Source organism: Bacillus sp. VA13, from assembly GCF_055710085.1.
In genome coordinates, this window is record NZ_JBVQPP010000005.1 from 230,687 (window position 1) to 288,357 (window position 57,671).

Sequence of the window (57,671 nt, forward strand, 5' to 3'; positions counted from 1 at the left end):
CCATACAATAAAAGGATAAAGTATTATATGATTGTTAAAAAACGAAAAACCTGCTGTCCTTTAAATGTCCCATTTAGTAAAATGGAATGGGAGGGGGAAGTCGTTATTGAGCAGATATGTTTAGATACTGTCCGGATCAAGGAGAAAATGAAGGAGATTGTAAGCCAAAAAATAAAGAATCAGGACTTGGAACGATATCTTCAGAATTTTATTGAGTCTAAGGATACTTTTGAGTTTGCTGATTTGGCTCTTCATCATTATTTAGCTTTTAACGGTCAGGACAAAAAAGCAATCGAATTGCTAGCTGCCGGAATTGAATTACTTATACTCTCATTCGATATTTATGATGACTTAGAGGATAAAGATAATAGAAATGCTGTATGGATGAAGATTGACTCGTCTATCGCTTTAAATGCAGTTACAGCTCTTTACACCCTAAGTATACAAGTGATGTGTCAAGCTAGTCATGAACCAGAATTTTCACAAGAGATATTGAATTTTGCGTTACAATCAATTCAAGGCCAGCATGATGATATTGTGAATGCGCCGCAAACTGAAGAAGCCTGTCTTGAAATGATCAAAAATAAATCAGGAGCGCTAACGGCGTTGCCCTGTGTAATGGGAGTAATGCTGGCAACAGGCAAATACCATCCCATCGTGGCTTCTTATTCTTATGAACTTGGCATTATGTCGCAGATCGATAATGATTATAAAGGTTTGTTTTACTTAAATAACGATTTTGTTCAGAAAAAAAATACATTGGCATACTTATACTTAAAAAAACAATTTAATGATGCTTCAGTTGAGCTACTAAGTTTATATCAAAAACCAGAGGAATTTGTTTCTATTAATACTAAGACTTTGAAACAAAAGTTAACAGAAGCAGGCGTTATACAATATTTGCTGGTGATGAAACATTTATCTCTCCAGAAAATAAAAAAAGAAATGTCACAATTAAAATTAGAAGATGATAAAACTGAAAAATTATTGTCTGTTATGATTAAATAAGGAGGGACTTATTATGCAAGAAATAGTAGGATACTTAATTAAATACCCAAATGTTTTAAGGGAAGTAATGGAAGGTAATGCTTGTTTATTGGGTGTTGATAAAGATCAATCAGAATGTATAATAAATGGTTTTAAAGGTTTAGAAATTTATTCAATGCTTGATTGGAAGTACTGAGGTTTAAATGAAGTCTAGAAATAACAAAATTTCTGTAGTGTTAGTTTTATTAAGTTTGATATATGTAATTTATTTGACCTATATAAGCAATAATAATTTATTAGTCGGTGCAACTGTTTCTAAAGGAAAAAATGGTGACATTGTAATTACCAATGTAGATGAATTTTCAATGGCATCATACAGCGGTATAGAAAAAGGAGATATCGTAAAGAGTATTAATAATAAAAAGATAAACACAAACGAAATAAAGATGAATAAACTAAAAAATGTAAGTTCAATGATTGTGGAAAGAAATGGACAAAATCTAGAGCTGAAAATGACCTTATTTAATGATAAAAATTTTACTACTTACTTAATACCATTAATATTTTATATCGTTTGTTTATTTTGTTGCTTATTTATATTGAAAATAAATGAATCAAAAAACCTCCTCTCAGCTGTAGTTTTAATTATCTTTCTGTTATCTGCTTCTATTGCATATATAAGCGCTGGAGGGTCTGCTAAGGGAGATATGCTGAGCAGGCTTATAATGGTGGTAACATTAATATCTGTGCCGCTAAACTATCTTCTCTTTCTTTATCAATATTTTAAAGAATTAGGCACCAAATTATTTGATAAAAAAGTTTTTATTTTATATTTGATTCCGGTCATAAATGTAGTATGTGAAATGTTTCGTTCACATCTTTTCTTTCGTGATTATGTTCCTAAATTAAATTTACTTGCTTTTTTCTTTTTATTTATCATAGTAGGGATTTATTTTAGTATCATTTTAATTAAAAATAAAGATACTGAACAAGCGCATATTATTAAGGTCCTCACTATCATTAATATCTTTTCTTTTTCACCTTTTCTGTGTTTATATTTGATACCTTACGTGTTTTTAAATGCACATTATGTTTCTTCTTTTTTAGCGGCTTCATTTATGCTGCTAATACCATTCTCATTGGTATATCAATTCATGACAAATAAAATCTATAATGTAGATTTTATTTTAAGCAGATTAAGATATTATGGCTTTTTAGCTTTAACGCCAACAATTATTTTAATAACAACAATTGAGTTGATTAGGAGCCCTGAGAGTGAGTTTTATAGTGTTAAACTAACCTTTTTAATTTATATTATAATGTTGGCGGTCTTTTATTATAAAGAAGTACTTGATTTCAGATTTAGATTAAAAAGGGTTTCTGAAAGGTTTAATTATCAAGACAGTATATATAAGTTCACGCAACTGATTAGAGATTCATCTTCTGTATCTCAGGTTTTTGGGGAACTGAAAACTACTGTTCTTGAGGTTTTGCTTGTTAGCAGAGCCTATATTTATGAAGTTTCTTTGGATGGGAATATAAAACCTTACGAAGAAATAAACTCAAATTCATACCACGATATCTACCAAAAACAGTTTAGAAAAGTCACATCCGAAATAGGGAAAATCGTTGAATTTAATAAAGGCTTTGTCATGAAGATAGGTGAACGCGGTGGTAAATCATTTGTGATCCTTTGTTTATCTAAAATGAATACGCCTCGTCTCACACTCGAAGAACTTTCTTGGCTGAAAACTTTGGCTTTTTATACAAACGTATCGATCGAAAACGTCATGAAAATTGAAGAACTGATGAGTCATTTAGAAGAAATAAAACAACAAGAATCAAACCCCGTATGGCTCAAAAAACTCATGTATACGATCGAAGAAAAACAACGCTCTGATCTCGCCCGCGATCTCCACGATTCCGTTCTTCAGGATTTGATTTCATTAAAGCGCCAGTGTGAGCTGTTTTTGGCTGATTTTAAGAAGGATAATAATCCGTGTCAGGAAGAGGTACAGGACAAGCTTGTACAGATGAATGAGCAGATGTCTGATGTGATTTCGATGACGAGGGAGACGTGTCATGAGCTGCGGCCGCAGCTTCTGTATGATCTTGGGCTGGTGAAGGCGCTGTCCAAGCTGGTGGCGCAGCAGCAGGAGCGGGTTCCGTTTCATATCCGTTTAAATACCGGCAGATTTACGGCTTCGCTTGATCTGGATTCGCAGTTGAATTTGTACCGGATCATTCAAGAGTTTCTGTCTAATGCGGTCAAGCACTCCCAGGCGACCGATGTGCTGATTATGCTCATCAGTATTCAAAACAAAATCGTTCTTCATTATGAGGACGATGGCGTAGGGTTTGATCAAGAAAAAAATAATGAACATTCCATGAGTATGGGGCTTTCTGGCATTAAGGAGAGAGAGTCAGGGCTTTAGATGGACGCCTTCGGATTGAAACAAGTGAAGGAAAGGGCTTTAAGGCTGATATTGAAATCGAATTGTAATGGTTTTATAACGGAAACGACTTGGCACAGGCCAAGTCTTTTTTATAAAATGGAAATGAGTGAGTAAAAGGGAGGAAAACATGAAAAAGATACTAGTGATTGATGACCATCCGGCTGTCATGGAAGGCACCAAGACAATTTTGGAAACGGATTCGAATCTGTCTGTTGATTGTCTCAGTCCTGAACCGAGCGAACAGTTTATCAAGCAGCATGATTTCTCGTCATATGATCTCATTTTAATGGATCTGAATTTAGGCGGCGAGGTCAATGGGATGGAGCTTTCTAAACAGATATTACAAGAGAATCCTCATTGTAAAATTATCGTGTATACCGGTTATGAGGTTGAGGATTATTTTGAGGAAGCGATTCGTGCGGGACTGCACGGTGCCATCAGCAAAACGGAATCTAAAGAAAAGATCACCCAATACATATACCACGTACTCAATGGAGAAATTTTAGTCGATTTTGCTTACTTTAAACAGCTGATGACTCAGCAAAAAACAAAGCCGGCTCCTTCCTCTCAAAAAGAACAAGATGTGCTCACACCTAGAGAATGCCTGATTCTTCAAGAAGTTGAAAAGGGATTTACAAACCAAGAAATCGCAGATGCACTTCATTTAAGCAAGCGGTCCATTGAATACAGCCTGACATCGATTTTCAATAAGCTGAATGTCGGTTCCCGGACGGAAGCGGTTTTGATTGCGAAATCAGACGGTGTACTTTAAATAAGGGGGGATATGATGGATACGAAACACACATTGCTTGAAGCGCTTGGTATTGAGATTGTTGAAAACACAGCGGAACGATGCGTTGCAGTCATGCCAGTGGATCATCGGACGGTGCAGCCGTTCGGATATTTGCATGGAGGCGCTTCAGTGGCTCTGGCGGAAACCGCGGCGAGCGCAGGTGCGCAGAATCTGATTGATCACACAACACAAGCTTGTGTCGGTTTGGAAATTAACGCTAACCATTTAAAATCCGTAAAGGAAGGAACGGTAAAGGCAGTAGCCGAACCCGTTCATATAGGCAGAACGACTATTGTCTATCAAATCCATATTTATGACGAGCAAGAGAGGCTGATCTGTATCTCCAGATGCACGCTGGCTGTCATCAAAAAATAAAAAAACAGCCGGAACTCTGCCTGTCCGGCTGCTTATTTTTATAAGTAAGAATCCTCTTTTCGTTTAATCACAAAGTTTCTGATCCCGTTATAGTCATCCTGTACGCTTCTCTCATTAAGCTTGACGCCGGAGTTGTACGCGGCACGGCAGATCAAGTGTCCTCCGACAGGCGACGTAATAAAGATAAAGAGAATCCCGAGCAGAATTTTAGCGGAAATGTTCCCCGTCACAAACCACAAATAGAAGAAGACACCAAGCAGAATCATATTGACGCCCAACGTTGAGCCTTTAGATGCAGCATGAGAACGTGTAAACACATCAGGAAGGCGAATTACTCCTAATGAAGCAACGAGGCACACAAGTGCGCCAAGCAAAATGAATACAGACACAACGACCTTAGCGATTTCGATCATTTTCGATAATCTCTCCTTTCTCCAGGAACTTGGAAAATGCGATCGTTCCGATAAATGATAAAATCCCCAGCAGCAAAATAATATCCAGAAACGCACTTGTTTTCAGCAAAATGGAGACAAGCGCCGTGATCGCGATCAGATTGATGCCGATTGCATCCAGAGCCACGACCCGGTCAGGCACAGTCGGCCCTTTAATAACACGAATGACATACAAAAAGGTAGACACTGCCATAATGCCGAGCGCGAGTTGCAGAATCAGCGTAAACATCAGCGGCTCACCTCCTGTATGGCTTTTTCAAATGACTCCCGAATATCAAAAATGGCTTTTTCCGCATCCTCAATATCCATCGCGTGAATATAAAGAATCGTCCTGTCATCTGAAATGTCCATCACCAAGGTTCCCGGCGTTAATGTAATAAGCAATGACAGCAGGGTGATTTCCCAATCCGTCGTAAGCTCTGTTTTAAAAGCGAAAATGCCCGGTCTGATATTCAGCTTCGGCGATAGGACTGATTTCAGCACACTGACATTGGCAAGGTACAGTTCCTTTAAAAAAATCAAAAGGAGTTTGATGATAGAAAACATTTTCCATAGATAAAACTGGCGAGTAAAAAAGCGCCGGAAGAAAAAGAGAGAGAGCATCCCCAGAATATAGCCTGTGAAGAATCCTGCGGCGCTTGGACTATTGCTCAAGAACATCCAGCAAAAAGCGAGAAACACATTTAATAAAATTTGAAATGCCATGCGATCTACTCCTTCAAAACAGCTTCAATATATTTTTCCGGATTCAGCAACGTCTCGGCCGCTTGATCAACGTAAGGTGACACCCATTCTGTACCCAATCCGAAGAGAAGAGACAGTAAGAGAAAAATAGCTGCCGGATAAAGAAGTCCTTTAGCTGTTCTATGATTTGGTTTTGGTGTTTCTTTTTCTTCGCCCCAAAACGCATGTATAAAGATCCTCAGCACAGAGTAAAGTACGAGCAGACTCGAAAGCAGAATCAGCATGGAAATCGTAAATTCACCTTCTGTGAAGCCGCCCTCCGCAATTTTCAATTTGCCGACAAATCCGCTGAGAGGCGGGATGCCCGCAAGAGAAATAGCTGAAATGAAAAACATCCATCCTAGAACAGGGTAGCGTTTGATCAGCCCGCCCATTTTGTGCAGGCTCGCTGTTCCAGTCAATGCGATCAGCGTCCCTGCCAGCATAAATAAAGCGCCTTTAATCAGCATATCGTGAATCAGATAATAAATCGCGCCTTGGATTGATGCGGGGGTATGAACTGCCACACCGAACAAAATCACGCCGACAGCAGTAATAATGTTGTAGATCACAATTTTCATGACATCCGAATAAGCGAGTGAACCGATAACACCGAAAATCACAGTCAGCGCCGCGAGCCAAATCATCAGCTGATGGGTAAAGGCTGTATCGTGAATAAAAATCAATGTGAAGACCCTAGTGATCGCGTATAAACCGACTTTTGTGAGCAATGCGCCGAACAACGCGGAGATTGCCGCCGGAGGCGCGTAATAAGAGCCTGGAAGCCAAAAGTAGAGGGGGAAGATTCCGCCCTTCATGCCAAATACCAAAAGCAGCAGGACACCAATCACAGTGATCAGCCCGGTTTGTCCTGATTCGCTGATTTTCACACTAAGATCGGCCATGTTTAACGTACCGGTTACAGCGTATAAAAAGCCGACGCCGATGACAAACAAGGCAGACGATACGATATTAAACACAATATATTTAAGGGACTCCCGCAGCTGAATTTTTGTGCCGCCTAATACAATCAGCATATAGGAAGCAATAAGCAGGAGCTCAAAAAACACGTACATATTAAATAAATCGCCTGTTAAAAACGCTCCGCTGACACCGGCAAGCAAAAACTGAACACCAGAGTAATAAAAGGAACGCTCCCGTTTTTCACCGACGGAACGGAAGGAATAAAGCACAACCAATAAACCAATTATCGATGTTGTGAGAACGAGCAGGCTGGCGAATTGGTCTGCGACCAGCACAATGCCGTACGGCGCTTTCCAGCCGCCCAAACTGAGTGTCTGGATACCATTTGTAAAGACAGTCTGTACGAGTATGCCACTGATCACAATCCCGATTGCCGATGCCGCAGTGCTGAAGATCCGCATGAGCATAAGATTCTTCGTCATGAAAATCAGCAGAATGGCCGACAGAAGCGGGATCAGGATTGGCAAAATAACAAAATTATTCATGTTGATCATTTCCCCTCATTTGATCCATATCGTCCGATTTCAATTCCTGATAAGCGCGAAAGGCCATGACGAGGATGAATGATGTAACGCCAAATGAAATGACAATTGCGGTCAAAATCAGGGCTTGCGGAAGCGGATCGACAAATGATTTGGCATGCTCGCTCAAAATCGGAGCGGCACCTTTCTTTAATCCTCCCATAGTCAAAAGCATTAAATGAACGCCATGGCTTAACAGTGCTGTTCCGATAATGACGCGAAGCAGGCTTTTAGACAGCAGCAAATACGTAGCAGCCATAAAAATAATACCGGCTAAAACAGCCATTAAGATTTCCATTATTCTTCCTCTCCAATCGTTTGAATAATGGTCATCGTAATGCCTACGACAACTAGATAAACGCCTAAATCAAATATCGTCGCCGTGGCGAGCTCCGTTTTCCCGAGGATCGGCAGCTGAAAGTATCCGAATGTGTGGGTTAAAAAAGGAGCCCCGAAGACAAAGGAGCCAACCCCGGTTAATACAGCGAGCAGAAGGCCGGCTCCCGCGATATAAATGAAATTAACCGGCAAAATGGAACGCACGGTTTTTAAATCATATGCCAAGAGCAATAGAACGATGGAAGAGGACGTGATCAGTCCGCCGACAAAGCCTCCTCCTGGTGCGTTATGCCCTGATAAAAATAAATAGAAAGAGAAAAGCAAAATGATAAAGGATACCAGCTTTGTCACGGTTTGAAGAATCAAGTCATTTGTTTTTTGTTCATTCACCGCTTTTCCCCTCCTCTTTTACTTTTGTTTTAATCATGCTGTAAATGCCAAGAGCGGCAATCGTTAATACCGTAATTTCAAACATTGTATCAAAGCCCCTGAAATCAACGAGGATGACATTGACGACATTATCCCCTCCGCCGAGATCGTGGCTGTGTTTTAAGAAGAAGGATGAAATGCTGTCTTTTGTCCGCTGGCTTGATGATGCGATACCAAGCAGGGTGACGATAATACCGACGCCTAAAGCAATGATAAAGTTCGTCAATCGGAACGTTCTCGTTTTCTTTTTCAGCCTCAGTTTCGGCAGATGATAGAAACAAAGCAGAAACAGTGCCACAGAAATGGTTTCAATGACAAGCTGGGTCAAGGCCAAGTCCGGCGCTCTGAAAATCACAAAAAACAATGCGAGCGCATAACCGACGACACCAAGTGAGATAATCGCCGTCAGTCTTGATCTGGCAAAAACAGTTGCCGCTGTGGCGCTGATCATGACAAGCGTCAAAATGATTTCGTATACGCCGATTTTAGCCATGCCTTCTGTTGTAAAGGAAAATCCGCCTTTGATGACAAAAGCTCCGCCCATCAGAATGATGAAACCAGCGAAGATATACAGCAAGTAATCCCTTAAAAACCCGGTCATATATTGCTTTGTGACTCGGTAAGACCCTTTCTCCATCAGCGTCACAAGCTTGTCGTATAACCGGTTGAGTGTGAGCTTCGAAGGAAACAGCTTATAGATTCCCTTCCACTTATTCAGCGACAAATATCCGATGGTGCCGATAACAATAATGCCTGCAGTCATCAGCACTTCTGTATTCAACCCGTGCCACTGTGAAATGTGAACATGGAATTTCTCATGGCTGTCCAGCAGTGTCGGATAGATCGAGTTCATCGCAGGCTCTATCAAGCTGTACGACAATATATTCGGGAAAAAGAAGAGACTGACAGCCAAAGCGACAAGAATGACAGGTGATACGAGCATGCCAATCGGCGCTTCGTGAGCCTGTTTTTTAAGCTGTTCAGGCTGGTAACTTCCTCTGAATGTTTTAAACAGCAATTTCATGCTGTAGATAAACGTAAATACGCTTCCGATCCAGGCGAGAACAGGGAATAGAATGCCCCATGTCTGTACGTTGAACAGATCGAAATGTGTCACGCGAAGCATGCTTGTGAAAAACATTTCTTTACTCAAAAACCCGTTAAACGGCGGAAGGCCGGCCATTGAAAATGTTCCGATTAAGGAAATCGTAAATGTAATCGGCATTATCGCCATCAGGCCGCCGAGCTTCCGGACATCCCGTGTGCCTGTTTCGTGATCGATAATCCCGACTGCCATAAACAAGCTTCCTTTAAAGGTAGCGTGATTGATTAAATGGAAAATGGCAGCCATGGCGGCAACTGTATAATATTCTGTATGGCCGTAATGAAGGGCCGCAGCACTGACTCCGAGCATGGAGATGATCATTCCGAGCTGGCTGACGGTTGAAAATGCCAAAATCGATTTTAAATCAGTTTGTTTCACGGCATGGAATGAACCCCAAACCATCGTAAAGAGCCCGACGAGGGAAACGATCCAAAACCACTGAGCAGAAAAAGCGAAAATAGGACTGAATCTCGCAATCACATAAATGCCGGCTTTGACCATAGTAGCTGAATGGAGATAAGCGCTGACAGGTGTCGGAGCTTCCATCGCATCAGGCAGCCAGATATAAAAAGGGAATTGCGCGGATTTCGTAAAAGCCCCTAATAAAATGAGAATCATAGCCGGGATAAACAAGTCGTGGCCGGCAATTAATTGAACCTGATGAATCATCTCTCTAATACTGAAGGAATCCGTTATCAGATAAAGGAGAATAAATCCGCCGAGCATGCACAGCCCGCCGCTGACCGTAATCAAAAGTGATTTGGCGGCGCCGTAGCGCGACTTTTCACGCTTATACCAATAGCCGATCAGCAAAAAGGACGAAAGGCTGGTAAGCTCCCAAAACATGTAGAGAACCATGACATTGTCTACAAGAACGACACCGAGCATGGCGCCCATGAACATCAATAAGTAGACATAAAAGGGCCCAAGCTGTTCTTTTTCTTTCGATAAATAAAAAATACTGTAAAGAGTGACCAAAGAGCCGATGCCTGTGATCAGTAAGGCGAATAATAATCCGAGACCGTCTATATAAACGGTAAAGTTAATGCCAAGTGAAGGAATCCACTCAAATACCGACCGCAGTGTTTCTCCAGATTGTGTCATCCTGATCATTGGGAGAAAGTATATAAACAGCAAGACGGGCAGGATCAACACAAACCAGCCCGTGTGCACTCTTTTTGCGTATTTTGCCAAAAAGGGAATGATAAAAGCAAATAAGAAAGGCGATAAAATAGCAAAATGTAAGAGCTGCAAAGTTAAACCTCCTTTTTCTCTTTCTCAATTGAAAAATGCGCTATGTATCAAATATACGGTCAAACGACCTAGTCCAAATTATATCGCACTTTTCTGCAAGCTGCCATGCTTCGAACTGCGCAATGAGCTTTTATGAGTTCTTTTGACCTCAAAATAAGTCTAACAAAAATAATGTCATTTGTATATTTAAAATCATTCCTGATCAAGCTGAATGTAAGGAGCTGGTCATGTGAAAAGAAAGGTATTGATGTGTTCAGGTTTATTCTGCTCAGTATTTGCTGGGGCATTCATTTTGAATCAATATGACGGGCGTAGCGGTGCGGAGGCTAGTGAGGAGTGGGAGCTGTATTTATTGGAGCACCACCTGTCAGCCAGATTGAGTGAAATGGAATCAATGGATCTGCCGTTTGGCCCCCGAGAGTATATCCGGATTGTGAACAGATAAAAAAAGAGTTCCGCATATAACGGAACTCTTTTTCTGATTATGAAGTGAAAAAACGAAGCAGAACTGTCGCACAAATAACTGTACCTGCACCGCCGAGGCGGGTGGAAATTTGGGCGAACGGCATAAGGCCCATTCTTCCTGACGCTGATAAAATCGCAACATCACCAGTTCCGCCGAGACCGCTGTGGCAGCAGGTAACGATTGCAGATTCAACCGGGTACATGTTCATCAGCTTGCCCACAAAATATCCAGAAGCAATCATTGCGATAACAACTGAAATACAAATGATGACAAACGGAATAGAAATCACAGATGCCACGTCATCCAACGGAATAAAGAGGATGCCGAGACCGACCATCAGCGGCCATGTAAAGCTTGAAGAAATAAATTTATAAAGCTGGTAAGCGCCATCCTCCATTTTTTTCGGAAGAATATTTGCATATTTGACAGCCGCAGCTGAAATAATCATTAAGATCGCGCCCGGTATGAAGATGAATTTCTCCAATAACCCGCCGAAAATAAAGAATGTACACGCGAGCAGAACGCCGGCTCCCATCAATTTAAAATCAATTTTTGCTTCCGCTTCTTTTTGGTTGAAAATCTCATTTGCTTTTTTAGATTTGACGAGGCGTCCGTTTCCATTTAGATCAGGCCGCTTATCGCCAAGCTTTTTCATTAAGGCAGCACAGATGATAGCAAAAACGTTTCCGATAATAGCAGCAGGGACCAGCTGAGACACATACACATCAGCGGATGAACCGAGTATTTGTGAATAAGCGATTGAGAGCGGTAAAATTCCTTCGCCTATTCCCCCGGCAATAATCGGAACAACAACAAAGAAAAAGGAATCGTAGGCACTGTAGCCAAAAATAAATCCGACAAGGATGCCGGCCGCAACTGCTGCGATCGTTCCAGCAACAAGCGGAACGAACATCCTGATAAACCCTTGTATTAAAACAGTTCTGTTCATTCCGAGGATACTTCCCACAACCAGACAAGCGATATAGAAATAAAGGAAGTTAGACGTTTTCATCAGATTGGTTACAGCGTCTAAAGATGTTGAATTCAGCACATTGTAAAAGACTAAAAATGAAGGAACAAACAAAGATAAAATGGCAGGGCCGCCAATATCCTTCAATATCGGTATGCGTTGGCCTATGTCTCCAAGAAACACGCCAAGAATCATGATGATGGCAAACCCGCCAAGCATATTTGCCGGCAGCTCATTGTAATAGGCTGCAAGAATAATAATAACAGCTAATACTGTGTATAATGGCAGAGGAATCACACCGATTTCCCAAGACCAGATTTTTTGAAACAGGTTTTTCCCCTGTGGGTCTTTTTGCTCAGGTGAAATTGTCCCCGTTTTTGGAATTGCTCCCATGTCATACACCCCCATGTATTGTTTGTTACAGTCTACAAGAAAGCGTTAACACTTCATATTTTTTTAAGTTAAAAAACTGATAAACAATTAAATTAAGAGGGTCTTTTGGATTAGAAAAAAATCCCTGAGAAGCGTCTTCCCAGGGGAGAATGTTTTATCTTTTTCCTTTAATATAAGGCACGCCATTGGCTTTTGGCGCATCAGCCCGCCCGATAAAGCCGGTTAAAGCGAGAATCGTTAAGACATAAGGGGCCATCAGCATATACACATTTGGTATGTCTTTAAAAAGAGGGAGAAGCGATCCAATGATGCTTAAGCTTTGGGCGAATCCGAAAAACAGGGCGGCCCCCAGTGCTCCAATTGGATGCCATTTTCCGAATACAAGCGCTGCCAGTGCGATAAAGCCTTGTCCGGAGATGGTAGAGTGCGTGAAATCAAGCGCAATCGTGGAGGCATATACGCCGCCGCCGAGACCGCCGAACAATCCGCTGATCATCACGCCGATGTAGCGCATTTTATATACGTTGATTCCCATCGTATCGGCCGCCATCGGATGCTCTCCGACAGAACGGATACGAAGGCCGAACGGTGTTTTGAACAAGATAAACCAAGAAATAAAGGCCAATGCAATTGCAAGAATAGACGTATAATAGACATCCGAAAAGAAGATTTTTCCCAATACAGGAATGTCGCCCAAGCCGGGAATTTTCGTTTTATAAAAAGGCTCAGGGATTTTGTCTGTCTGCGCTTTGCCGTAGATCAGTTTTACAATAAATAAAGTTGCCCCGAGCGCCAGCATGTTAATGGCGACGCCGCTGACTGTCTGATCGGCGCGAAACGAAATGGCCGAAGCCGCGTGAATCAGTGAGAACAGCGCGCCTGCTGCCATGGCGGCAAGGAGTGAAAGCCAAGGCGCGGCGGCACCCAATTCCGGACCTAAAAATAAATTAAATAACACGCTGGTGAACGCCCCGATAATCATGAGGCCTTCAAGACCGATATTCACAACTCCTGATCTCTCGGAAAACACGCCGCCGAGAGCAGTTAAAATAAGCGGGGCGGCATAGACGAGTGTGGCTGGGACAATGATGGATAAAATCTGCACAAAGTCCACTTAGTTCGCCCCCTTTTTCTTCAATTTGTCCATGACAAAACGAATTGCGTAGCTTGAAGCCACAAACAGAATGATAATGGCAATCACAATATCGACAACCTCTGATGGAACGCCTGATTCAATCGGCATATTTAAAGCGCCGATTTTCAGTCCGCCCAGCAGGCATGCAGCCAGCACAACGCCGACAGCTGTGTTCCCCCCGAGAAGAGCGACAGCGATACCGTCAAAGCCTACGCCGGTAAATGCGCCTTTCACGGCTGCGTATTCGAAAGTCCCAAGCCCCTCCATGGCTCCTGCAAGACCTGCAAAAGCACCTGAGATGAGCATGGAGGTCATGATATTCTTCCGCACGCTCATACCGGCATACTGGGAAGCGTGCTGGTTGAATCCGACCGCTCGAAGCTCAAATCCCTTTGTTGTTTTGTTGATGATAAACCACATGACAACTGCTGCGAGAAGAGCAACGATGATCCCCCAATGCAGCCGTGAATAATCGGTTATCTGTTCAAGAAACGGCGATCGAAGGGAGGCGGATTCGTGAATTTTCTCCGTCTTATCCTGACGATCTGTCAAGACGTTTGAAATGATGTAATTGGTCATATGCAGCGCGATATAATTCATCATAATGGTGACAATGACTTCATGAACGTAGAAGCGCGCTTTCAAAACACCGGGAATAAAACCCCATAATCCTCCTGCAGCCGCCGCTGTAATCAGTGCGAGCGGCATGTGAATATATGCCGGTCCGTCAAACGCCGTCCCGACCCAAACAGCTGCTGTCCAGCCGACGAGCAGCTGGCCCTCGACGCCGATATTAAAGAGTCCAGTTCGGAATGCAAAGGCGACAGCCAACCCCGATAAAATATAAGGTGTAATTTGCCGGATGGTTTCTCCGACATAATAGATTTCTCCGAATATTCCATTCCACAAAGCCGAATATCCGCTGATCACACTATATCCGCTCGCAAGCATAATCAGCGCGCCGGCCGCAAGACCGAGTATGATTGCAATGAGGGGCACGAGTAAATGAGAGAGACGTTTAACCATTTGCTTTCCCCGCTTCCTTTTGCATGCTTCCTGCCATCAAGAGACCGAGTTCCTGCTCAGTGGTGTCCTGCGGATCGACCGTGGCGATAATATGTCCTTCAAAAATAACGGCGATTCTGTCACTGAGATTCATAATTTCTTCAAGCTCAAACGAGAGGAGAAGAACGGCTTTTCCAGCATCGCGCTGCTCAATGAGCTTTTTATGGACAAATTCAATCGCTCCGACATCAAGGCCGCGAGTCGGCTGGGCGGCGATTAATAAATCAGGATTCCGGTCTACTTCCCGCCCGATAATCGCTTTTTGCTGGTTTCCGCCTGACAATGCCCGGGCGTGTGTATATTCATCCGGCGTTCTGACATCGTACTCGCTGATCAGGCTGCGTGCTTTTTTGTACATTTCGCCTTTATGTAATACGCCAAATGCTGCATACGGCTTTTTGTAATAGCTTTGCAGCACGATATTTTCTCCGATCGGAAAATCAAGGACGAGACCATGTTTATGGCGGTCCTGAGGAATATGCCCGATTCCGGATTCGGTCACTTTTCTTGGCGTCAGGTTTTGGATTTGTTTTCCGTTTAAGGTGATTGTTCCTGAATCTGTATTGCGAAGGCCTGTTATTGCTTCAATCAGCTCCGACTGCCCGTTTCCGTCAACGCCGGCTATGCCGACAATTTCTCCTGCTTTGACAGAAAGCGATAAATCCCTGACTGTCTCTACTCCGCGGGTATCCTTTACAGTCATTCCGTCAATCGCAAGCACTTCCGCTCCTGGCTGAGCAGCCTTCTTTTCGGTTTTGAATGATACTTCGCGGCCGACCATAAGACTGGCGAGCTCGTCTTTGTTTGTATCACGGACATCAAGTGTTTTGATGCCTTTTCCTTTGCGGATAATGGTAACGCGGTCACAAACCCCCATAATCTCTTTCAGTTTATGGGTGATTAAGATAATTGATTTTCCCTCGTTGACCAGATTCTTCATGATTTGCATCAGTTCTTTGATTTCATGAGGGGTCAATACAGCCGTCGGTTCATCAAAAATCAGAATGTCTGCCCCGCGGTAGAGGGTTTTTAATATTTCTGCGCGCTGCTGCATGCCGACAGATATGTCAGCGACTTTTGCTCCGGGATGAATCTGAAGGCCGTATTGGTCGGAAATGTCCTGCACCTCTTGGACAGCACGCTTCCGGTCAATTCTGCCAAACTTTTTTGGCTCTTTGCCGAGAATAATGTTTTCAGCAACTGTAAAGGTGTCAACAAGCATAAAGTGCTGGTGTACCATCCCGATGCCAAGGTCATTCGCTTTGTTCGGGCTGTTGATGTGCACCTTCTCGCCGCGCACCCGAATTTCACCCCGCTCCGGCTGATACAGCCCGAAAAGGACATTCATCAACGTTGATTTCCCCGCTCCGTTTTCACCGAGCAACGCATGTATTTCGCCTTTTTTGACCTGAAGATTGATATTGTCATTGGCGACAATACCAGGAAACTCCTTGCGGATATTGAGCATTTCAATGACATATTCCACTGATTTGACCGCTCCTTTAATCAAAATAAAAGAAAAACAAGGGATAAGGGCTCGACCTCCTTATCCCCGCGATTCTTATTCAGCTTTGAAGGTTTTCAGCTCTTTCTCAGTTGCCGGCACTTCCAATCCGTCGATGATTTTTTTCTTCCATTCATCAACCGCTTTAATCACATCACCCGATAGATTTTGTTGAGATGAGGAAATGCCGACCCCGTCCTGATCAAGGCCGTAGGTGAGGGTTTCGCCGCCCGGGAACTTTCCTTCGCGTGCTTTTTTCGTTAAATCTTCAACCGCTGTATCTACTTTTTTGACCATGGAAGTGAGGGTGACGTTATCATCTGTTCCTTCTACCTGGCCTTCTGCGTATTGGTCTTTATCGACACCGATGACCCAGACATCGCGTTTCGGATTTTCTTTTTTTAGGTTTTTCGCTTCAGTAAAGACACCTGTCCCAGTAGCGCCTGCAGAGTGATAAATAACATCTACGCCGGATTTATACATGCTTTCGGCGGTGGCTTTACCGACATCGGCTTTATCGAAACCGCCTGCGTATTTCACTTCGACAACGGCTTTAGGGTTTACAGCCTGCACGCCGGCACGGAAGCCGACCTCGAATTTTTTGATTAACTCTGATTCCATGCCGCCTACAAATCCGATTTTTCCTGATTTGCTTGATAGGGCTGCGGCCACTCCAACGAGAAATGAGCCTTCCTGTTCTTTAAACGTAATACTTGCGACGTTGTCTTTATCAACCACAGCATCTATGATCGCAAAGTTTGTATTTTTGCGCTGATCAGCAATTTCGCTGATTGAGTCCTCCATTAAGTAGCCGACCCCGTAAATCAAGTCGAAATTCTCGCGTGCTAATTTATTTAAGTTCGTTGTATAGTCTGCATCTGATTTTGATTGAAGGTAGTCGTAACCGTTTTTGCCTTTTTCCAGCCCGTTCTCTTTGCCGAAGGCTTGAATGCCTTCCCAGGCTGATTGGTTGAAGGATTTGTCATCTACTCCGCCTACGTCAGTAACCATCGCCACACTGAATTTATTTTTATCTTCGCTGGAGCCGCTGCTTTTTTCGCTGTTTCCGCATGCTCCTAATATGGTGCCTGCTGCGATCACAAGTGACATCGCCAATCCGATTTTTCGTTTATTCAAAGATATAACCCCCCAGAAAAATTTGGTTCAAAGCTGATCCGGCCAGTCATGTGATGGGATGTCTGTACAATTTCTTAGAATCGATAAAATTTTCTGATAATAACAAATGGAATGCGCTGAGACAGTTCTGATCTTCCCTGAATAAGCGTGGTGTGAGTGTTTCCTTCGAAAGGAGGGGAAGAGAAGGATGCGGAAGGCGTTCCAGGCGGAAAACCGTGACATCTTTTTCTGAAGTGAGACTTATGACTTAGTTTTGGGATCAACTAACCAATCATAATTTATCATTTTACTCACAAGAAATAAATAGAATTTCGCATAATTTTTTTAAAAATATCTATTTTTAGAATTGTTTGCTCAAAAATGTAAAAAGGCCCTATATTATTCTTGTATAACTAATCACCAATAGAATCAAGCAGCTTGGCAAGAGATATGACAAAAAAACGCACTGCTCGGAGTGAACAGTGCGTTTTTTTATAGATATTGCTTAATTCCATTAAGGTTTCCTGTGTTGACGTTGTACTGAAACACAGGTCTTCCGATTGTACCATACGCCATTTCTACATTTAGAACCTGTATATCTTCAAGAAACTTCAAGTATTTTCGTATGGATACTTGAGAGATTTCTGTGTGCTTTGCCAGGTCTTCTGTTGTAAAAGATTCATTTTCAAATGACTGGATACTGGACCAAATCAGCTTCAGCGTGCTTTTTGTCAGGCCTTTAGGAAGCTGTACTTTTTCTGTTGCTTCTTTCTTTTGGAAAAGCTCGGCGTCCAGTTCTTTCTGGCTCATGTTGCGATGGGTTGAATATACCTTTTGTTTTCGTCTGTAATCAGACAGGGCAGTTTGGAAACGTTCAAATTCAAACGGTTTGATTAAATAATCGACAGCACCGTAACGAAGTGTTTTCTTGATAACGTCAAGCTCGCTGGCCGCCGAGATGACAATCACGTCAACCGCTTCATTTTGGGCCCGCAGTTCGGTTAGCAGTTCCAGCCCGTTTTTACCCGGCATATAAATATCGAGCAAAATAAGGTCGATGTGATGCTCTCCTAAAATATGCAGAGCGCTTTGAAAGGAAGAGGCGATGCCTTTCAGCTGAAAGCCTTCTATTTGGCTTAAGTATCGTTTATTTAATTCACCCACCATGGGGTCATCTTCAACTATTAGTACATTAATCATGATTTTCCTCCTTCGGTTCGTACGGGACGCGAAGACTGAATGTCGTTCCTTCATTCTCTTCGCTTGTGAGGATCATTTGGCCCTTTAAATTTTCGATGCTTTGCTGTGTAAAATAAAGGCCGAATCCCCGGTTTTTGCCCTTTGTTGAATAGCCTTGCTCAAATACTTTGGCTTGGTCTTCTTCAGACATGCCTGCTCCAGTATCGGTAATTTCAATGTCCAGTATGCTGTTATGAAAGCGCATGGACATGGTGATTTGTTTTTTCGGCATATCGGCAACGGCGTCTAGGGCATTGTTGATGAGATTTCCGATGATTGTAATGAGTTCATGGATGACAGAAGGGTCTGCCGCGTTCGGGATGACACCTTTGCATTCTATATCAAGATTTGCGCCCTGCTCCCGTATGAAGCTCTGTTTTCCGAGCAGAAAACCGGCCAGTACGGAGCTTTTGACATCGTTTATAATTTCGCTTGTTTCTGATTTTTGCTGAATGGCAATATCTTTAATATAATCTCCAAGATCGTCATATTCTTTCAGCTGGACGAGGCCTAATATCACATGCAGTTTGTTCATGAATTCATGAGACTGCGCTCTCAATGCGTTTGCATACATTTTAACACCGGAAAGCTGTTCAGCTAAATGTTTTACCTCGGTTTTGTCCCGGAATGTCGCAATCGCTCCGACGGTTTGTCCTTTCAGCTGGATGGGAACTTCATTAAACACAAGCTCTAATCCGTTAATGCGGACGTCTCTGTCTTGAAGCGGTTTTTTTGTCTCAATGACCTTTTTCAAGCGGCTTTTCGGCAAGATGTCATTTACATCCTGATCAACGGGATTTGTGTTGATGCCCATTTTCACGAATAGACGCTTTGCTTCCGCGTTGGCAAGTTTGATTTTACCGTGTTCATCGACAGCAAGTATTCCTTCCTTCGTCGATTCCAGCATCGCGCTCCGTTCTTCAAGAAGAGTGGCAATTTCATAAGGTTCAAGTCCGTACATGATATTCTTCACCGTACGTGCGACGATAACAGCCCCGATTACACCGACGAAAATGCTGACACAGATAATAAAGTAGAGCGGCCGTAAGCTGTGGCTGATCACTTCATCAATTTCATTTACGGTGATGCCGACCGCGACTGCACCGACCTGTTTTCCATTCTCCGCGTAGACAGGGACGAATGCTCTTTGTGATTTCCCGAGCGTGCCAGAGGCAGTGCTGATGTGGACATGACCATTTAATACTTCCGATTCATCACCGCCCCTGAATTTTTTTCCGATTTTGTTCGGGTCGGGATGGGTTTTACGAATGCCGTCCATATCCATGACGACAACAAATTCCGTGCCCGTGATTTTCTGAACCCTCTTTGTGTAGCTTTGCAGTTCCTTCTGGTTTTTTCCGCTTTCTAAAGCAGAAGCTGTGATCGGCGCCTCGGCTACCATTTCAGCAGTCTGCAGCGCAGTGGCTTTTTCCTGATCTCTAATCCGTGTGGTGGTTTGGGCACCTACTGTAAAAAATGTAATGAGCAACGCGATTAACACAACGATACAAACAAATATGGTGAGTCTGGTTTGCAGTTTCAATGTTTTTTTCATATAAAACTTCCTTACGTTTTATGATTCCTGCGTACTACTTTACTCTCAAAATGCTGCTTTGTGAAGATTTGGGATCGTAATTCGTAAAAAGGAGAAAAAATGGAATAATTTATCTTGTCAATGTGTTTTAAGTCCTCCATAATAAATGAGGTAGATTATAGAAAGGGACTTTTTTATATGAAAAATACTTATTTGACAGGATACTTTCCGCTGATTGCGATCCTGCTTTTTAGTTCGTCGTTATCCATTTCAACTTCACTTTATGCGTTGAAGATGCTGTCCTCATTTGGAATGTATGATGGAATGCTCGATTATTTTTCAGAGAAAGGGATCAGGCTTGCGTTATTTGCTGCCTTTGCACTTTTATATTTTATGGTTCTGTCCGCTCTGAAATTAATTGCGAATACCGTGACTGAGCTGTCATTGCTGTTTTTTGCTAATGATCCGGAAGGGAACAATCTGAAAAAAATCAGAATGGGTTCCATGATTTATTTAGGCGGCGGGATTTTATCCTTTGTGCTCTTGCAAAATGTCATCTGGATTGTGATCTGGTTTGCGGTCGTTACGCTCGCTTACTTTGTGTTTATTGTATACCGGATTTATTCGACGCTTTCCCTCATGTCATTAGTCGGATTCATTCTATTGGAACTGCTGTTTTGGTTTACCTTTGTTATCGGTATTCTGTTCATATTTATCAAGCTTTATAATAGCATAATGGCTAGCTTACCTGTGTAAGCTAGCCATTTTTTCGTTTACGGTAAAAATCTTTTTTTGATAGAAGGGGAGGGGAGCATACATTCATTTTTTTTGCCAAACCACTTATAACGGTTCCTGGCAATGAAAGAATAGACCATATCTCTGAAAGGCTTCGGCACTGCGAAAAACAGGACGAAGAGGCGCCATAGGCCCCGCAGATGCCTGAAAACCTTAATGGCTGCAGTTGACTTTGTGTACACTTGGCCGTCTTCAATAAAGACAAAGCTGTCAAACTGATCAGTCGGGAGCCCGCTTTTTTTCAGCAAGCTCTGTCCTGTTTCCGACTGCAACGATGTAAAAGAAATCAGTCCATCTGGATCACGTTTAATGATAAATTGCACGGCGCCATTGCATAAATTGCACACGCCGTCAAACAGCAAAACGCGATTTGGAATTTGTTCTGATGCCACGCCAGATCCCCTCCGATCCTTTAATAAGCCGCTTGCAGCGTTCCTTTAAAGATGGAAAGCTGAGGGCTGATGCTGTGAAGATATTCAACGCTGCTCGGTGTATCTTTTCCGACCCAGACACCCATTGTGTACGTATCTGTCAGGCCGACAAACCACATATCGTGATAATCATTTGATGTTCCTGTTTTACCGCCGATGTAAGGCGCTTTAAAATATCCTTTTTTCCCTGTCCCGCTTTTCATAACGGAAGACATTAGTTTTTTCAGCTGCATGTTTGTGCGGACACTGAATATTTGAGTCGATTTATCATTCCATTTATAAAGCGTTTTTCCTTTAAGGTCTGTCACCTTTGTAATCGCATGGCTCGGCGTATAGCTTCCGCTGTTGCCGAATGTCGTATACGCCTTTGTCATCTCAAGAGGCGTCATGCCGTTTGTAAATCCGCCAAGCGCGGCCGGGAGAAGATAGTCGCTGTCGACAAGTTTGGCAAAATGATACGGCTCAATATAACTGAATGCTTTTTGGATGCCGACACGGTCCAGCATTCTGATGGCCGGTGTATTATATGAATTTTTAAATGCCGTGTCGAGCGTCACTGTCCCGTACGTACGGTTATTGTAGTTTTGCGGACAGTAATCTCTGCTGCAAAACTTGCTGGCATCAATGGTGCTGCTTGCTGTCGCGCCGGTCTGTTCAATATAAGGACCGTAATCAAGAAGCGGCTTAATGGATGAACCCGGCTGTCTGTATGCCTGGTAGGCGCGGTTAAAGTCATATTTTTGATAATTTTTCCCGCCGGATAGAGCGATGATTTGATGCGTCTGGTGATTAATCACAGCCGCTCCGCCCTGTACGTCCGCATACGGGAGCTTGGCATTCATTTGTGCCACAACCTGATTTTGCATGTACGGATTAAGTGCAGTATAAATTTTCACGCCGTCTTTCATCAGAGTGCTGACTCTTGCGGACAGCTCGTTTTCGATTTTTTCTTTTTGTTTCCCTGACGCTTTTTGAAGACGTTTATCATAGCCTTCTGATTCAGACACCAGTTGAGTGAATTCATCATTGACATAGGAAACGTAGTCCGGATATTTGTCTTCTCTCTTTTCGACATCCAGCTTGATTTTTTGTTTGACGGCTTTTTTCAGCTCTTTATCCGTAATGACCCCGGCATCTTTTAACCCTTTAAGCAAACGTTCTTGACGGCTTTTCGTGTAGTCAAAATGCTTGAGAGGATCATATAATGTAGGGTTATTAGGTATAGCACAGATAAAAGCCATTTCTCCCACTGTGAGAGATTTCAGCGGTTTGCTGAAATAGAATTCAGCCGCTGAACCGACACCGTAAACGCCATTGTTAAAGTAAATGGTATTTAAGTAAGCTTCAAGAATTTCATTTTTCGTATACTTTTTCTCTAGCTGATAAGAATACGCGAGCTCAGTCAGCTTACGGCTGAAGGAGCGTTCGTGGCTTAAATACAAGTTTCTTGAAAGCTGCTGTGTGATGGTGCTTGCGCCCTGATCAATTTTCTTGTCTTTTACGTTAGAAGCGGTTGCCCGCACCATTCCCATAAAGTCAAAGCCTTTATGCTCGTAAAAATGCCGGTCCTCAGACGTTAAGAAAATCTGTTTGACTTCCTCGGGAATCTTGTCAAATGGAACGAGTACGCGGTTTTCATGGTCGCTGACGATTTCCGAGACCAAGGAGCCGTCCCTGTCATACATGTAGCTGTTCTGAACAAGGCTGATATCTTTCAGATTAATATTTTTATCAAGCACCTGATCCAGGGACTTCATTTGTTTTACTTCTTTTCCGGAAGCGATAACTGTAAATGCAAACAATGGGATTATGCAAAGGAGCAAAATCCATCCGATTATTTTTCGTAACATGGTCACTCTCTTTTCTCCTAAATTCTAGCCATATCGTACCATTCTTTTGAGTTTACGAGAAGGTTAAATTTAGAAGATTCCTCAGTTTTTTCTGAGAATCAGCTTGCTTTGGCATAAGAATCTTTCCGGAATTTCTGCATGATCCAAAGCATGCAGGCGCCGGCGAAAAAGAGAAACGCTGTGACATAAAAGGCGGCTGAAATTGTAAAATGGCTCGATATGATTCCGCCCAGAAGAGGCCCGAGCACGTTTCCTAAAAAGCGAAAGCTGACATTGTAGCCGAGTACTTCTCCTTGAATGCTGCCGGGAGCCTGAACGCGAATCGCTGCCGTGATGCATGGCAGCAAACCGCCCATCGCCATTCCGAATAAAAATCTGAAAACAAGGAGCACGTTGAGTGAGGACGCGAGCGCCTGCGGAATAAAAAAGAAAGAGGCGGCAAGTAAAAGTCCGATTAAAATGCGGCGGTGGCCGTAGCGGTCGCCCAGATCACCCCATTTTCTAGCCAGCAGCAAACTTCCGAGTCCAGTTGCTGAAAATGCCATGCCGGAGAAAAAGGCCAGGTTGACAGGTCCGTGCAGCTCATTTACATATAAAGCGAGCAGCGGCTGGATACTGAAATTGCCTGTTTGAATCAGCATGGTTAACAGCATCATGACCCAAAGCGCCGGCTGGTGAAAAATATAGGAGAGCACTTCTTTTCTCGTGTAAGACGTACGTTTGGCTGTCTTCTCTGCAAGGGGTTTTTCTTTGACACCGAATAACACGAGAAGAACAGATAAGAAAATCACAAAGGATGTGATAAAAAAGGTATACGTAAAGCCGAAATTATCAGCAAGCATGCCTCCCAAAAGCGGGCCGAACAAGCTTCCGGACACTTGCCCCATTTGCAGCGTGCCGAGTGTTTTACCGGCTGAGCTCTTCGGAGTCTGTGCCGAAATCATCGCAAGAGATGTCGGGATGAATCCGGTTACAAGCCCCATTGCCATACGCAGAAAAAACAATTGGTACACCGATGTAACAAAGCCCATTAATAAAATGCTGAGGGCTATGCCCGTTCCGGTTGCCATAAGAATTTTCTTGTATCCGCGTTTGTCTCCGAACCGCCCCCAAAACGGGGATACCAAAAACGCCATGAGAAATGTAATGCCGAACACATAGCCGCTCCACCTTTGCACAAAGCCGTTTGAAAAAGTGCTGAGCGTCTCAATATATAAGGAGAGAAAAGGAACGATCATCGTTGTGCTGGCAGAGACAAAAAAGTTGGCCAGCCACACAATGACAAAGTTTTTCTTACGGATAGAAATAACATCACCTTCTTATTATTTCGGGTTCCTTACTAATTATAAAGAAACGATTCACAATTTAAAAGAAACAAAGCGGCTGGGAAAATTCATTATTTTTAGAAAATGAAGAAAGGTCGAGAAGGGAAATAGATATACTATAAAGATAGCATTTTCTGATCGGAGGAAAGGCAGGTGTAAAAAGGTGACGACAAACAGCTTACTCATTATTGATTTCGAATTTACGATGCCCGAAGGAAAGTACAGCCCGCAAAACTTTTTCCCGGAAATCATTGAAGCAGGAATTGTAAAGTCGGTTGATGATGAAGTAGTTGAGACGTTTTCTAGCTATATCAAACCGAAAAAATTCCCGAAGCTGACGAAACGCTGTAAATCATTTTTAAAAATAACACAAAAGCAGGTAGACGAGGGGATGAGGTTCGAAGATTTTATCCGTAAACTAAACGAGCTTGATCCTGAGAAAAACAGCACGATTATTACGTGGGGAAACATGGACATGAAAGTTCTGAAGCAAAATTGTATGTTTAACCATATTCCTTTCCCATTTAAAGGAGAAATGAGAGATTTATCGCTTGAATACAAAAACTTTTTTGGAGACCGCACGCTCACGGGTTTATGGAAAGCTGCCGAAGAGTATGGAGATACCGGAACCGGCACCCATCATAAAGCGCTTGATGACGCCCTCACTGCTTATAAGCTTTTTAAGCTTGTCGAGCAGGATAAGCAGTATCTCGAAAAGCCAAAACCTCCGACAATCGGCGAAAGAATCGATTTATCGGAACTGTTCAAGCGCGCAACATAAAAAACCCAATCTTTTGTCAGACTGGGCTATGGCCGGTTAAAATATTCTTTTTCTAAAACGTCCAGATTATTCAGGGAGCGCTTTGCCCACTCCGAACCATCCTCATTCAATTTGGCTCTCAGTTGTGCTGCCGCCTCCCGAAGAGACTCGGTATAATCCGGCACTTCACCGTCATATGGCTTCACCATATGATGGGGGATATTGGTCTGTTCGCCGTATGCGAGCGCTTTTCTCTCATGAAAAAAAGGCACATCAGCCTGTTTTGGATGATGAAGGTCTCCTTGAGTGGGATGGGTGAGAACCGCTTTGATTTTCACTAAATAATGCTGTGGCCTGCAAGCAGTAATTTCTCCTATGTATACACCTGTTTTGTAAAATCCTTTAACGATAGAGCCAGTTTCAAACGTGCTCATCTTTCATCACCTCGCATTTATTCTATAAAAGTTCCAATCGATTTGCTAGTGAGGAAGATCAGCGGGAAGCTTAATTGTCACCGTGGTGCCTCTTTGGAAGCTGCTGTTAAAAGAAATGGTCCCGTGATGATGTTCAATAATTGAAAAGGTCACAGTAAGCCCGAGTCCCGTTCCGTTCGTTTTTAATGAGTAATAAGGTTCGCCGAGTTTTTGCATTTGATTGTCTGTCATGCCGACTCCATTATCTGAGATGTTAATCGTAATCGTATGGCCGCTTCTTTTGGCTGATATGTGGATCAACCCCTTCCCGTGGGGAACGGCTTCAATGCTGTTTTTCATCAGGTTGATGACAGCCTGCTTCAGCTTTGTTGCATCTCCGTATATAAAAAGGTCCGGCTCTGCTTCAGCCTCGACGGTTACAGACTTGTAATTGGCATACGACACCATAAGGGAGCTTGTCTCTTTGATAAGAGCTGATAAATCAAAGACCTCTTTTTCGTACAATTGCTGTTTGGCCATATCGAGATAGTTTGTAATAATGTCTTGCGCCCGATCAAGCTCTGACAGTACAAGCTTTTTGTAATCCGCACTCGACTTGTTCTGAAGGGTTTCGTCATTAAAAAGCAGCTGGACAAACCCGCGGACAACTGTCAGTGGATTCCTGACTTCATGAGCGACGCTCGCTGCCAGTTCACTCACAATCGTCATTTTTTCTGAATGGATAAGCTGTGAACGCAGGGCGATATTTTCGGCGATGCTTTCTATAATATAGATGCTTAAAAGAAGAACGCTGGAGCGGAACAGCCCTGAGACAGCTGCCTCAAAAAGTAAAATTCCTGATTTTTGAAAATTTAAAATATTCAAGGCGGAAAAAATCCAGCTGGAGGCGAAAAATAAGAAGATCTCCAAGCAGCTGATCAACAAAGACAGCAGCAGTTTTTTCGCTTTGGACATGAATGGCCATTTTTTCTGAAATAAGATTGGGATGATGATAAGAAAAGGCAGCAAAGTGAAAACAAACATTGCGGAAGGTTCGTAAAACAGCAGTTCAAAACATAAGACAGCTGCGGCGACTGTAAGGCCGGAAGCAGTACTAATGTAAAATAAACAAATGATAACGGGAATCATCTGAAGGCCGTATTGTATGTAGTCCATTTCATGAATAGGGAATATAATGCATAAAACAGAGGCGCCGCAGGCGAATAACGTGACCAACCCGCTGTTTATTTTGGGCACAAGGATCGCCGGCTTTCCAAGCCAAAACACTTGGTAGAGAAGAATAGGAAACAAAATAAAGCAGATATGCAGGAGATAGTCTTTTAGAATTTCCATTCGTGTGAAATCCTTTCGTATAAAATATGAATCTATTATAACACTAAATATTAGAAGTAAAATATAAAATTCCTTTATAAAGAACGCCTTTACGAATGTAGACGTAAAGGCGTTTAACAGGCTATATTTTACGCTAAGGCTGCTTTGATGCGGCGCAGGCCGTCCTGCAAGGTTGCGAGAGAGCATCCCGCGTTCAGGCGCATAAATCCTTCTCCGCCAGGCCCGTATTTCGTTCCGGGCTCTAAAATAACTTTTCCTTTTTTCAGCATCCTTTGCTGAAGCTCCGCGTCGGACAAGCCGTAAGCGCTGAAGTCGAGCCAGATCAGGTAAGATGCGTCCGGCTTCATCATTTTGACTTTCGGCAGCTCGGTGCTCAAAAAGGCTTCAGCTTCGTTCATGTTTTTCTCAAGGTAAGAGATCAATTCATCGAGCCATGGTCCGCCTTTTGAGTAAGCAGCTTCGATCGCTGTGACGGCAAATGCGTTCAGTCCACCTAAACCATTGCGCTGCAAGCTTGCGGAAAACTTGGCGCGCTTCAGCCGGTCCGGAATAATGATGGCCGACGCCTGCAATCCGGCGATATTAAATGTTTTGCTTGGTGCAGCACATGTCACAGATATCTCCGCGAAATCGTCAGAGAGAGAAGCGAACGGCGTGTGTTTATGTCCGTACAGCATGAGGTCGGAATGGATTTCATCCGACACAACTGTAACCCCATGCTCAAGACACAATTCGCCGAGCTTCAGTAAATCTTCCCGTCCCCATGAACGTCCTGAAGGGTTATGAGGATTGCATAAAATAAACAATTTGACGCTTGGATCACAAAGCTTCGTCTCCAAATCTTCAAAATCCATTGCATACGTGCCGTCTTTTTTTTGCAGCGGATTATGTAAAATGCGCCGGCCGTTTTTCTCAATCATATGGTAAAAAGGTGTATAAACAGGAGGCTGGACAACCACTTGGTCTTCAGGCTCTGTAAAAGCTTGTACCGCCATGCCCAAAGCTGTGACAACGCCCGGGCTGAATGTGATGCTTTCTGGGTTCACCTTCCAGCCGTGCCTGTTTTGCATCCATCCGCACACAGCATCCTTCGTTTTTTGATCTGGAGCCGTATAACCGAAAATCCCGTGGTCAAGGCGCACTTTTAATGCTTCAGTTATCGCTTCCGGCGCGCGAAAATCCATATCCGCCACCCACATCGGGAGTGCGTCTGTCACGCCGAATAATTCGCCTGCTTTGTCCCATTTGACCGATTGGGTGCCAAGGCGTTCTTCTCGTTTATCAAAGTTCATTCTGTTACCCCCTCATGTATGTTTATTCTTCTTAACGTAACTATGATAAAATTGAACTGCAAATTTTATTATAAGCGGTGATAAATATGGAAGAAAGTCAAGCGGTCAGGGAAATGATCAAGATCATTGCCAAATGGGACCCGTTTAAATATGGAGAAGAGTTTTACGAAACGGAGGCTGTTGATGTCGTGCAGGCTGTCTATGATGAAGACGATCCCGACGTGCTGGCAAAAAGCATTCAGCATATATTTGAAGCTTCTTTTGAACAAACGCTGCCGATTGACAGTTGCCGGGAAGTGGCTGGCCAGCTTTTATTCATTAAAGACAGCAGCTCCTGCACGCCTTAAAAAACCGGTTCAGCACCGGTTTTTTTGTTATTTGATAAACTCTGCAATGTGTTCGGAAACGAATTCAGGCCGTTCCTCAGGCACCAGATGTCCAGTCTGACCTAGTGAGTACAGCACGGAATCGGGCAAATCTCCGTGCAGCCGTTTACCAATCTCCACAGGGACGATTCGGTCCTCCTCGCCCCAAATCAATAAAGCAGGCTTGTTCATTTTCTTTAATTGCTCGGGTTCTAAATCTCCTTCTCTATGACGGATAAACCTTGTCATGGCTTTGAAAATCTGCTCGTCTTGAAACGGCCTGCCATAGCCGTCAATCATTTCTTCATCGATCAGCGATTTGTCATGCACAACATTTAATAAATTTTTCATCACGCCTTCTTTCGAAAGCCAGCGCTTGATATAAAGATGAAAATACGGGAGGTGGGTCCCGAAAATGATCGATGGGTGCGAACGTTTTAAATACCCTGAACTGCAAAGCAGCACAACCTTTGAAAAAAGCTCCGGCTTTTGGAGAGCAGCGGCCAGCGAAATCTGTCCGCCCATAGAATGGCCGACAAGCGCAGCCTGCTTGACTTGCAAGTGTTCCAAAATCCCAATGACAAGCTTAGCGAGGTTTTGATAGGTATAGATAAAAGTTCTTGATTTTTCAGATTGGCCGAAAGGAGGCAGATCAAGCGCGATGATGTCGTACCTGTCCCGAAGGAGAGGGATGACTTTTCTGAAGCTGAAAGCAGACGATAAAAAACCATGTATGCAAACCAGCGTGTGCCTGCCCGGATTTTGATAATGTTCGTAGTATACATTTACGCCATCGACTGTAAGCCGCCTTGTTGGTGAAACCGCCTCCATTCTATGTCACTCCCTTTCATGTGATGTCTGTATTGTGCCCTGAAATTGTCAATTCTAGCGGAAGTTTCTCCTCGTTTTTTCTTAGCATTCGTCAAAAAACGTGATATAATGTCATGAGATTTCTTGACATTGCAAAGGTGTGAATCGAATGAAATTGACAGAAAAAGAAACAGAAATATTAGAAATTTTAGACGAAAACAGCCGCGCCGATTTAGAAACAATCGCAAAGATGGCGGGTATCCCTGTAAATGAAGTACAAACAATTATTGACAAGCTGGAAAAAGAAAAGGTTATCATCGATTATTCCGCTATGATTGACTGGCGAAAAGTCGACGGACATGAAGGCGTCACAGCCATGATTGACGTTAAAGTAACGCCGAAGCGGGGAGTCGGTTTTGATGAAGTGGCGGAACGGATTTACCGGTTCCAAGAGGTTGAATCAGTTTACCTGATGTCAGGCGTGTACGATTTGTCTGTCGTGATTCGCGGCAATTCGATGTCTGACGTAGCGCGTTTTGTTTCAGATAAACTATCCACGCTTGATTCAGTTGTATCTACGACAACCCATTTTATCCTGAAAAAATACAAGCATGACGGCAAAGTGTTTGAAACAGGAGACGACGACAAAAGAATCGTGGTGTCACCGTAAATGACTTCGTATTTATCTGACTATGTACAACAAATAAAGCCGTCCGGCATCCGCAAATTCTTTGATTTGGCGGCAACGATGGAAGGCGTCATTTCTTTAGGCGTCGGCGAACCTGATTTTGTTACCGCATGGAATGTCCGCGAAGCAAGCATTCTCTCCCTTGAACAAGGATATACGTCATACACTGCAAATGCCGGCTTATACTCATTGCGAGAAGAAATCAGCCGTTATTTGAGCAGCAGGTTTGACCTTAGCTATTCGCCAGACAATGAACTGATTGTGACAGTAGGAGCAAGTCAAGCTTTGGATATTGCGATCCGCGCCATTGTGAATCCAGGTGAGGAAGTCATCATTCCTGAGCCGTGTTTTGTGGCGTACGATGCGCTTGTTTCCTTGGCAGGAGGCATCCCGGTTCACGTTCATACAACGGCAGACAAAGGATTTAAAGCAACGGCTGCGGATTTTGAAGCGGCAGTCACTGAAAAAACAAAAGCCATTCTCATCTGCTCGCCATCGAATCCGACAGGTTCGGTTTATTCGAAGGAAGAGCTGAATGAGATTGCTGAGTTTGCCAAAAAACATGATGTCATCGTCTTAGCCGACGAGATCTACGCGGAGCTGACATATGATGAGGAATTTACAAGCATAGCGGCTTTACCGGGAATGAAGGAACGGACGGTTGTCATCTCAGGTTTTTCAAAAGCGTTTGCGATGACGGGCTGGAGGCTCGGTTTTGCCGCAGCACCACCTGTGCTTCGGGATGCAATGCTTAAAATTCACCAGTATGCGATGATGTGCGCGCCGGCAATGGCGCAGTTTGCCGCCCTTGAAGGCTTGAAGAACGGCATGGAAGACGTAGAAAAAATGAAAAAAAGCTACCGAAGAAGACGGAATTTGTTTGTGGAAACGCTCAATGAAATCGGCCTCAGCTGTCATCATCCGGGCGGCGCTTTCTATGCTTTTCCATCCATCAAAAGCACGGGAATGAGCTCGGAGCAGTTTGCCGAAGAGCTTCTGACGCAGGAAAAAGTGGCTGTTGTTCCGGGAAGTGTGTTTGGTCCGAGCGGTGAAGGGTATATCCGCTGTTCATACGCAACCTCGATCGAACAGCTTCAAGAAGCGTTAGTCAGAATGAAACGCTTCCTGCATAAAACAACATAAAAAAAGATACGAACCTTTTGTTCGCATCCAATAAAAGGGGGGAATACTAGAAAGCCTTTGGTATTTTCAGTTTACCCCCTTTTTGCTGTGCATAAACCTGATTTTTTAATAAAAAGTTTTCTTTGCGGAAATAAGACATGTGTGATATAATTTTAAATTGCGTATAAACAGATATTTAATTTAACTTAGGAGTTGTTATGAATGGCAGCAAAATTTGAAGTGGGCAGTGTTTACACTGGTAAAGTTACAGGATTACAAGCGTATGGTGCGTTTGTTGCATTAGATGAAGAAACTCAAGGTTTAGTACACATTTCTGAAGTGACTCACGGTTTCGTAAAAGATATCAACGAGCACCTTTCAGTTGGCGACGAAGTACAAGTAAAAGTACTTGCTGTTGATGAAGAAAAAGGAAAAATCAGCCTTTCAATTCGTGCGACACAAGCTGCGCCTGAGAAAAAAGAAAGCAAACCAAGAAAACCTAAAGCTGCGCAAGTAAGCGAAGAAGCTTCTACACCACAAGGTTTCAACACATTAAAAGATAAGCTTGAAGAGTGGATCGAAATGTCCAACCGCAAAGACCTTATCAAAAAATAAGCATGAAAAAAGCACCGGGCAGGAATGTCCGGTGCTTTTGTTTCTTTTTTCAGCGTGATTGAAAACCTTTGAAGTCTAGGAAGGGCGAGCATTGGAGCACAGCGAATGTACAATTCGTGAGCACCGACGCACAGACCTGACAACGAATGCGAAGGTTTGTCAACTCGCTGAAGCACCGGACAGGAATGTTCGGTGCTTTTTTATCCTATCGCATTTCAGGATTTGCTGCCTCTTCACGTGATCTTTCCTCGTTTGGTTTAAACAGCAGACCGAGGTTGATTAAGCCGGCGATTCCGACAAGTCCGTAAATGATGCGGGAAAGGGCTGACCCTTGGCCGCCGAAGATGGCCGCTACTAAGTCAAATTGGAAAAATCCGATCAGTCCCCAGTTAATAGCGCCAATGATCGTTAAAACAAGACAAATTCTTTGGATGGTACTCATGTTTTGCAACCTCCTCCATGAATTATTAAAACAGTTATAGATTGTGACATATTGGAGAATCTATACATGCATTCTCCATATTGAGGGAAACAGGTCTGCCCTCACCTATATCAGTTTCTTTCCCAGCATCTTGCCATATAAAACCATGCCATATGTTGGCCGGTGAGAGCTGATTGCTTTACATGTAGTGAGGACATTCTGCATAATAAAAAATCTAAGGAGGAGATGTCATGCAAAACTTTACATACTGGAATCCGACCAAATTAATTTTCGGGCGCGGAGAAGTGGAAAGACTGCCAGAGGAACTCAAACCGTACGGGAAAAACGTATTGCTTGTCTACGGAGGCGGAAGCATTAAACGCAGCGGCCTGTATGACCAAGTGATTGAACAGCTGAATAAAGCCGGAGTGACCGTGCATGAATTAGCAGGTGTAGAACCGAATCCGCGTGTGTCGACTGTTAATAAGGGTGTTGCCATCTGCAAAGAACATAACATTGGTTTCTTGCTGGCTGTCGGCGGCGGAAGTGTCATCGACTGTACAAAAGCGATTGCCGCAGGAGCGAAGTATGATGGTGATGCGTGGGATATCGTCACGAAAAAACATCAGCCGAAGGATGCTTTGCCATTCGGAACCGTATTGACTCTTGCTGCAACTGGTTCTGAAATGAACTCAGGCTCGGTTATTACAAACTGGGAAACAAAAGAAAAATACGGCTGGGGCAGCCCGCTCGTATTCCCTAAATTCTCGATTCTTGATCCGGTGAATACGTTCACCGTTCCTAAAAATCACACGATCTATGGTATGGTTGACATGATGAGCCACGTATTCGAACAATACTTCCATCATGTATCAAACACGCCGTATCAGGACCGTATGTGTGAATCACTTCTGCGCACAGTCATTGAAACAGCGCCTAAGCTGATCAATGATCTCGAAAATTACGAATTGCGTGAGACGATCCTGTACACAGGAACAATTGCATTAAACGGCATGCTTTCTATGGGTGCAAGAGGGGATTGGGCAACTCATAATATTGAACATGCAGTATCAGCCGTTTATGATATTCCTCATGCCGGCGGACTGGCGATTCTGTTCCCGAACTGGATGAGACACACATTGTCTGAAAACCCTGCCCGCATGAAACAGCTTGCAGTTCGCGTGTTTGGAGTAGAAGAAGCTGGTAAAACAGATGAGGAAATCGCACTTGAAGGTATCGATAAGCTGTCTGCGTTCTGGACAAGCCTTGGCGCTCCGAATCGTCTTGCTGATTATGATATCAATGATGAGCAGCTTGACACAATTGCTGACAAGGCTATGGCGAACGGTACATTCGGCCAATTTAAATCGCTCAACAAAGAAGATGTGCTTGCCATTTTGAAAGCATCTCTATAAAAAAAGGGGAAACAGCCGTTTGGCTGCTTCCCTTTTTCTTTTTGCCTGCTTATGTTACAATGGAAAATCTGTTTTTTTACCAGCATTATTTGGAGGTTTTACAATGGAAAATTTCACTTATTATAATCCGACGAAGCTGATCTTCGGAAAAGGTCAGATTGAACATTTAAGAAAAGAATTAAAACAATACGGCAAGAAGGTGCTGCTTGTCTACGGAGGCGGCAGCATTAAACGCAACGGTCTCTATGATCAAGTTACAGGCATTTTAAAAGAAGAAGGCGCTATTGTTCATGAGCTGTCAGGTGTAGAGCCGAACCCGCGTCTTGCAACAGTGGAAAAAGGCATAGCCCTATGCAGAGAGCATGACATTGATTTTCTGCTTGCTGTCGGCGGCGGAAGTGTCATTGACTGCACAAAAGCGATTGCTGCCGGCGTCAAATACGACGGCGACGCTTGGGATATTTTCAGCAAAAAAGTAACAGCAGAAGATGCGCTGCCGTTCGGCACTGTTTTAACTCTTGCTGCGACAGGTTCTGAAATGAACCCTGATTCCGTAATTACAAACTGGGAAACAAACGAGAAATATGTTTGGGGCAGCAATGTGACTCATCCGCGTTTCTCGATTTTAGATCCTGAAAATACGTTCACTGTTCCAGAAAATCAAACAGTATACGGCATGGTTGACATGATGAGCCACGTATTTGAACAATACTTCCATAATGTTGAAAATACGCCGCTTCAGGACAGAATGTGTTTTGCGGTTCTGCAGACGGTCATCGAAACAGCTCCTAAGCTTCTTGAAGGCCTGGAAAACTACGAACATCGTGAAACGATTTTGTATGCAGGTACAATCGCTTTAAACGGCACGCTCCAAATGGGCTACTTCGGCGACTGGGCTTCTCATACAATGGAACACGCTGTTTCAGCTGTGTATGATATTCCGCATGCGGGCGGACTGGCGATTCTGTTCCCGAACTGGATGAGATACACGCTTGATACAAATGTCGGCCGCTTTAAAAACCTCATGCTCAACATGTTTGACATTGATACTGAAGGCAAAACAGATAAAGAAATTGCGCTTGAAGGCATAGACAAGCTGTCTGCATTCTGGACAAGCCTCGGCGCGCCTTCCCGACTTGCCGATTACAATATCGGAGAAGAAAAGCTTGAGCTGATTGCTGATATCGCAGCCAAAGAAATGGAACACGGCGGCTTCGGCAACTTCCAAAAACTGAACAAAGATGACGTGCTCGCCATCCTTCGCGCGTCTCTATAAACCCAGAGGGCGGAATACAGTCATTCCGCCCTTTCTTCTTGACTTGATTTCACAGATAAGTTCATATAAAGTGAAAGATGAAAACATTATACCGTTATGGAGGGACAAGCAATGACGCATGTACGCTTTGACTACTCAAAAGCGTTGACTTTCTTCAACGAACATGAACTTACATACCTGCGGGACTTTGTAAAAACAGCACACCATAATATTCATGAAAAAACAGGCGCGGGCAGCGATTTTCTAGGCTGGGTGGACCTCCCTGAACATTATGATAAAGAAGAATTCGCGCGCATTAAAAAAAGCGCGGAAAAAATCAAATCTGATTCTGATGTATTGCTTGTTGTCGGCATCGGCGGTTCTTACCTTGGGGCGCGGGCTGCGATTGAAGCGCTTAATCACGCGTTTTACAACACTTTGCCAAAAGCAAAACGCGGCAATCCGCAAGTTATTTTCATCGGAAACAACATCAGTTCATCTTATATGAGAGATGTCATGGATCTTCTTGAAGATGTTGACTTCTCTATTAATGTGATTTCTAAATCAGGTACGACAACTGAACCTGCAATCGCTTTCCGTATTTTCCGCAAGCTTCTTGAAGAGAAATACGGCAAAGAAGAAGCGAAAGCGCGGATTTACGCGACAACTGATAAAGAGCGCGGCGCATTAAAAACGCTATCTAACGAAGAAGGCTTCGAATCATTTGTCATTCCTGATGATGTCGGCGGCCGTTATTCTGTATTAACAGCTGTAGGCCTCTTGCCGATTGCTGTCAGCGGCGTCAACATTGACGACATGATGAAAGGCGCACTGGATGCGAGCAAAGATTTTGCAACATCTGAATTGGAAGAAAACCCTGCATACCAATATGCGGTCGTTCGCAATGTGCTTTATAATAAGGGCAAAACAATCGAAATGCTCATTAACTATGAACCGGCGCTACAATACTTTGCAGAATGGTGGAAGCAGCTGTTCGGAGAAAGTGAAGGGAAAGATGAGAAGGGCATTTATCCTTCTTCAGCTAACTATTCAACAGACCTTCATTCATTAGGCCAGTATGTACAAGAAGGCCGCAGAGATTTATTCGAAACGGTACTGAATGTAGAGAAACCTAAACATGAGCTGACAATCGAGGAAGCGGATAACGATCTTGACGGCTTAAACTATTTAGCCGGAAAAACGGTAGATTTCGTTAACAAGAAAGCGTTCCAGGGCACGATGCTTGCTCATACAGACGGAAATGTTCCGAACTTAATCGTCAACATTCCTGAGCTGAATGCATATACTTTTGGATACCTTGTATACTTCTTCGAAAAAGCCTGCGCGATGAGCGGTTATCTCCTTGGCGTCAATCCGTTTGACCAGCCTGGAGTAGAGGCATATAAAGTCAATATGTTTGCATTGCTTGGCAAACCTGGCTTTGAAGAGAAAAAAGCTGAGCTCGAAAAACGTCTGGAAGATTAATGTGAGAAAGCTGACTGGCATTTGCCGGTCGGCCTTTTTATAAAATCAGAAAGGTGCTGATGTTCATGAAACAAATGGTTAAGCATCTCATCATTGCCGGTTTTTCTGCGGCTGTTCTAAGTATCCTCATCTCCTTCGATGCCGTGTATACAGAGTTTTCTTCAAACTTTGGCGGCACGTTATCACACTTCTTCATCCACGCCTTTCTTCTTATTGGTTTGCCGCTTGCGCTTTTTACCGATGCGGTACACCGGATGATGAAGTTAAAACGATCTCATACTCTTTTCACTAAATTAGGACTCTATGCCGCAGTTGTTTATGTTTCATGGGAATCTGCTGCAGGGCTTGCAGCGGCAATGGCTGTTTACTTTTTAATTGAATGCGCTTTCTTTTCTGTTAGCCGCACCAAAGAAACAACGATTTCCATGTAGTGCGCCTCTGAATGAAGTCTTGTTCGGCAGGACAGGATAAGTGAAAAAGGGGCATTTTGATGATACCAATACCTTCCGCGATAGATGGGCAGTCTTTTCTGCTTCAAGAATTGGAACAAGTAATGAAGCCGCTCGGTTATGTGATAAACGGCGGCTGGGAATACGATCACGGCTACTTTGATTATAAAATTGATGATACAAATGGCTATTTGTTTTTAAGGATTCCAGTCAATGCGGTACAGGGCAGTCTCGATGAACGCGGGGCGGCTGTTCGGATCGGAACGCCGTTTATGCTGAGGCAGGTGTTTCAGGCGGATCTTGACGATTATGCCGAGGGAGGTCCTTTCCAATCACTCTTTAATCAATTTTCCGAGCCGGAAAGGCGCGACGCGGAAATTGATCCGGCGTATTTGGATATCGGCGCCTCCCTTGTGAAAGAATTGGAGGATGTTCTGCTGCATTAGATCGCAAGAAATTGGTCTGTTTCGAGCACCTTGTATGTAGGAGGAGGGGAAATCATCGGCCCTTCCTCTTTTTGTACGCCGATAATTGTCGTGTTGTGATCAAGGAAATAGAGGACACACGTTTTGTAAGCGGCTCCCCTTAGATCGTCAGGAACAGGAAGAAGCTTCACATGCTGATCAAGTGTCAAATTGATTCCATTCTGCTGTTTAGACGGCCGTAATTTGATTTGGTAATGCTGCAGCATCGCCCGGCTGATAAATTCTGAAGTTCCGATGATTTGATTAGCGCCTGCCCGCTCTGCATTGGTGACAAACCGGTCAGTCAAAATCTCGACGATGCAGTAAGCAAGGGGATTAAGCCCTTTAACTGATAAAAGAATCAGCACTGACAGCATATCTGCTTCAGCTTCACTTTTATACTGATCGGCTGTAATCATCACTGATTCCGCTTCAGTAATATTGGCCCGTTTCAGTGTCTCATCATCGGCTGCGTGCCCGCGTATGAAATGGACGTTTTCGATAAGCGGGCCTTCTTTTAAAGATTCATCGATCAGTACAACCGTTTTGGAAGGGGCCGTAAACTGCAGGTCCTTCAGAAGCCGGTTTGTTTTTTCATTCCACCCGATCAGAATGATGTGGCCGCGCCCTTTGTAAGCAACTTTTCCTTCGATGTAACGGTGCTGTCTGCTGAATGCGGCCGCTGATAACGTGGCGAAATATGCAGTGACAAAGCTTGCCCCGCTCAAAATCAGCAGTATTCCGGCCGCCTGTCCCAGCGGCGTGTGCGGCACATAATCTCCATAGCCAACTGTCGAAACGGTAACGACAGCCCACCAAATGCCCTCAAAAACCGAAGTGAACTGCTTCGGCTCAAGAATATAAATGATTTGGCCAAACAATAGAATCAGAAATAAAATAATAACCCCGATTCGGATAAATAACGGCCATTTGAGCCATGAAATAAATATCCGATTTGATTTCATTCTTTTTCTCCTTCTTCAGATAATGAGATGGATAAAATCTGTTTAATAATCGTATTTAATTTCTCGTTTAGCTTTTCCTGGCCGTACATATCTCGGGCCTGCTTCATTAAATCGGCTGTATCATCATCAAGCTGAATAAGCGGCTCATCGATTTCCGATTCATTATAAAGCTGAATAAATGCGTCCAGACCTTCATTCATTAGGTCGATTGCTGTGCTCAGCTGTTCCTTTTCCTCACTCGTCACTTTCATGGCTTCCATCACACCCGTGCTTTTTTCTAACAGTATGTCCCACTTCCGGTGATGTTTTTCAAAAAATGAACAAAACATATAAAACGGATTTCTCCATAAACTAAAACAAAAAGGATGAAAAAAGATGACGATCATTCAAAGAACGATCGTGGTTTTGATCGGTACGCAGCTGGCGGCATCCGCGGTGATTTTGTTTATTTTCGATTTGAATTCATATAATCACTTTTCCGGCAGCTTCTCCTGGCTTCGCTTTCTGAAAGAACTTGTCGGCAGCTTTGCCTTTTATTTGTTTTCAGCAGGCCTGCTCTTTCTGCTGATTGGAATGTGTGCTCCAAGCCGGAAGAAGAAGCGCTTTTCTGTACACGAAAAAGAAAACTCATTAAAATAATTATAATAAAGAAAGATTTGATTATGGAAAAAGGATGATGAAAAATGCTGTTTATATTTTTAACAATAGCCGCATTGGGATTGTCGTTTTGGGCACAATTTAAAGTGAAGAGCAACTTTGAAAAATATTCAAAAGTGGAAGCCTCAAGCGGACGTACAGGGGCAGAAACGGCAAGACGGATTTTAGATATAAACGGTCTTTACGACGTGCCGGTCGAACCGGTAAGAGGCACTTTAACAGACCATTACGACCCGACAAGACGGGTGGTGCGTTTATCTGAGCCGGTCTATTATGGCCGCTCAATTTCCGCCATCTCCGTAGCTTCCCATGAAGTCGGACATGCCTTGCAGCATCAGGAGTCATACGGTGCGCTTGTGCTGAGACATAAAATCTTCCCAGTCGTGAATTTTGCATCCGGTGTAGCTCCTATGCTTTTCTTAGGAGGTATGCTTCTCGGCAGCCTGAATTTGATCGGGCTTGGCATCATTCTATTTTCAGCCGCTGTCTTTTTCCAGCTGATTACATTGCCTGTCGAATTCAATGCAAGTTCACGCGCGAAGCAAATTATTGTGTCAGAAGGATTCATCCGGAACAATGAAGAGAATGGGGTAAATAAAGTGCTGAGCGCCGCCGCTTTAACGTATGTGGCCGCCGCCTTGGTTTCCCTGTTTGAACTTCTTCGCTTTGTGATGATCTTCTTAAACGGTCGTAATGAGAATTAACGTTAAGGAGGTGGCCCCTTACCATTTATGGTAAGGGTTTATTTTTGCTTATTTTACAATTGATCGCCATTTTTGTTTTGATCGGCATTACGGCTGTTTTCGTTGCAGCGGAATTTGCAATCGTCAAAATCAGAGGTTCAAAAATCAATCAGCTCATCGAAAGCGGTGACAGCCGGGCGCTTGCCGCACATAAAATCATCTCCAATCTTGACGAGTATTTATCAGCCTGCCAGCTCGGGATTACGATTACAGCTCTTGGCCTTGGATGGCTTGGTGAACCGACATTTGAACGCATTCTTCATCCCTTATTTACAGCGACAGGCATACCGGAACCGTTTAACCACATTGTCACATTTGTAATTGCATTTATCATCGTCACTTTTTTGCATGTGGTAATGGGTGAGCTTGCCCCGAAAACGGTTTCCATTCAAAAGGCTGAAGCTGTCAGTTTATGGATTGCAAAGCCGCTGATCTGGTTTTATAAAATCACGTATCCGTTTATTAAAGCATTGAACGGCTCTGCAAGTTTTCTTGTGAAATTGTTTGGCTTTCATTCAGTGAAGGAGCATGAGGTTGTCATAAGCGAGGAGGAACTGAGGCTGATCCTTTCAGAAAGCTATGAAAAGGGAGAAATCAATCAGTCTGAATTCCGCTATGTGAATAAGATTTTTGAATTCGACAACCGTGTAGCAAGAGAGATTATGATTCCGCGGACAGAAATTGCGGTCATCTCTCTGGAGCAGTCGCTTGAAGAAGCGATTCATCACATCATTAATGAACGGTATACACGTTACCCTGTCATTAAAGAAGACAAAGATCATATTTTAGGGATCATCAACAGCAAAGATATGTTTAAAGCTTATTTTCTCGGACAGCCGATTAAGCTGAAGCAGATTATGAGGCCTGTCATCAGAGTCATTGAAAGCATCCCTGTTCAGCAGCTTTTGATTCGCATGCAGAAGGAGCGGATTCACATGGCCATTCTCGTAGATGAATACGGGGGAACGGCGGGGCTTGTCACTGTCGAGGATATTATCGAGGAAATCGTCGGGGAAATCCGCGATGAATATGATCAGGATGAAACGCCGCATATTTTGAAAAAAGGCGAGCATCATTATGTAATGGATGGAAAAGCGTTAATAGACGAAGTAAACGATCTGTTCGACATTGCGATTGAAAACGAAGAAATTGATACGATTGCAGGCTGGCTTCTGACGCAAAAAATGGAGCTGAAAGCAGGAGATGTGATACACGCGGAGGGGTGTGAATTTAAAATCCTCGACGCCGAAGATCATCACATCCGTTTTGTAGAAATTAAAAAAACCGACTTTTTATAAAAAGCAGCCGGAGATTGAACGGCTGTTTTTTTTATGACGGCTGGCGGTTTTCAGAAAAAGCAATGCTGTAAAGCCTTTTTTCTACATAAGATATATAGACCACACACTTAGAAGGGAGTGGCTGTATGAAAAAGGCTTGGTGGAAGGAATCGGTTGTCTACCAAATTTACCCCCGCAGTTTTAAAGATTCAAATGGCGACGGAATCGGGGATATTCAAGGAATCAGATCCAAACTTGATTACATAAAAGAGTTCGGCGCTGATGTCATCTGGATTTGCCCGCTGTATGATTCGCCCAATGCGGATAACGGCTATGATATCAAGGATTACAAAAACATATTAAGCGATTTCGGCACCATGGAGGATTTCGACCAGCTGCTTGGTGACATTCATGAGCTGGGCATGAAGCTGATTATGGATCTTGTCGTGAACCATACAAGCGACGAACATCCATGGTTTATCGAATCCCGTTCATCCATACACTCCGAAAAGCGTGACTGGTATATTTGGAAGGACGGCAAAAACGGAAAAGCGCCGAACAATTGGGAAAGCATTTTCGGCGGGCCGGCATGGCAGTATGATCAAAAGACTAGCCAGTATTATCTTCACCTTTTTGATAAAAAACAGCCTGATTTGAATTGGGAGAATGAAAAGGTGAGAAATGCCGTTTACGACATGATTAATTGGTGGCTTGATAAAGGAATTGACGGATTTCGGGTGGACGCCATTACGCATATTAAGAAAAAAGAAGGGCTTCCCGATATGCCGAATCCAAAAGGGCTGGACTGCGTTCCTTCCTTCCCCTATCATATGAATGCTGACGGCATAATGGATTTACTAAGAGAGCTGAAAGAAAACACATTTTCCCGCTATCCGATTATGACAGTCGGTGAGGCAAACGGTGTCGCTGCAAAGGAATCGGCAGATTGGGTTGGAGAAAAAAACGGCATCTTCAGCATGATTTTTCAATTTGAGCATCTCGGCCTGTGGGATGTAGAGATCAATGAAAGCATTGATATCGCTTCCTTCAAACGAATTCTAACTGACTGGCAGGACAGTCTTGAAGGGATCGGCTGGAATGCTTTGTTTATGGAAAATCACGACCAGCCCCGTTCTGTTTCTGTGTGGGGAGATGACGGAGTGTACCTGAAGGAAAGTGCAAAAGCGCTTGCCACTGTCTATTTTCTCATGAAAGGCACACCGTTTATTTATCAGGGGCAGGAACTCGGCATGACAAACGTGGCATTTCCGTCTATTGAGGACTATGATGATGTCGCAATGAAACGCCTATATGAAATAGAAACGGCGAAAGGCGCATCACACGAGGACGTGATAAAGATTGTCTGGAAAAAGGGAAGGGACAATTCACGAACGCCGATGCAATGGAATGCTGATCCATACGCCGGATTTTCTGAAGCCGAGCCGTGGATCGGAACCAATGAGAATTACAAATGGCTGAACGCCGAGGCGCAAATAAACGATAAAACATCTGTATACCACTTTTACAAGAGCCTGATCAAGCTGCGCCAAACATACGATGTTTTTATCAATGGGACATATACGCTCATTTTACCGGAAGATCAGCAAATCTTTGCATATCTTCGGAAAAACGATAGACATACTGCACTGATTGCAGTCAATCTGACAGGAACGCCGGCCTTATTCAAGCACCCCGGATTGCCATTGTCATCAGGCGCACTCGTATTGTCAAATGTGGAAACAGACCCGCATAAGCACATGACATCAGTACTGTTAAAGCCGTATGAAGCAAGAATATATCTATGGCGCTAAACTCCAGCCAGAGACTGGAGTTTTTTATTTTTTATCAGGTTTATGAGAGCGGTTTAACAGGAAAAAAAGAACACAGAACGAATTAGCAAATAGAGCGGACAAATGAAAGGAGAAACAAATGCTGAAAACACTGCAAATCAACACGAGCAAACGAGATGAAATGATTGAGATCACCAGCGAGGTGGAAGCGTTTCTTCAAGAAACAGGTGTAACGAGCGGCGCTGCGCTGATTTATTGTCCTCATACGACAGCGGGCATTACAATTAATGAAAATGCCGATCCGGATGTCAAAACAGATATGCTCAGAAGATTTGATGAGGTGTATCCGTGGGAACACGAGCTGGACCGCCACATGGAGGGCAATACTGCTGCGCACATGAAGTCGAGTACGGTGGGAGCTTCACAGCTTGTCATTATTGAAAACGGCCGACTGATTCTAGGAACATGGCAGGGCATTTATTTCTGTGAATTTGACGGCCCGCGTACACGGACTTGTTATATCAAAATCATGGGGTAACAGGAGGGTTTTCATGACGGAATGGATGAAAGTACTATCGCTGACAAAACCTGTCATCCAGGCGCCAATGGCCGGGGGGCTTGTCACGCCCGTCCTGGCAGCCGCTGTGTCAAATGAAGGCGCGCTTGGAAGTCTGGCATCCGGATATCTCAGTCCCGACATGCTCGAAAAGCAAATCATTGAGATGCAGCAGCTGACTGATCGAGTATTTCAGGTGAATGTGTTTGTTCCAGAAAGCAGAAAAGAACCGGATGAGGACATCGTTCAAACTTGGAAAAATAAGATTCCGTGCGCCGAACAGGCTCCTTCATTCTCTTCAGAGGAAGAAGAATGGGACGACTTCCATAAAAAAATGAACATCATTCTCAAACACAATGTAAAAGCCTGTTCATTTACGTTTGGCATTCCGCCGGATGAAAGCATTCAAGCGTTAAAGAAAAATGGCTGCTGTCTCATCGGGACAGCTACGACTCCGCAGGAAGCCGTTCTGCTTGAAGAATGCGGAATGGACATCATTGTACTGCAAGGTAGCGAAGCGGGCGGCCACCGCGGGTCTTTTCTGCCGGTCAGCGGAGAATCGACACTTGGCCTCATGTCGCTCATTCCCCAAGCGGCAGACGCCGTTTCCGTTCCAGTGGTCGCGGCAGGCGGAATTGCCGACCGGCGCGGTGTCCAGGCCGCTCATTGTCTCGGAGCTCAAGGCGTACAGATCGGGACGCCGTTTCTCATGTGTGAGGAATGCGAAGTATCTGAAGCGTACAGGCGCGAATTAAAAAAAGCGCAAGGAACAGACACACGCCTCACCGCATTGTTTTCAGGTAAGCCTGCAAGGGGTATAGTCAATCAATGGATGAAAGAGCAGCAGGCTGAGGAGGCAAACGCGCTGCCTTATCCATTGCAAAACACGTTAACAAAGCCGATGAGAAAACACGCAGCCAAAGAAAAAGATTCCGGGTACATGTCTCTGTGGGCTGGGCAATCTGTCGGAATGCTGAACGGGCCCGCTGATGTGAAAACGCTGTTAGCCGAGCTTTGCCGAACGTAACTTGATAAACAGAGGTGACAGAGATGAACATTCTTCAATATTCTTATAAAAAAAGAGGGAAAATTGAGTTTGTATTTGAAGGCTGGCCTCACTCAAAAGTTACAATGGCTCCTATCAAAGGCTACTATTTTGTCCGCTTTATCAAATGGAGCAGTCTAGATCCAATTGTGACAAGACATGACCTTGAAAAAATGGAGTGGGCTGCGAACCAGTTTTTCGGCACAGCCCCTTTTTATCGAAAACGAAAAGCATTTGAAACCCCATCGTCTCGAAAATAGGCGATGGGGTTTTTAGCGGACGATACGGTAAAGAGACGGAACATCCAGTCTGGTCGCCTGAGACAGAAGGTAGGCTGGCTGTATGGCTCCTTTTCTTCTAAAAGAATTCAGCTTATCGATAATTTGCTGTCCGCTTAAGATTCCGAGGCCATGGGCGAAATATTTATCTTCTCCCAGTAAAATCACATTTTCGCCTCTCCACTGGGCTTTTTGCGGATCAAATTCAGGATTTTTAAAATACAAACAATCTCCGAGAAAAAAGTGATGTCCTGTTTCCGTATATATCGGCAATTTCTCATAATGCCAGTCATATAAAATAATTCTGTTAAAGGCGGCATCAAATTTTTCTTCCCCGATGGTATCGATCAAGGCCAAATAATAAATGACAACAATTGCGGTCGCACATTCAAACGCGTAAAACGGGCCGTTTTCAGCTATGTCCCGAATCGCTTTTGAAGGCGGCATTCTGTATTTCAGCTCTAAGGCGCCTTCAGGTGAAACCCTCCAATACGCTGTATTCCCGTATGTTTTTAAAAAAGTGGCAAACTTCGCCCCGCTTTTGTGCAGCGTTTTAGCAGCTGCAACGATATTCATCCGCAGTTTAAGCTCAAACATCAGTTCTGCAATTGAATGATAATCAAACTGAACAGGCGTCTCAATCATCTCTTTTAACAGAGGATTTAGATTCTCATCAATCTGCCAGTTTTCAATATCTTGGGGACGGAGCAATTGTCCGGATACAATAATCATCTTTAGCCCCCCTTGTTTTTTTATAAGATATGCAAAGGGCTTGGGCAATGAAAGTTAAAAAGACAGAAGACAGCCGAAAAGAACTTCTTCCATTTTTTATTTTAAAACTTTTTTAAGCAGCCGATATATACTGTATCAAACCTGAAGGAGAAACTGGACATGAAGACTTTTATCAATTGGCTGAAGAAACCGTCTATCTCAAGAAAATTAATCGTCTCATTTATTGCGATTCTCATTATCCCTATTCTTATATTGGAATTTAGTTCTTATCGAAGCGCAAGCGGAAAGCTGGAACAGGAAATTATGGGAAATGCGAAAAGCAGTGTCGATACATTTAATACAACCGTTACAAATGATCTGGGAGCAAAAGTGACAGCGGTCACCTTTTTCAGTGAAACTCTTAAAAGCTCCGCATTCAAAGGAAAGTCTAATCAAGAAGAGCTCAAGGCCAAATTTTCACAATACGTATCTATCAATCAAGGGGTAGCTAGAATTTATGGAGGCGCAGAAAACGGCACCTACGTACAAGCACCCAAAGAACAATTGCCGGATGGATACGATCCGAGACAACGCCCTTGGTACCAAGATGCGATGAAGGCAGGCGGTGAAATTGTCGTGACAGATCCTTACGTGGCAGCGAGTGATGGAAGTATGGTCATTACCATTGCCCAGAAGCTGAAGGACGGATCTGGCGTTGTCGCCATGGATATCACCATTGATAAATTGCTAGAACAGATGAAACAAATCAAGGTCGGAAAAGAAGGCTATGTTTTCATTGCAACGAAAAACAAAACCTATGTTGCCCACCAGAACCATAAGGCTGGAGAAAAGCTGTCAGGAGACTGGGTTGCCAAAATGTATGCCGATAACAGCGGTGAACTCCAATACACTCTGGGTAACGAAGATAAAAAGATGACCTATACAACAAATGAACTGACTGGGTGGAAAATAGCCGGCACAATGTATATGGATGAAATCAAGGATGCCTCAAAGTCTGTGCTCATAACAGGCATGATCGTGCTGATCGCTTCCATTGTGGCAGGCGGGTTTTTAATTCTGTTTATCGTTCGTTCGATTACAAAACCGTTAAAACGTCTCGTTCAATCATCGAAAACGATCAGCAGCGGGGATCTGACAGAAACGATCGAAATCCGTTCAAAAGATGAGCTTGGAGAGCTTGGGGTGAGCTTCAATGAAATGGGACAATCTCTCCGCTCACTGATCAGTGCTATTCAGGACTCGGTAAACAATGTGGCCGCATCGTCCGAACAGCTTACTGCATCTGCCGGACAAACAAGTAAAGCCACCGAGCATATCACGATGGCGATTGAGCAGTTCTCAAACGGAAACGAGGAGCAAAGCGAAAAGGTTGAATCCAGCTCTCATCAGCTGAACTTAATGAATGAAGGGCTCCAGCAAGTCTCACAAACATCATCAGACATTACAAAGGCGTCTATCCAATCAACGGAAATCGCCGGAACGGGTGAAAAATTTGTCCAGCAGACAGTCGGACAAATGAACTCGATTAATCAATCGGTTCAGCAGGCTGAAGCTGTTGTCAAAGGCTTAGAAGGAAAATCAAAAGACATTACAAGCATTTTGAGAGTCATAAACGGCATCGCTGACCAAACAAACCTGCTGGCATTAAACGCAGCCATTGAAGCTGCGCGTGCCGGAGAATCAGGACGCGGCTTCTCTGTCGTTGCGGAGGAAGTGCGCAAACTGGCTGTTCAATCAGCCGATTCAGCAAAAGAAATCGAAAAGCTGATCCAAGAAATTGTAGCAGAAATCGAAACTTCTCTTCACATGTTTAAAGAGGTCAATCAGGAAGTACAGTCTGGACTTGTTGTCACAGACAATACAAAAGAAAGCTTCCAGAGCATTTTCAGCATGACAAACGAAATCGCGGGCAAATTGCAGACGATGAATTCCACCGTCGAACAGCTGTCAGGCCGTTCACAGCATGTTTCAGCAGCAGTCAGCGGCATTGCCGATGTGTCGAAAGAAAGCTCGGCAAGCATCCAAGACATTGCCGCATCAGCCGAGGAGCAGCTTGCCTCTATGGAAGAAATCAGTTCATCAGCGACCACTCTTGCGCAGATGGCAGAAGAGCTTCGTGATCTGACGAAGCAATTCAAAATCGAATAAAAGCAGAAAAACAGCGCTTATCAAGGCGCTGTTTTTTCGTGAAGGAATTAATATTAAAGACCTAATATTCACGGTGATATTAGAACTATTTTTCATTTTTACCTTCAATTTCAATGTAATATAAAGGAAGAACCGCCGATATAATTTGTAAATTATTGAAAGAAGGTTCAATAGGATGAAAAAAACACTCACCACTATTCGCAGGTCATCAATTGCCAGGAGACTTATTATTTCTTTCCTGCTGATCTTAATTGTTCCCATTACCGTCCTTTCGGTAAGCGCTTATCAATCAGCAGTTGCCTCTCTTGATATACAGATGACGCAAAGCGCAAAGGAAAATGTTCAAATATTAGATCATATCATTGATGATAAAATCAGCACGACTGAAAAAAGCCTCGCGTTTTTCAGCGATTGGGCTACAGCAGATAAGTTTAAGGATAAAAAGAAAACAGAGATGAAACAGGAATTCAAACAATTTATCCAAATGAATGACAATGTAGCTGCGGTATTTTCCAGCAGTAAAGACGGAGAATTCACACGTTATCCGTACGCAGACATGCCGAGTGACTTTAATGCTTTAGAACGAGATTGGTACAAAGAAGCAATGGCTAATAAAGGCAAAACAATCGTCACTGAGCCTTATGAATCTATTTCATCAGGAAAAATGGTCGTCACCATTGCCCGACAGACGGAGGATGGATCAGGCGTTGTCGCTATTGATATGAAAATTGATGATCTGGTCACAACTGCTAAAGGAATCAATATCGGCAAAGAAGGCTATGCTTTTATCTTAAGCCCAAATAAAAAAGTCATTGCCTACTCCGGAGAAAAAGCGGGAACAGAGTTAAAAGGGGACTGGGTTGATAAGCTCTACAAGAATAAAAGCGGCGACTTTGAATATACGTACCAAGGCAAAGAGAAGGAAATGGCGTTTGCCACAAGCGAAACAACAGGCTGGAAAATCAGCGGAACGATGTATACGGATGAGATCCGCGATGCTGCAAGCAAAGTTCTGACCATGGCTTCAATCGTTCTGGCGATTGCCATCGCAGCTGGAATTACGGCAATTTATTTTGTAATTCGGTCGATCACAAAGCCATTAAGACGCATTGTCACATCAGCTGAAAAAATCAGTGAAGGCGATCTAACCGAAACGATTGAAATCAATTCAAAAGATGAACTCGGTGTTCTGAGCCAGAGCTTCAATCATATGGCCCACTCGCTTCGCTCACTCATTCACGGCATCAAAGATTCAGTAGAACACGTTGCTTCATCATCAGAAGAATTGACTGCATCCGCTGACCAGACAAGCAGAGCTACTGAGCATATTACGATGGCCATCGAGCAATTTTCAAACGGCACCGAAAGCCAAAGCGACAAAATTGAGACAACAACCGGGCAAATTAATGAAATGAACGATGGATTGGCTGAACTGGCGCGGGCTGCCGCAGTGATTACAGAAACATCCGCAAATTCCACAGAAGCATCAAGCGAGGGTGAGACACTTGTACAGAAAACAGCCGGCCAAATGAATACGATTGACCACTCAGTAAAAGAAGCGGAACAAGTGGTGAAGGGGCTGGAAGTCAAATCAAAGGATATCACGAATATTTTGCGGGTTATCAACGGCATTGCAGATCAAACCAATCTTTTGGCTTTAAATGCCGCCATCGAAGCGGCCAGAGCGGGAGAATACGGCCGGGGCTTCTCCGTCGTCGCTGAGGAAGTGAGAAAACTCGCGGTACAATCAGCTGACTCGGCAAAGGAAATTGAATCACTGATCAGCGAAATTGTGAAAGAAATTCACACATCATTGAACGTGCTTCAGTCCGTAAACAAAGAAGTTGAAACAGGGCTTGTCATGACAGGTGAAACAAAACAAAGCTTCAAACATATATCTCACATGACCAATCAAATTGCTTCCGAACTGCAAAATATGAATGCGACGGTTGAGGAGCTGTCAGCAGGAGCTCAAGAAATTTCCGCTGCTTCAAATGATATCACAGCCATTTCTAAGGAAAGCTCGGACGGCATCCAAGATATAGCCGCTTCAGCCGAGGAACAGCTGGCATCCATGGAGGAAATCAGTTCATCGGCACAGACGCTTGAAAGAATGTCTGAAGAACTCCGTGATCTGACAAAACGATTTAAAGTGGATAAGGAATAGTGCTAAATAACTATCTATTTATGGGAAATTAGTTACTTTCGTTAAATTTCTTCTTTTTTACTGTATATATTTACCCATTTCCTGCCGATATGAAGGGTAGCATAAAAAAGGAGAAATGAATGATGAAAAAAATACTCCAACTAATAAAACAAAGATCTATTACACGGAAGCTACTCGTTTCCTTTCTGTCGATTCTCATCATACCGGTTGTCATATTGGCTGCCATTGCGTATCAATCGGCAAGCAGCTCGCTCGACAGACAGATGATGGGGAGCGCATTAGAAAATGTACAGCAATTAAACGAAATCATTAACACCAGCATCGGTGAAAAAGAAAACAGCGCTGCTTACTTCAGCGAATGGCTGACAAAAGAGAGATATAATGCAAAAAGCAATGCAAGTATTAAAGAGAAATTCTCACAATATATCAGCATAAACAAAGATGTAGAATCCATTTACACAAGTGACAAAAACGGGCGCTTTACTCGTTACCCGGATCTTCAGATGCCGAGCGATTATAACCCGGTCGAACGCGACTGGTACAAAAAAGCGGTTGCGAATAAAGGGAAAGTCGTGGTTACAGACCCGTATAAAACAGCCTCTACGAACACAATGGTTGTGACAATCGCTCAACAGACAAAAGATGGTTCAGGCGTTATCGCAATCAACATGACGATTGAAAATCTGCTGAAAACAACTAAAAAAGTCAACATCGGCAAACAAGGCTACGCATTTATCATGACGAAGGACAATAAGGTTGTCGCCCATCCTAATGAAACCTCAGGAACTGAATTGAAAGGCGACTGGACCGATAAAATGCTAAATGCTGATAAAGGCGATTTTCAATATACCATGGACGGCGATAAGAAAAAAATGGCCTTTGACACAAACAAGTTAACGGGTTGGAAAATTGGCGGCACCATGTATTTGGATGAAATCCATGAGGCAGCCCAGCCTGTCCTTCATCTTGCTTTAATTGTCTTGGCCGCAGCTATTATCATAGGAATTATTGTCATGACACTGATCATTCGGTCGATTACAACGCCGCTGAAACAGCTTGTCGGTTCCTCTAAGCGGATCAGCGAGGGAGATTTGACTGAAACCATTGATATCCGTTCAAAAGATGAATTGGGCGAACTCGGCAAAAGCTTTAACAATATGGCGTCGTCACTTCGTTCTCTCATCCACGCTATCCAGGATTCCGTGGACAATGTTGCTGCTTCCTCTGAGGAGCTGACCGCATCAGCCGCGCAAACGAGCAAGGCAACAGAGCACATTACATTGGCGATTGAACAATTTTCTAACGGCAATGAAAAACAAAACGAAAACATTGAAACTGCAGCAGAGCACATTTATCAAATGAATGACGGATTGACGAATATGGCTCAAGCTTCTGAAGTCATCACAGATTCATCTGTCCAGTCAACTGAAATTGCAAGCGAAGGCGGCAAGCTTGTTCATCAAACCGTGGGCCAAATGAACGTCATTGACAAGTCTGTAAAAGAAGCAGAACAAGTCGTACGCGGATTGGAAACGAAATCGAAAGACATTACCAATATTTTGCGTGTGATTAACGGTATCGCAGACCAGACGAACCTGCTTGCCTTAAACGCAGCAATTGAAGCGGCGCGCGCAGGCGAGTACGGCCGCGGCTTCTCTGTTGTAGCGGAAGAAGTAAGAAAACTGGCAGTTCAGTCAGCAGATTCAGCAAAAGAGATTGAAGCATTAATCATCGAAATTGTGAAGGAAATCAATACATCTCTCGGCATGTTCCAGTCTGTCAATCAAGAGGTGCAAACAGGCCTTGACATCACAGATAAAACAGAAATAAGCTTTAAACGCATTTCTGAAATGACGAACCAAATCGCCGGTGAACTGCAAAACATGAGTGCGACGGTTCAGCAGCTTTCTGCCAGCTCCGAGGAAGTTTCTGGAGCGTCCGAGCACATTGCATCGATTTCAAAAGAAAGCTCAGCTCATATACAAGATATCGCGGCGTCAGCCGAAGAGCAGCTTGCTTCCATGGAAGAAATCAGCTCGTCAGCAGAAACCCTTTCGTCTATGGCGGAAGAGCTTCGCGATATGACAAAACGATTCAAAATCGAATAGTAAGCCAAAACACCCGGGCCTGTACGCTCGGGTGTTTTTTTTAGTTTTTTTATTAAACCTTTTATCCTAGTTTGACGATATTAGATTTAGCTTAAAGGAGGAGTCAACTAGAATGGGAAAAATGATACAATGGATCAAACAGCCATCGATCAGCAAACCGCTTATCGCTGCGTTTCTGGCAGTGCTTATTTTGCCGGTTGGGGTTTTAGCATATTTCAGTTATCAATCAGCTTGGAACGCACTGGACAGGGAACTTACGAGTAGTGCAATGGGGAACGTTGAAGAGCTCAACAGCACCCTGCAAAACAAATTGAATAATAAAGTAAAAGCAATTGATTATTACAGTGAGACGATCGATAAAGATCTATTACAAGGAAAAAATAAAACCTCACTGAATGAGAAATTTAAGCAGTATACAACATTGAATGCCGATGTAGGCGCAATCTATGTTGCTTCAGAAGATAAGAAGCTTTACAAATATCCGGATAGTGGCATTCCTAAAGGCTTCGATCCGACAGGGCGTGACTGGTACAAACAAGCCGTTGCGAAAAAAGGACAGGCTGTTTTCTCAGAACCGTATACTGATGAAGCAACAGGGGATATGGTTGTCACAATTTCAAAACAATTAAAAGACGGTTCAGGGGTTATAGCACTTGATTTAAATCTGGATGAAGTGCTTTCCGCTTCACAGAGAATCAAAATCGGCAAAAACGGCTTTGCCTTTATTACAACGGGCAACAAAAAATATATCGCCCATCCGACGATTAAGCCTGGGACAACTGGATCCGGCGACTGGACAAACCAAGTATATTCCAAAGGAGAAGGCTCATTTGAATATACTTTCGAAGGCAAAGAAAAGAAAATGGCCTTTACGACAAATAAACTGACAGGCTGGAAAATCGCGGGCACGTACTTTGTCAGTGAATTGCAAGATGCTTCAAGCCCGGTTCTGAACACAGCGATTATCATTCTATGCGTGTCACTTGTCATCGGCGGCATACTTATTCTCTTTATTATCAGTGCCATTACCAAGCCGTTAAGAAAACTGGTTTCTACATCCGCGAAAATCAGCAGCGGAGATCTGACAGAAGTCATTGATATTCACTCGAAAAACGAGTTTGGACAGCTTGGCGATAGCTTTAACGAAATGTCTGCCTCATTGCGTTCTGTGATCGGGGTTATTCAAACGTCTGTAGAAAACGTCGCTTCATCTTCTGAAGAGTTGACGGCAAGTGCAGCCCAAACGAGCAAGGCAACCGAACATATCACACTTGCCATCGAACAGTTCTCAGATGGCAACGAGGCGCAAAGCGAGAAACTGGAAACAAGTTCAAACCATCTTTCTCAAATGAACGATGGGATTTCAAAAGTGGCTCAGGCTTCTTCAACGATTACGAAGTCATCGATCCAGTCCTCCGAGGCAGCAGGCAGCGGAGAAAAACTGGTGGAGCACACAGTCGGTCAAATGAAAACAATCGATCAATCCGTTCAAAAAGCGGAAGCGGTGGTGAAGGGTCTTGAAACAAAATCGCAAGACATCACAAGTATCTTGAATGTGATTAACGGCATTGCTGATCAAACCAACCTGCTGGCATTAAATGCTGCGATTGAGGCGGCAAGAGCGGGAGAATACGGAAGAGGCTTCTCAGTAGTTGCGGAAGAGGTCAGAAAACTTGCCGTACAATCAGCAGGCTCTGCCAAGGAAATTGAAGGGTTAATTCAAGAGATTGTCAGAGAAATCAGCACTTCGCTTGCGATGTTCCAATCTGTGAATCATGAAGTGAAGGAAGGCTTGCAGATTACTGACCAAACAGCGGAAAGCTTTAAACAAATCTACGAGATGACAACCCAAATTTCTGGTGAATTGCAAAACCTAAACGCAACGGTTGAACAGCTGTCAGTTGGATCGCAGGAAGTGACAAGTGCGGTTGAAGACATTTCTGAAGTGTCGAAAGAAAGCTCAGCAGGCATTCAGGACATCGCAGCTTCGGCGGAAGAACAGCTTGCTTCCATGGAAGAAATCAGCTCTTCAGCTGAAACATTGGCAAACATGGCGGAAGAACTTCAGGACATCACGAAGAAATTTAAAATTGAATCATAATAATGAAAGAGAAAGCGGCATCAGCTGCTTTCTTTTTTTATTGAAAACAAAAATAAACAAAAACAATTCAAAAATAAACAAATATCATATATAATGAAAACGGATACAAATAAAAGGGACGGAGGAATATCAAATATGGTGAAACATGTATGGGATTCAGAGCGTGCTGCACAGCTGCCGAAAGGTGTAGAGGAATTGGTGTACAGGTCCAATCTGATCGGGTCAGATCGCACTGTCTGCAACTGGGGCGGCGGGAATACGTCTATGAAAACAACGGAAAAGGATTTCAGAGGCCGTGAAACAGAAGTCATGTGGGTGAAAGGAAGCGGTTCAGATTTGGCAACAATGAAAGCGCATAACTTTACCGGTTTAAAATTAGCTGACATCCGCCCGCTGATTGAAAGGGACCACATGTCAGATGAAGAAATGGTAGACTACTTGTCTCATTGTATGATAGACAGCAAACATCCCCGTCCTTCAATTGAAACGCTGTTACACGCTTTTCTGCCATACAATCATGTTGACCATACCCACCCCGATGCGATTATCAGCATTTGTTGCGCTGATAATGGAAAACAAATTGCAGAAGACATTTACGGAAACCGGTTTGTATGGGTGCCATACGTCCGCCCTGGATTTACTTTGTCTAAAATGATCGCTGAAGGCGTAGCGAACAATCCCAACGCCGAGCTTGTGTTAATGGAGAAACACGGCTTAGTCACTTGGGGAGAGACGTCTGAAGCATGTTATGAAAAAACGATATCCATCATTCAAGAAGCCGAGCAGTATATTAACGACCGGATCAATCCAAATAAGATATTCGGAGGCAAAAGATATCAGCCGCTGCCGGAAGATCAAAGAAAACAAATCTTGGCAGGCATCATGCCTGTAATCAGAGGCGCTGTAGGTGAAGAAAAGAAAATGATCCTTTCCTATGATGATCATGACGACGTCTTGGAATTTGTAAACAGTGTTCAAGCGCCAGTGCTCTCGCAAATCGGTGCGGCATGCCCGGATCACCTAGTTCACACAAAACGGGTTCCGCTGTACATTGAGTGGAATCCGGAAACTCAAGATGTGCGCAAGCTTGTGGAACTGGTCAAGTCAGGAGTCGAGCATTTTGCATCAGAATATCATGCTTACTTTACACGCAATCAGCAGGAGGGGGATCAAATCTTTGAATCAGCCCCGCGGGTGATATTGATTCCTGGCATCGGAATGGTGAATACGGGAAAAAGTTATGCCATGTCTAAAGTGAGCGGCGCTTTATACCGGAGAGCCATCGCCGTTATGAAAGGGTCAACAGCTCTTGGTCACTTTGTTTCTTTAAATGAAATTGAATCCTACCATGTCGAATATTGGCCGCTCGAATTATATAAGCTCACGCTAGCCCCGCCGGAAGCAGAATTTTCCCGTAAAGTAGCGTTGATAACAGGAGGAGCCGGCGGAATCGGCAGTGCAGCATGCCGCCGCTTTGCAGCTGAAGGAGGGCACGTGATCGCTGCTGATCTTAATATAGAGGGTGCACAGAAAATTGCCGGGGAAATAAACGATGCATACGGAGAAGGACGGGCAATGGCTGTCAAAATGGATGTGACAAAGGAAGAGGAAGTACGGTCAGCCTTTGAACAAGCGGCGCTTGCTTACGGCGGCATTGATATCGTCGTCAATAATGCCGGACTGGCCACATCAAGCCCATTTGACGAAACAAGTCTAAAAGAATGGAATCTTAATATGAATGTATTAGGAACTGGCTATTTCCTTGTGGCCCGTGAAGCGTTTAAACAAATGAAACAGCAAAGCAGAGGCGGAAGCATGGTATTTGTCGGATCGAAAAATTCGGTTTATGCGGGAAAAAACGCCTCTGCCTACAGCTCGGTAAAAGCGCTTGAAACCCATTTGGCGAGATGTATCGCAGCAGAGGGTGGAGAATTCGGCATTCGGGTCAACTCCGTTTTGCCTGATGCGGTTCTTCAAGGATCGGCAATCTGGGGGTCAAGCTGGCGGGAGGAAAGAGCCGCGGCGTACGGGATTGAACCAGATCAGCTGGAGGAACATTATCGGAAACGGACAGCATTGCTCGTCAATATTTACCCGCAGGATATTGCCGAAGCCATTGCATTCTTCGCTTCTTCTAAAGCCGAAAAAACAACGGGCTGCATGATCACGGTAGACGGCGGCGTCCCGGCTGCTTTTACGCGTTAGAAATATGCTATGATAGAAAAACAATAAGACGGATTATGATATGGAAGGGCGTTACCAATGCTAGTAGCAGAACGGCAGCAAAAAATAGTGGAAATAGTGAATATGCGTTCAAGTATCCGTGTATCCGAATTAAGTGACATATTTTCTGTCACAGAGGAAACCATTCGGCGCGACCTTGAGAAGCTTGAGAAAGAACATAAACTGAGCCGGAGCCACGGAGGAGCGGTCAGTATTCAGCAGCAGGAATCAGAAGTTCATTTTTCTGAACGGGAAATTACAAATGTCGTAGAAAAAAAAGCCATCGCTCATGAAGCGGCCAAATATGTAAAGAGCGGAGACCGAATCATTCTCGATGCAAGCACCACCGCCTGGTACATGGCGAAAATACTCCCTGATATTGAGCTCACCGTCATTACAAATTCAATGAAGGCAGCCTTTGAGCTCAGCAATAAAGAAAACATATCAGTCATTTCGACAGGCGGCATTTTGCTGGCAAAATCATTATCGTTTGCCGGCCCGTTAGCAGAGCGTTCACTTGAGACCTATCACGTCAACAAAACCTTTCTGTCATGTAAAGGCTTTGACATAAACAACGGGATGAGCGACTCAAACGAGTGGCAGGCGCTGCTCAAAAAACGGATGATCGAAAGGTCTGATCAAACCATTTTGATGGCCGATTCAAGCAAATGGGGGAACCGCGAATTTTCACATATCGCCTCGCTGCAAAATATCAGCCGCCTTATTACTGATACTGGACTTGATCCGGTATCGGTAAAAGCTCTTGAAGACAAAAAGGTGAAAGTGACAGCTGTTCCCCTTCCGAAGAGAGGGTGAAAGAATGATTTATACTGCCATTGATATAGGCGCATCAAGCGGGAGGGTCATGGTAGGTGAACTGAAGGAAGGGAAGCTCGATATACAGGAGATTCACAGATTCGCTAACGGCTTTATTCAAAAAGACGGACATTGCTTTTGGGATATTGATCATGTGCTAAAACAAATCCTGCAAGGGCTGCAAAAGGTGAAAGCGCTTGGGCATGAACGCTGCACTGTGGGCATTGATACATGGGCAGTTGATTATGTCTTACTGGACGAAAAAGGGAATCGTTTGCGGGAAGTGATGTCCTACCGGGATAGAAGAACAGATCACACAATAGACAAACTGGAACATACCCTCTCAAAAGCCGCAATTTATCAAAAAACAGGAATACAATTTCAGCCTTTTAACACGATTTATCAATTGTATGAAGAAAAACGTGAGCTGCTGAAAAAAACAGATAAAGTTATGATGGTTCCTGATTATTTAGGCTATTGTTTAACCGGAAAAGCCGTAACAGAAATCACAAATGCATCCACAACACAGCTTTTAAACGTCTCAACCGGAAAGCTTGACCCTGAATTGCTTGAAGCTGTGTCTGTTCAGGAACAGCAATTTGCGCCGCTGACTGAACCGGGGCGTGAGCTCGGGATGCTGAGAAATGATTGGTTCCCGGATTATGATCTGCCGACTTGCAAGGTGATGACAGTCGCAACGCATGATACTGCCTCGGCCGTCATCGCGGCCCCAGGTGTAAACGATAGCTGGGCGTATATCAGCAGCGGAACATGGTCGTTAATCGGAGTTGAAAACAAAACGCCGATATTAACCGACCTGGCTTTAAAAAACAACTATACAAATGAACGCGGCGCAAACAACACCATTCGTTTTCTCAAAAACATCATCGGCATGTGGGTGATACAAGAAGTAAGAC

The 57,671-nt window shown here is 43.7% G+C and carries 56 protein-coding genes and 2 pseudogenes (1 of these 58 cut by a window edge); 33 read left to right on the top strand and 25 right to left on the bottom strand.

Annotated features, from left to right (window positions below):
• Positions 1 to 147 precede the first annotated feature (147 nt).
• From AC0C66_RS18765 to AC0C66_RS18785, 5 genes and pseudogenes are all read left to right on the top strand, one after another.
• Positions 148 to 1,008, top strand: a complete 861-nt coding sequence (locus tag AC0C66_RS18765) for a polyprenyl synthetase family protein (protein ID WP_072182291.1) — start codon at positions 148 to 150, stop codon at positions 1,006 to 1,008.
• Positions 1,009 to 1,021: 13 nt separating this feature from the next.
• Positions 1,022 to 1,183, top strand: coding sequence for a competence pheromone ComX (gene comX, locus AC0C66_RS18770; protein ID WP_072182269.1), 162 nt, complete (start codon positions 1,022 to 1,024; stop codon positions 1,181 to 1,183).
• A 7-nt stretch (positions 1,184 to 1,190) separates the two neighbouring features.
• A pseudogene (locus AC0C66_RS18775) lies at positions 1,191 to 3,490 on the top strand (histidine kinase).
• An 80-nt stretch (positions 3,491 to 3,570) separates the two neighbouring features.
• Positions 3,571 to 4,215 carry a two-component system response regulator ComA gene (comA, locus tag AC0C66_RS18780; RefSeq protein WP_003220716.1) on the top strand — a complete coding sequence of 215 codons (645 nt, stop codon included), beginning with the start codon at positions 3,571 to 3,573 and terminating at the stop codon, positions 4,213 to 4,215.
• A gap of 15 nt (positions 4,216 to 4,230) precedes the next feature.
• Positions 4,231 to 4,611 (top strand): hotdog fold thioesterase, encoded by a 381-nt coding sequence (locus AC0C66_RS18785; RefSeq protein WP_003220719.1) that lies wholly within the window; start codon positions 4,231 to 4,233, stop codon positions 4,609 to 4,611.
• A 38-nt stretch (positions 4,612 to 4,649) separates the two neighbouring features.
• Here AC0C66_RS18785 and mnhG read toward each other — a convergent pair whose 3' ends face one another.
• The 7 genes from mnhG to AC0C66_RS18820 are packed head-to-tail and all read right to left on the bottom strand — an operon-like array spanning position 4,650 to position 10,418.
• Entirely contained in the window at positions 4,650 to 5,024 is a 375-nt protein-coding gene (gene mnhG, locus AC0C66_RS18790; RefSeq protein ID WP_072182177.1) for a monovalent cation/H(+) antiporter subunit G, read from the bottom strand.
• The gene (locus tag AC0C66_RS18795; protein ID WP_014114980.1) at positions 5,008 to 5,292 is read right to left on the bottom strand and encodes a Na(+)/H(+) antiporter subunit F1; all 285 of its coding nucleotides are present in this window, start codon (positions 5,290 to 5,292) and stop codon (positions 5,008 to 5,010) included. Before AC0C66_RS18795 ends, mnhG begins: the two co-directional genes overlap by 17 nt.
• Positions 5,292 to 5,768, bottom strand: a complete 477-nt coding sequence (locus AC0C66_RS18800; protein ID WP_014114979.1) for a Na+/H+ antiporter subunit E — start codon at positions 5,766 to 5,768, stop codon at positions 5,292 to 5,294. Before AC0C66_RS18800 ends, AC0C66_RS18795 begins: the two co-directional genes overlap by 1 nt.
• A 5-nt stretch (positions 5,769 to 5,773) precedes the next feature.
• The gene (locus AC0C66_RS18805) at positions 5,774 to 7,255 is read right to left on the bottom strand and encodes a Na+/H+ antiporter subunit D (protein ID WP_041521055.1); all 1,482 of its coding nucleotides are present in this window, start codon (positions 7,253 to 7,255) and stop codon (positions 5,774 to 5,776) included.
• Positions 7,248 to 7,589 (bottom strand): Na(+)/H(+) antiporter subunit C, encoded by a 342-nt coding sequence (locus AC0C66_RS18810; RefSeq protein ID WP_003220730.1) that lies wholly within the window; start codon positions 7,587 to 7,589, stop codon positions 7,248 to 7,250. Before AC0C66_RS18810 ends, AC0C66_RS18805 begins: the two co-directional genes overlap by 8 nt.
• On the bottom strand, positions 7,589 to 8,020 hold the full coding sequence (locus tag AC0C66_RS18815; RefSeq protein WP_014114977.1) for a Na(+)/H(+) antiporter subunit B: 432 nt from the start codon (positions 8,018 to 8,020) through the stop codon (positions 7,589 to 7,591). Before AC0C66_RS18815 ends, AC0C66_RS18810 begins: the two co-directional genes overlap by 1 nt.
• Complete coding sequence (locus AC0C66_RS18820; RefSeq protein WP_061188036.1) at positions 8,013 to 10,418, bottom strand: Na+/H+ antiporter subunit A; 2,406 nt, start codon at positions 10,416 to 10,418, stop codon at positions 8,013 to 8,015. Before AC0C66_RS18820 ends, AC0C66_RS18815 begins: the two co-directional genes overlap by 8 nt.
• Before the next feature lie 229 nt (positions 10,419 to 10,647).
• On the opposite strand from AC0C66_RS18820, the gene AC0C66_RS18825 reads away from it, so the two are divergent.
• Complete coding sequence (locus AC0C66_RS18825) at positions 10,648 to 10,863, top strand: hypothetical protein (RefSeq protein ID WP_072182178.1); 216 nt, start codon at positions 10,648 to 10,650, stop codon at positions 10,861 to 10,863.
• Positions 10,864 to 10,900: 37 nt separating this feature from the next.
• Here AC0C66_RS18825 and maeN read toward each other — a convergent pair whose 3' ends face one another.
• From maeN to maeL, 7 genes are all read right to left on the bottom strand, one after another.
• Positions 10,901 to 12,247, bottom strand: a complete 1,347-nt coding sequence (gene maeN / locus AC0C66_RS18830) for a sodium/malate symporter MaeN (protein ID WP_014114974.1) — start codon at positions 12,245 to 12,247, stop codon at positions 10,901 to 10,903.
• A gap of 154 nt (positions 12,248 to 12,401) precedes the next feature.
• On the bottom strand, positions 12,402 to 13,361 hold the full coding sequence (gene nupQ, locus AC0C66_RS18835) for a guanosine ABC transporter permease NupQ (RefSeq protein WP_014114973.1): 960 nt from the start codon (positions 13,359 to 13,361) through the stop codon (positions 12,402 to 12,404).
• Positions 13,362 to 14,408 (bottom strand): guanosine ABC transporter permease NupP, encoded by a 1,047-nt coding sequence (gene nupP / locus AC0C66_RS18840; protein ID WP_003241062.1) that lies wholly within the window; start codon positions 14,406 to 14,408, stop codon positions 13,362 to 13,364.
• A complete protein-coding gene (nupO, locus tag AC0C66_RS18845) occupies positions 14,401 to 15,933 on the bottom strand; it encodes a guanosine ABC transporter ATP-binding protein NupO (protein ID WP_072182201.1) in 1,533 nt (510 codons plus the stop codon). Before nupO ends, nupP begins: the two co-directional genes overlap by 8 nt.
• A gap of 75 nt (positions 15,934 to 16,008) precedes the next feature.
• Positions 16,009 to 17,088, bottom strand: coding sequence for a guanosine ABC transporter substrate-binding protein NupN (gene nupN / locus AC0C66_RS18850; protein ID WP_409509142.1), 1,080 nt, complete (start codon positions 17,086 to 17,088; stop codon positions 16,009 to 16,011).
• A gap of 471 nt (positions 17,089 to 17,559) precedes the next feature.
• Complete coding sequence (gene maeM / locus AC0C66_RS18855) at positions 17,560 to 18,267, bottom strand: two-component system response regulator MaeM (protein ID WP_003220739.1); 708 nt, start codon at positions 18,265 to 18,267, stop codon at positions 17,560 to 17,562.
• Positions 18,260 to 19,861, bottom strand: a complete 1,602-nt coding sequence (maeL, locus tag AC0C66_RS18860; protein ID WP_072182180.1) for a two-component system sensor histidine kinase MaeL — start codon at positions 19,859 to 19,861, stop codon at positions 18,260 to 18,262. The genes maeM and maeL overlap by 8 nt, the downstream gene beginning before the upstream one ends.
• A 177-nt stretch (positions 19,862 to 20,038) precedes the next feature.
• On the opposite strand from maeL, the gene AC0C66_RS18865 reads away from it, so the two are divergent.
• Entirely contained in the window at positions 20,039 to 20,596 is a 558-nt protein-coding gene (locus tag AC0C66_RS18865) for a YufK family protein (protein WP_003220744.1), read from the top strand.
• 17 nt (positions 20,597 to 20,613) lie between these two features.
• Here AC0C66_RS18865 and AC0C66_RS18870 read toward each other — a convergent pair whose 3' ends face one another.
• The 3 genes from AC0C66_RS18870 to AC0C66_RS18880 form a co-directional block, all read right to left on the bottom strand.
• Positions 20,614 to 21,027 carry a thiol-disulfide oxidoreductase DCC family protein gene (locus AC0C66_RS18870; RefSeq protein WP_003220746.1) on the bottom strand — a complete coding sequence of 138 codons (414 nt, stop codon included), beginning with the start codon at positions 21,025 to 21,027 and terminating at the stop codon, positions 20,614 to 20,616.
• Between the two features lie 20 nt (positions 21,028 to 21,047).
• Positions 21,048 to 22,922: a transglycosylase domain-containing protein gene (locus AC0C66_RS18875; RefSeq protein ID WP_072182181.1), complete on the bottom strand. Its 1,875-nt coding sequence runs from the start codon at positions 22,920 to 22,922 to the stop codon at positions 21,048 to 21,050.
• Positions 22,923 to 23,014: 92 nt separating this feature from the next.
• Entirely contained in the window at positions 23,015 to 24,223 is a 1,209-nt protein-coding gene (locus AC0C66_RS18880) for a multidrug efflux MFS transporter (protein WP_222593570.1), read from the bottom strand.
• On the opposite strand from AC0C66_RS18880, the gene AC0C66_RS18885 reads away from it, so the two are divergent.
• Positions 24,126 to 24,329 carry a hypothetical protein gene (locus AC0C66_RS18885; RefSeq protein ID WP_041521190.1) on the top strand — a complete coding sequence of 68 codons (204 nt, stop codon included), beginning with the start codon at positions 24,126 to 24,128 and terminating at the stop codon, positions 24,327 to 24,329. The genes AC0C66_RS18880 and AC0C66_RS18885 overlap by 98 nt on opposite strands.
• Positions 24,330 to 24,404: 75 nt before the next feature.
• Positions 24,405 to 25,022, top strand: coding sequence for a 3'-5' exonuclease KapD (kapD, locus tag AC0C66_RS18890; RefSeq protein WP_014114965.1), 618 nt, complete (start codon positions 24,405 to 24,407; stop codon positions 25,020 to 25,022).
• Positions 25,023 to 25,048: 26 nt separating this feature from the next.
• Here the strand turns inward: kapD and kapB are convergent, their stop codons facing one another.
• The 3 genes from kapB to patB form a co-directional block, all read right to left on the bottom strand.
• Positions 25,049 to 25,435, bottom strand: coding sequence for a kinase-associated lipoprotein KapB (kapB, locus tag AC0C66_RS18895; protein WP_061188042.1), 387 nt, complete (start codon positions 25,433 to 25,435; stop codon positions 25,049 to 25,051).
• 45 nt (positions 25,436 to 25,480) lie between these two features.
• Positions 25,481 to 26,767, bottom strand: a complete 1,287-nt coding sequence (kinB, locus tag AC0C66_RS18900; RefSeq protein ID WP_090557178.1) for a sporulation sensor histidine kinase KinB — start codon at positions 26,765 to 26,767, stop codon at positions 25,481 to 25,483.
• A gap of 128 nt (positions 26,768 to 26,895) precedes the next feature.
• Entirely contained in the window at positions 26,896 to 28,059 is a 1,164-nt protein-coding gene (gene patB, locus AC0C66_RS18905) for a cystathionine beta-lyase PatB (RefSeq protein ID WP_461845897.1), read from the bottom strand.
• 86 nt (positions 28,060 to 28,145) lie between these two features.
• Between patB and AC0C66_RS18910 the strand changes: the two genes are divergently transcribed.
• On the top strand, positions 28,146 to 28,406 hold the full coding sequence (locus tag AC0C66_RS18910; protein WP_014114961.1) for a YugE family protein: 261 nt from the start codon (positions 28,146 to 28,148) through the stop codon (positions 28,404 to 28,406).
• A gap of 27 nt (positions 28,407 to 28,433) precedes the next feature.
• Here the strand turns inward: AC0C66_RS18910 and AC0C66_RS18915 are convergent, their stop codons facing one another.
• Entirely contained in the window at positions 28,434 to 29,255 is an 822-nt protein-coding gene (locus AC0C66_RS18915) for an alpha/beta fold hydrolase (RefSeq protein WP_014114960.1), read from the bottom strand.
• A 148-nt stretch (positions 29,256 to 29,403) separates the two neighbouring features.
• Here AC0C66_RS18915 and AC0C66_RS18920 point away from each other — a divergent pair, with 148 nt between their 5' ends.
• The 3 genes from AC0C66_RS18920 to yugI all read left to right on the top strand — a co-directional run bounded on the left by AC0C66_RS18920 (position 29,404) and on the right by yugI (position 31,659).
• Positions 29,404 to 29,904, top strand: coding sequence for an Lrp/AsnC family transcriptional regulator (locus AC0C66_RS18920; protein ID WP_003220765.1), 501 nt, complete (start codon positions 29,404 to 29,406; stop codon positions 29,902 to 29,904).
• Entirely contained in the window at positions 29,905 to 31,065 is a 1,161-nt protein-coding gene (locus AC0C66_RS18925; RefSeq protein WP_014114958.1) for an aminotransferase, read from the top strand. It begins immediately after the preceding gene.
• 201 nt (positions 31,066 to 31,266) lie between these two features.
• Entirely contained in the window at positions 31,267 to 31,659 is a 393-nt protein-coding gene (gene yugI, locus AC0C66_RS18930) for a S1 domain-containing post-transcriptional regulator GSP13 (RefSeq protein WP_003228864.1), read from the top strand.
• A 205-nt stretch (positions 31,660 to 31,864) separates the two neighbouring features.
• Here yugI and AC0C66_RS18935 read toward each other — a convergent pair whose 3' ends face one another.
• Complete coding sequence (locus AC0C66_RS18935; RefSeq protein ID WP_003220771.1) at positions 31,865 to 32,101, bottom strand: DUF378 domain-containing protein; 237 nt, start codon at positions 32,099 to 32,101, stop codon at positions 31,865 to 31,867.
• 230 nt (positions 32,102 to 32,331) lie between these two features.
• Between AC0C66_RS18935 and AC0C66_RS18940 the strand changes: the two genes are divergently transcribed.
• The 5 genes from AC0C66_RS18940 (at position 32,332) to AC0C66_RS18960 (ending at position 37,130) form a co-directional block, all read left to right on the top strand.
• A complete protein-coding gene (locus tag AC0C66_RS18940; RefSeq protein ID WP_461845898.1) occupies positions 32,332 to 33,495 on the top strand; it encodes an iron-containing alcohol dehydrogenase in 1,164 nt (387 codons plus the stop codon).
• A gap of 103 nt (positions 33,496 to 33,598) precedes the next feature.
• Positions 33,599 to 34,771 carry an iron-containing alcohol dehydrogenase gene (locus AC0C66_RS18945; RefSeq protein ID WP_072182186.1) on the top strand — a complete coding sequence of 391 codons (1,173 nt, stop codon included), beginning with the start codon at positions 33,599 to 33,601 and terminating at the stop codon, positions 34,769 to 34,771.
• A gap of 111 nt (positions 34,772 to 34,882) precedes the next feature.
• Complete coding sequence (locus AC0C66_RS18950; RefSeq protein WP_003220778.1) at positions 34,883 to 36,235, top strand: glucose-6-phosphate isomerase; 1,353 nt, start codon at positions 34,883 to 34,885, stop codon at positions 36,233 to 36,235.
• A gap of 59 nt (positions 36,236 to 36,294) precedes the next feature.
• Positions 36,295 to 36,666 (top strand): hypothetical protein, encoded by a 372-nt coding sequence (locus tag AC0C66_RS18955; protein WP_088679795.1) that lies wholly within the window; start codon positions 36,295 to 36,297, stop codon positions 36,664 to 36,666.
• Positions 36,667 to 36,725: 59 nt separating this feature from the next.
• A complete protein-coding gene (locus AC0C66_RS18960; protein WP_014114953.1) occupies positions 36,726 to 37,130 on the top strand; it encodes a YugN-like family protein in 405 nt (134 codons plus the stop codon).
• Here the strand turns inward: AC0C66_RS18960 and AC0C66_RS18965 are convergent.
• A complete protein-coding gene (locus AC0C66_RS18965; protein WP_072182187.1) occupies positions 37,127 to 38,113 on the bottom strand; it encodes a potassium channel family protein in 987 nt (328 codons plus the stop codon). The two genes, AC0C66_RS18960 and AC0C66_RS18965, sit on opposite strands and share 4 nt — an antisense overlap.
• Entirely contained in the window at positions 38,110 to 38,442 is a 333-nt protein-coding gene (mstX, locus tag AC0C66_RS18970; RefSeq protein ID WP_461845899.1) for a biofilm formation protein MstX, read from the bottom strand. The genes AC0C66_RS18965 and mstX overlap by 4 nt, the downstream gene beginning before the upstream one ends.
• Before the next feature lie 46 nt (positions 38,443 to 38,488).
• On the opposite strand from mstX, the gene AC0C66_RS18975 reads away from it, so the two are divergent.
• The 8 genes and pseudogenes from AC0C66_RS18975 to AC0C66_RS19010 all read left to right on the top strand — a co-directional run bounded on the left by AC0C66_RS18975 (position 38,489) and on the right by AC0C66_RS19010 (position 44,441).
• The gene (locus AC0C66_RS18975) at positions 38,489 to 38,752 is read left to right on the top strand and encodes a YuzI family membrane protein (RefSeq protein WP_014114950.1); all 264 of its coding nucleotides are present in this window, start codon (positions 38,489 to 38,491) and stop codon (positions 38,750 to 38,752) included.
• A 44-nt stretch (positions 38,753 to 38,796) separates the two neighbouring features.
• Positions 38,797 to 39,474 carry a zinc metallopeptidase gene (locus AC0C66_RS18980; RefSeq protein WP_003220791.1) on the top strand — a complete coding sequence of 226 codons (678 nt, stop codon included), beginning with the start codon at positions 38,797 to 38,799 and terminating at the stop codon, positions 39,472 to 39,474.
• A 44-nt stretch (positions 39,475 to 39,518) separates the two neighbouring features.
• On the top strand, positions 39,519 to 40,811 hold the full coding sequence (locus AC0C66_RS18985; protein WP_014114949.1) for a hemolysin family protein: 1,293 nt from the start codon (positions 39,519 to 39,521) through the stop codon (positions 40,809 to 40,811).
• Positions 40,812 to 40,936: 125 nt separating this feature from the next.
• Positions 40,937 to 42,601, top strand: coding sequence for a glycoside hydrolase family 13 protein (locus tag AC0C66_RS18990; RefSeq protein ID WP_461845900.1), 1,665 nt, complete (start codon positions 40,937 to 40,939; stop codon positions 42,599 to 42,601).
• 26 nt (positions 42,602 to 42,627) lie between these two features.
• Positions 42,628 to 42,760: pseudogene (locus tag AC0C66_RS18995) on the top strand (hypothetical protein).
• Complete coding sequence (locus AC0C66_RS19000) at positions 42,720 to 43,118, top strand: secondary thiamine-phosphate synthase enzyme YjbQ (protein WP_072182189.1); 399 nt, start codon at positions 42,720 to 42,722, stop codon at positions 43,116 to 43,118. The pseudogene AC0C66_RS18995 and the gene AC0C66_RS19000 overlap by 41 nt, the downstream one beginning before the upstream one ends.
• 13 nt (positions 43,119 to 43,131) lie before the next feature.
• Positions 43,132 to 44,163 (top strand): nitronate monooxygenase, encoded by a 1,032-nt coding sequence (locus AC0C66_RS19005; RefSeq protein ID WP_090557208.1) that lies wholly within the window; start codon positions 43,132 to 43,134, stop codon positions 44,161 to 44,163.
• A 23-nt stretch (positions 44,164 to 44,186) separates the two neighbouring features.
• Positions 44,187 to 44,441: a hypothetical protein gene (locus AC0C66_RS19010; RefSeq protein WP_014114945.1), complete on the top strand. Its 255-nt coding sequence runs from the start codon at positions 44,187 to 44,189 to the stop codon at positions 44,439 to 44,441.
• 12 nt (positions 44,442 to 44,453) lie between these two features.
• On the opposite strand, the gene AC0C66_RS19015 is transcribed toward AC0C66_RS19010, so the two are convergent.
• Positions 44,454 to 45,191, bottom strand: coding sequence for a protein-glutamine gamma-glutamyltransferase (locus AC0C66_RS19015; protein ID WP_461719112.1), 738 nt, complete (start codon positions 45,189 to 45,191; stop codon positions 44,454 to 44,456).
• Between the two features lie 159 nt (positions 45,192 to 45,350).
• Between AC0C66_RS19015 and mcpB the strand changes: the two genes are divergently transcribed.
• From mcpB to rhaB, 7 genes are all read left to right on the top strand, one after another.
• On the top strand, positions 45,351 to 47,339 hold the full coding sequence (gene mcpB, locus AC0C66_RS19020; protein WP_268392342.1) for a methyl-accepting chemotaxis protein McpB: 1,989 nt from the start codon (positions 45,351 to 45,353) through the stop codon (positions 47,337 to 47,339).
• A 175-nt stretch (positions 47,340 to 47,514) separates the two neighbouring features.
• Entirely contained in the window at positions 47,515 to 49,506 is a 1,992-nt protein-coding gene (gene tlpA / locus AC0C66_RS19025; protein ID WP_461845901.1) for a methyl-accepting chemotaxis protein TlpA, read from the top strand.
• 122 nt (positions 49,507 to 49,628) lie between these two features.
• Positions 49,629 to 51,614, top strand: coding sequence for a methyl-accepting chemotaxis protein (gene mcpA / locus AC0C66_RS19030; protein ID WP_061188055.1), 1,986 nt, complete (start codon positions 49,629 to 49,631; stop codon positions 51,612 to 51,614).
• 112 nt (positions 51,615 to 51,726) lie between these two features.
• Complete coding sequence (gene tlpB, locus AC0C66_RS19035; RefSeq protein WP_326198157.1) at positions 51,727 to 53,715, top strand: methyl-accepting chemotaxis protein TlpB; 1,989 nt, start codon at positions 51,727 to 51,729, stop codon at positions 53,713 to 53,715.
• Positions 53,716 to 53,850: 135 nt separating this feature from the next.
• Positions 53,851 to 55,920 (top strand): bifunctional aldolase/short-chain dehydrogenase, encoded by a 2,070-nt coding sequence (locus tag AC0C66_RS19040; RefSeq protein WP_072182194.1) that lies wholly within the window; start codon positions 53,851 to 53,853, stop codon positions 55,918 to 55,920.
• A 57-nt stretch (positions 55,921 to 55,977) separates the two neighbouring features.
• Entirely contained in the window at positions 55,978 to 56,754 is a 777-nt protein-coding gene (gene rhaR / locus AC0C66_RS19045; RefSeq protein WP_072182195.1) for a rhamnose catabolism operon transcriptional regulator RhaR, read from the top strand.
• A gap of 4 nt (positions 56,755 to 56,758) precedes the next feature.
• Positions 56,759 to 57,671 carry the 5' portion of a rhamnulokinase gene (gene rhaB / locus AC0C66_RS19050; protein ID WP_461845902.1) on the top strand. The gene runs 548 nt beyond the window's last position, so only the first 913 of its 1,461 coding nucleotides appear in the window; it begins with the start codon at positions 56,759 to 56,761; the stop codon falls past the right edge of the window.

What these genes read in the sequence shown, in the direction of transcription:
- AC0C66_RS18765 (WP_072182291.1), top strand. Translation starts at nt 148, where the DNA reads ATGAAGGAGATTGTAAGCCAAAAAATAAAGAATCAGGACTTGGAACGA.
- comX (WP_072182269.1), top strand. Translation starts at nt 1,022, where the DNA reads ATGCAAGAAATAGTAGGATACTTAATTAAATACCCAAATGTTTTAAGG.
- comA (WP_003220716.1), top strand. Translation starts at nt 3,571, where the DNA reads ATGAAAAAGATACTAGTGATTGATGACCATCCGGCTGTCATGGAAGGC.
- AC0C66_RS18785 (WP_003220719.1), top strand. Translation starts at nt 4,231, where the DNA reads ATGGATACGAAACACACATTGCTTGAAGCGCTTGGTATTGAGATTGTT.
- mnhG (WP_072182177.1), bottom strand. Translation starts at nt 5,024, where the DNA reads ATGATCGAAATCGCTAAGGTCGTTGTGTCTGTATTCATTTTGCTTGGC.
- AC0C66_RS18795 (WP_014114980.1), bottom strand. Translation starts at nt 5,292, where the DNA reads ATGTTTACGCTGATTCTGCAACTCGCGCTCGGCATTATGGCAGTGTCT.
- AC0C66_RS18800 (WP_014114979.1), bottom strand. Translation starts at nt 5,768, where the DNA reads ATGGCATTTCAAATTTTATTAAATGTGTTTCTCGCTTTTTGCTGGATG.
- AC0C66_RS18805 (WP_041521055.1), bottom strand. Translation starts at nt 7,255, where the DNA reads ATGAATAATTTTGTTATTTTGCCAATCCTGATCCCGCTTCTGTCGGCC.
- AC0C66_RS18810 (WP_003220730.1), bottom strand. Translation starts at nt 7,589, where the DNA reads ATGGAAATCTTAATGGCTGTTTTAGCCGGTATTATTTTTATGGCTGCT.
- maeN (WP_014114974.1), bottom strand. Translation starts at nt 12,247, where the DNA reads ATGGGAGCAATTCCAAAAACGGGGACAATTTCACCTGAGCAAAAAGAC.
- nupP (WP_003241062.1), bottom strand. Translation starts at nt 14,408, where the DNA reads ATGGTTAAACGTCTCTCTCATTTACTCGTGCCCCTCATTGCAATCATA.
- maeM (WP_003220739.1), bottom strand. Translation starts at nt 18,267, where the DNA reads ATGATTAATGTACTAATAGTTGAAGATGACCCCATGGTGGGTGAATTA.
- maeL (WP_072182180.1), bottom strand. Translation starts at nt 19,861, where the DNA reads ATGAAAAAAACATTGAAACTGCAAACCAGACTCACCATATTTGTTTGT.
- AC0C66_RS18865 (WP_003220744.1), top strand. Translation starts at nt 20,039, where the DNA reads ATGAAAAATACTTATTTGACAGGATACTTTCCGCTGATTGCGATCCTG.
- kapB (WP_061188042.1), bottom strand. Translation starts at nt 25,435, where the DNA reads ATGAGCACGTTTGAAACTGGCTCTATCGTTAAAGGATTTTACAAAACA.
- kinB (WP_090557178.1), bottom strand. Translation starts at nt 26,767, where the DNA reads ATGGAAATTCTAAAAGACTATCTCCTGCATATCTGCTTTATTTTGTTT.
- patB (WP_461845897.1), bottom strand. Translation starts at nt 28,059, where the DNA reads ATGAACTTTGATAAACGAGAAGAACGCCTTGGCACCCAATCGGTCAAA.
- AC0C66_RS18910 (WP_014114961.1), top strand. Translation starts at nt 28,146, where the DNA reads ATGGAAGAAAGTCAAGCGGTCAGGGAAATGATCAAGATCATTGCCAAA.
- AC0C66_RS18915 (WP_014114960.1), bottom strand. Translation starts at nt 29,255, where the DNA reads ATGGAGGCGGTTTCACCAACAAGGCGGCTTACAGTCGATGGCGTAAAT.
- AC0C66_RS18920 (WP_003220765.1), top strand. Translation starts at nt 29,404, where the DNA reads ATGAAATTGACAGAAAAAGAAACAGAAATATTAGAAATTTTAGACGAA.
- AC0C66_RS18925 (WP_014114958.1), top strand. Translation starts at nt 29,905, where the DNA reads ATGACTTCGTATTTATCTGACTATGTACAACAAATAAAGCCGTCCGGC.
- yugI (WP_003228864.1), top strand. Translation starts at nt 31,267, where the DNA reads ATGGCAGCAAAATTTGAAGTGGGCAGTGTTTACACTGGTAAAGTTACA.
- AC0C66_RS18935 (WP_003220771.1), bottom strand. Translation starts at nt 32,101, where the DNA reads ATGAGTACCATCCAAAGAATTTGTCTTGTTTTAACGATCATTGGCGCT.
- AC0C66_RS18940 (WP_461845898.1), top strand. Translation starts at nt 32,332, where the DNA reads ATGCAAAACTTTACATACTGGAATCCGACCAAATTAATTTTCGGGCGC.
- AC0C66_RS18945 (WP_072182186.1), top strand. Translation starts at nt 33,599, where the DNA reads ATGGAAAATTTCACTTATTATAATCCGACGAAGCTGATCTTCGGAAAA.
- AC0C66_RS18950 (WP_003220778.1), top strand. Translation starts at nt 34,883, where the DNA reads ATGACGCATGTACGCTTTGACTACTCAAAAGCGTTGACTTTCTTCAAC.
- AC0C66_RS18955 (WP_088679795.1), top strand. Translation starts at nt 36,295, where the DNA reads ATGTTCATGAAACAAATGGTTAAGCATCTCATCATTGCCGGTTTTTCT.
- AC0C66_RS18960 (WP_014114953.1), top strand. Translation starts at nt 36,726, where the DNA reads ATGATACCAATACCTTCCGCGATAGATGGGCAGTCTTTTCTGCTTCAA.
- AC0C66_RS18965 (WP_072182187.1), bottom strand. Translation starts at nt 38,113, where the DNA reads ATGAAATCAAATCGGATATTTATTTCATGGCTCAAATGGCCGTTATTT.
- mstX (WP_461845899.1), bottom strand. Translation starts at nt 38,442, where the DNA reads ATGTTTTGTTCATTTTTTGAAAAACATCACCGGAAGTGGGACATACTG.
- AC0C66_RS18975 (WP_014114950.1), top strand. Translation starts at nt 38,489, where the DNA reads ATGACGATCATTCAAAGAACGATCGTGGTTTTGATCGGTACGCAGCTG.
- AC0C66_RS18980 (WP_003220791.1), top strand. Translation starts at nt 38,797, where the DNA reads ATGCTGTTTATATTTTTAACAATAGCCGCATTGGGATTGTCGTTTTGG.
- AC0C66_RS18990 (WP_461845900.1), top strand. Translation starts at nt 40,937, where the DNA reads ATGAAAAAGGCTTGGTGGAAGGAATCGGTTGTCTACCAAATTTACCCC.
- AC0C66_RS19000 (WP_072182189.1), top strand. Translation starts at nt 42,720, where the DNA reads ATGCTGAAAACACTGCAAATCAACACGAGCAAACGAGATGAAATGATT.
- AC0C66_RS19005 (WP_090557208.1), top strand. Translation starts at nt 43,132, where the DNA reads ATGACGGAATGGATGAAAGTACTATCGCTGACAAAACCTGTCATCCAG.
- AC0C66_RS19010 (WP_014114945.1), top strand. Translation starts at nt 44,187, where the DNA reads ATGAACATTCTTCAATATTCTTATAAAAAAAGAGGGAAAATTGAGTTT.
- AC0C66_RS19015 (WP_461719112.1), bottom strand. Translation starts at nt 45,191, where the DNA reads ATGATTATTGTATCCGGACAATTGCTCCGTCCCCAAGATATTGAAAAC.
- mcpB (WP_268392342.1), top strand. Translation starts at nt 45,351, where the DNA reads ATGAAGACTTTTATCAATTGGCTGAAGAAACCGTCTATCTCAAGAAAA.
- tlpA (WP_461845901.1), top strand. Translation starts at nt 47,515, where the DNA reads ATGAAAAAAACACTCACCACTATTCGCAGGTCATCAATTGCCAGGAGA.
- mcpA (WP_061188055.1), top strand. Translation starts at nt 49,629, where the DNA reads ATGAAAAAAATACTCCAACTAATAAAACAAAGATCTATTACACGGAAG.
- tlpB (WP_326198157.1), top strand. Translation starts at nt 51,727, where the DNA reads ATGGGAAAAATGATACAATGGATCAAACAGCCATCGATCAGCAAACCG.
- AC0C66_RS19040 (WP_072182194.1), top strand. Translation starts at nt 53,851, where the DNA reads ATGGTGAAACATGTATGGGATTCAGAGCGTGCTGCACAGCTGCCGAAA.
- rhaR (WP_072182195.1), top strand. Translation starts at nt 55,978, where the DNA reads ATGCTAGTAGCAGAACGGCAGCAAAAAATAGTGGAAATAGTGAATATG.